The organism is Nocardia sp. NPDC087230 (genome assembly GCF_044744725.1).
Taxonomy (GTDB): domain Bacteria; phylum Actinomycetota; class Actinomycetes; order Mycobacteriales; family Mycobacteriaceae; genus Nocardia; species Nocardia canadensis.
The window spans coordinates 1-57671 of the sequence record NZ_JBIUYV010000003.1 but is presented as its reverse complement, the minus strand read 5'-3'; the positions used below and the strand labels follow the sequence as shown (position 1 = coordinate 57671).

The window sequence follows — 57671 nt, the reverse complement described above, 5'->3', positions numbered from 1 at the left end:
CGCGGCCACCCCGAGCGCCCTGGTGACGTCGCCGAACAGCGCCCACGCCGAACTGTCCGGCACCACCGCGGCATTGGACGCGCTGGTGGCCACGGCCAGCACCGCCGCGAAGCACGAGGCCGTGCGCACCGACCAGGCCAGACCGCCGGCCATCACCCCGAGGACCAGCCCGCGATACGGCCACGACGCGAACGATCCGACCGTCACCACCGAATACACCAGCGGCGTCGTCACGGTGGCCGCCAGATAGCAGATCGCGGCCGCCGCGGCGACCCGGCGGATCGCGGTGACCGGCCCGCGCGCCGACACGATCGCCAGCGGCGCGAAGAACAGGTACGCGGCAACCAGGTGCACCTCGGGCCACACCGAGCGGTTGATCGGCTGGATCAGCACGGCGGGTAGTTCGAGGGTCATCACGATGATCGCGCCGACGCCGATGACGACGCCGAGCCGGCGCAGGATCTGATCGGTCGCCGCCCGGGAGAGCTCGGTGTCCACCGCGACGGGCCCGGCTGCCGGGCGGACCGCGGTGGCGGTCACGTGCGCTGCTGACGTTCCGGCACGGGCAGCCAGCCGTCCTCGACGGCCCGTTTGTACAGGTCGGTCTTGGTCGGGGCGGGCCTGCCCGCGTCCGCGTATTTCTGCCGGATGCGGCCGAGATAGTCGTTGACGGTCTGCTCGGACAGGCCGGTCAGCCGGGCCACCCGCGACGCCTTCTCCCCCGAGGCGTACAGCATGAGCACTTCCTCCTGACGCGGGCTGAGCCCGACGTCGGACAGCTGCGGATCGCCGTCGATCGCGGCGGCCCAGTCGGTGGTGACGACCTGTTCCCCGGAGGCGGCCCGGCGCACCGCCGCGACCACGGTCGCCACGCTCTCGGACTTGCGCAGCACCCCGAGCACGCCCGCCTTGGCCGCCGAACGCACCAGGAACGCGTTGTCGGCACCGGTGAACACCAGTACCTCGATGCCGCGTTCGCGCAGCGTGGTGACGTTGTCCTCGGGCGTCGAGCCGTCGGGTAGGCGCAGGTCGAGCACGACCAGGTCGAGGGCGTCGTCGGCGGCGAGCAGCCCGGCCACGGTATCGGCGGTCGCGACCAGGTCCAGATCGGGTTCGGGCCCGAGCATGGCCGCCAGCCCGATCGCGACGGACTCGTGGTCCTCGACCAGTCCGATCCGCCGTACCGCCGGAGTCTGCTGCAACTCGCTCACCGACCACTCCCCATCTCGAACACCCATCCGCGGCCAGCCCGCAACCCGTCGGTGTCGAGTTCTACCGCATCGGACCGCCGACTGTCAGCCCACCAGAATTCGGGGCCACGCCGATCCGCCCACGTCGCGGGGGTACGCGGCCTCAGCCGATGCGGCCACGGCGTTCCACCGACTGCTCACCGGCCTCGGGGGTTCGACGGTGGGGAGCGCGCCGGCTCAGGCCATCAACTGCGCCGCGACCGTCGCACCGAGATTCCAGCACGCCTCGAGGTCGGGTTTGGTCGGTGCGCCCGACACCACCACGTAGTCGGCCGCCTTCACCCAGCCGAGGCCGGTGGTGATGGCGGTGACGCCCTTCTCGGCGCCTTCGGTGCCCTCGTTGCCGTGGACGTAGAGGCCGAACGGCCGGCCCCTAGTCGAGTCCAGGCAGGGGTAGTAGACGGTGTCGAAGGCGTGCTTGAGCGCGCCGCTCATGTAGCCGAGGTTGGCGGGGGTGCCGAGCAGATAGCCGTCGGCCTCGAGGACGTCGACGGCGGTGACCGCCAGGGCGGCGCGGCGCACCACCTCCACACCCTCGATCTCGGGATCGGTGGCGCCGGCGAGGACCGCTTCGAACATCGCCTGGGTGTGCGGCGACGGGGTGTGGTGGACGAGCAGCAACCGGGCCACGGGCTATTCCTCGCGTTCCAGCTTTTCCAGGGCGACCGCGCGGCGCATGGTCTCGCGGGCGCGGGTGCGGTCACCCGCGTAGTCGTAGGCGCGGGCGAGCCGGTAGGAAGAGCGCCAGTTGTCCGGGTCGGCTTCCCATTCGGTCTTGATCCGCGCGAACAGCGCGTCGGCGGCGTCGCGCTCGATGCGGCCGGAGGGCCGTCGGGGCAGCTCCGAGGTGTCGACCTCGAGGCCCTCCTCGTCGATCCGCCGGGCCAGGTGCTGGTGGGCGAGCGCGGCCTGCAGCGTCGCCCACACGATCCACACGCCGACGATCGGCAGCAGCAGCATGCCGATGCCGATCGCGATCCCCGCGAACCCGCCGTCGGCGATGTAGGCGATGGCCAGCCCGCCGAGGCGCACGAAGTAGTAGATCAGCGCCAGCACCAGGAAAGCCACCAGCGCGACGATTTTCACGACCTGACGATCAGGTCGCCACGCGGCGGGTTCGGACGCGTTCACAGATCCAGGAACGGGTCGAGCCCGACCGTCAGCCCCGGCCGCCCGGCGATCTCGCGCACCCCGAGCAGCACGCCGGGCGCGAAGGAGTTGCGGTCGATGGAGTCGTGGCGGATGGTCAGCGTCTCGCCCTGGGTGCCGAACAGCACCTCCTGGTGCGCGACGAGGCCGGCCAGCCGCACCGAATGCACCCGCACACCGTCGACGTCGGCGCCACGGGCGCCCTCGAGCTCGGTGGTGGTGGCATCGGGGCTCAGGCCGACGCCCGCCTCCGCGCGAGCCGCGGCGATCAGCCCGGCGGTGCGGTAGGCGGTGCCCGAGGGCGCGTCGGCCTTGTTCGGGTGGTGCAGCTCGATGACCTCGACCGACTCGAAGAACCGCGCCGCCTGCTCGGCGAACCGCATCGACAGCACCGCGCCGATCGCGAAGTTCGGCGCGATCAGGACGCCGACCTCGGGACGCTGCGCCAGCTGGCCCCGGACCTCGGCCAGGCGCACCTCGTCGAAGCCGGTGGTGCCGACCACGGCGTGGATCCCGTTCTCGATCAGGAACTTCAGGTTCCCCATCACCACGTCGGGATGGGTGAAATCGACGACCACCTGGGTGCCGGTCTCGGTGAACGTCTCCAGCGCGTCACCCTTGTCGACCTGGGCGACCAGCTCCAGATCGGCCGCCGCCTCCACGGCCGCGCAGATGGCCTGTCCGACCTTGCCGCGTGCTCCGAGCACTCCGACCCGAATGGTCACCCGTATCTCCTCGTGTCTCGCTTCACCCTTACCGGCAAGCCTATCGAGCAGCGACGGGTGACCCGGCGGCGAGGTCAGTCGAACACGATCACCTGGCGCAGTGCCGCGCCCGCCGCGAGTTCGTCCATCGCCGCGTTGACCTGGTCGAGCCCGATCCGGGCGGAGACGAGGCGTTCCAGCGGGAGGGTGCCGGCCCGCCACCGGCGCACGTATTCGGGGATGTCGCGCTCGGGCACGGCCGAGCCGAGGTAACTGCCGACGATGCTGCGCCCCTGCGCGACGAGGGCCAGCGGCGAGATCGTCGCGGTGGCGTCGGGAGCGGGCAGGCCGACCGTCACCGTGACGCCACCGGGCGCCGTGGCGGCGACGGCGGTCTCGAAGGCGCGCACATTGCCCGCGGCCTCGACCACCACCTCGGCCTGCACTCCCCGCTCGGCGATCTCGCCCGGCGTGAACGCGGCGGTGGCGCCGAATTCCTTTGCCAGCGAGAGCTTTTCGGGAACAGTGTCGACGGCGATCACCTCGCCGAGACCGAGCGAGACCGCGACGAGCACCGCCGCCATGCCGACGCCGCCGAGCCCGACGACCATGATCCGATCCCCCCTGCCCGGCTGCGCGGCATTGAGCAGCGCGCCGCCGCCGGTGAGCACCGCGCAGCCCAGCACCGCGGCGACCTCGGGTGGCACGTCGGCGTCGACCGGGACCACCGAGCGCCGGTCGACGACGGCGTGCGTGGCGAAACCGGACACGCCCAGGTGGTGGTGCACTTCGGCGCCGTCTCGGCGCAACCTGCGGCCCCCGCCGAGCAGCTCACCCGCGTTGTTGGCGACGCTGCCGGGCGCGCACGGGGTGCGGCCGTTGCTCGCGCAGCCGGCGCACTCGCCGCAGCGCGGCAGGAACGTCATCACGACCCGCTGCCCCACCGCCACATCGGCGACTCCGTCGCCCAGCGCCTCGATCACCCCGGCCGCCTCGTGTCCGAGCAGCATCGGCACCGGCCGTACCCGATTGCCGTCGACCACCGACAGATCGGAGTGGCACAGTCCGGCCGCCTCGATCCGGACCAGCAGTTCCCCGGGGCCCGGCGCGGCCAGCTCGAGATCGCACACGGTGATCGGCTGCGACTCGGCGAACGGCGCGGGCGCGGCGATGCGTTCCAGGACGGCTCCACGAATCCTCATGTGCGCGACGCTACCCCGCGCGGCCATTGCACGATCCGGGATCGGTGGCTAATCTCGTTCGCGGTGATGGTGCTCCTGTCGGCCGCCTCGTACCGTGCCCAGGGTCGGCGCCATCACGAACAAGGAGAAATCCACTGCCAGTACAGTTCAATCACACCATTGTCGGATGTCGCGATAATCGGGAAACCGCCGAATTCTGGGCGGATCTCCTCGGGTTGGACATAGGAAAAGAGTGGGGTCCGTTCATTCCGATCCCCGTCGCCAACGGCGTCACCTTCGATTTCGCGAAGGTGCCGCCGCATGTTTCCGAAATCCAGCCGCAGCATTACGCATTCCTCGTCTCGGAATCCGAGTTCGAAGCTGCCTATGCCAAGATCCAGCGCTACGAAATGGATCATTGGGCCGACCCGATGCAACACGGGGTCAACGAGATCAATCACAACGACGGTGGCCGCGGGGTCTATTTCCTCGACCCCAACGGCCACTTCATGGAATTGATCACCGTGCCCTACGGCGGCTGGCCCGCTTAGTTCACCCGCGCTGCCCGGGTTCCCCGGAGCCCGAGCAGCGCGGCCAGCACGCAGGCCACCGAGACGAGCACGATGAACCACGGGAAGACCGTCGACAGGCCCCAGGTGGTGGCAGCCCAGCCCGCGGCCAGGGTCGGCAACGCCATCGCGGAGTAGGCCAGCAGGTAGTAGGCCGACATGGTCTCGCCCCGGCGGTGGGGCGGAACGACTTCCGACAGATGCCGCAGCGAACCACCGAAGCCCAGACCGAAGGTGGCACCGAGCACCAGCCCGGCGAGCACGACGACGGCGGGCTGCTTGGTGGCCAGGGCCGGGATGGTGGCCAGCAGCGCGGCGGCCATGCCGAGGTCGCCGATGACGGCGGCCCGGCGCGCCGGAATCCGCGAGGCGAACAGCTGTGCCAGCGCGGCGGCGAGCGCGGTGCTCGCGACGACGACGCCGCCGAACACCAGGTTGTGCACGCCGGTCTCGGCCGCGGCCAGTGACGGATACAGCGACAGCAGCACACCCAGCACCGACCAGGCCGCCATCACGCCGATCGCGGAGAACCAGAAGTCGGCCCTGATCTCGTGCGGGACAGCGGGTTTCGCGATCGTGATCCGCGACTTCACCCGGGCCGTGTGCGGCTCGCTCACCGCCAGGATGCCCGCACCCGCGGCCAGGCAGATCACCGCGATCACCACATAGGGCGTGCGCAGCGGCGAGGGCGCGTACTGCGCGAGCACCGCGGTGCCCAGCACCGCGACCGCGATTCCGACATTGAACGCCACTCCGCTGAGCTGACCGGACCGCGCTCCGTGTGTGGGCCGCAGGTCCAGCAGGGCCGCGGCGCCCGCGACCACGGTCGCGCCGACCGCGGCGCCGTGTAATGCCCTGGCCAGCAACAGCATCGGCACGGAGTCGGCGAGCAGGAACACCACCAGGCCCAGGATCATGGTCGCGAACGCGGCCACCATCACGGGCTTGCGGCCGACCACATCCGAGATCCGGCCCGAGACCAGCACCGCGCCGAGGGCGGCCACCGCGTACACGGCGAACACCATGGTGGTGGTGAGCGGTGAGAGGTGCCACTCGGTCTGATAGATGCCGTAGAGCGGCGCGGGCGCGCCGGAGACACCGAGCGCCACCGCGCTCGCCGCGAGGACCAGCCCGTAGGCCCACCGCTTCCCCGACTCGACCGGAGCGATCGTCGACGCCACCATGGCAGCCCCTATCAGCAGAGTTTGATCACCATCGAACGACGTAGACCCTACGCCTAGTATGATGAGTATCAAACCCCCGAGTGAGGTAGATCATGACACAGGCTAACGGTCTCCCCCCGGCGCCGACCCTGCCGGTCGCCGGGCTCCCCACTGTGCTGAGCGCCTTGCACGATCCGGTCCGCCTGGAGATGGTTCGCCGCATGGCCAACGCGGGTACCCCGGTCCGCTGCTCGGCGCTCTACGACGCGATCAACAAATCCACCGCGACCCACCATTTCAAGATCCTGCGCGAGGCGGGCCTGATCGAGCGCCTGACCATCGACGGCCAGACCTATCAGCGTCTGCGCACCGACGCCGTCGAGGACGCGGTCCCCGGTCTGCTGCCCGCCATCGTCGACGCCGCCAACCAGGCGGCACGGGACTGACCCGGGTCGGTGACCGCTACGGCACCCACGAGCGGCGGGGCGTGGGTCAGTGGTCGACGAGTTTGCGGACTGCGGCGGGCAGGTCGCGGGTGCGCTGGTAGGGGCCCGCGACCGCCGCGCCGTAGGGGCGGGCGAGCAGGGTGCGAGCGATGGCGTTGACCTCGTCGGTGGTCACGGCGTCGATGCGCGCGAGGGTGGCCGAGACGCTGCGGTGGTTGCCGTAGCTCAGTTCGCTGCGGCCGATGCGGTTCATCCGCGAGGCGGAGTCCTCGAGGCCGAGGACCAGCCCGCCGCGCAACGAGCCCTTGGCGCGGGCGCATTCGGCGTCGGTGACCCCGTTGGTGGCCACGTCGACGAGCACGTCGCGCGCCAATGTCGTGACCTGGGCGAGGTTTTCGGGCTGGCAGCCGAGGTAGACCGAGAACGCGCCGGTGTCGGCGAAGGTGTCGACGCTCGAGTACACCGAGTACGCCAGGCCGCGTTCCTCCCGGATGCGCTGGAACAGCCGTGAACTCAGGCCGCCGCCGACGATGGTGTTGAGCACCGACAGCGGCCAGCGCTGCTGTCCCTCGTGCCTGCCGAACGCGCGCACCCCGAAGACCAGGTGGGTCTGTTCGCTGTCGCGATTGATCCGGACCAGGCTGGGCGCGGTCTGCGCGCGGAACCTGCCCTCGCGGCGCGGCGCCGGGTCGACGGTGGCGTCCAGGCGCGGCCCGAACGCGCGGTGCACCAGTTCGACGGTGCGGTCGTGGTCGACATTGCCCGCCACCGCGACGACCATCCGGTCCGGTCGGTAGCGGCGCTGGTGGAAGCCGCGCAGCTGGGCGGCCCGCATGCCCTCGATGGATTCGACGGTGCCGATCACCGGGCGCCCGATCGGGTGGTCACCGAACAGCGCGGTGAGGAAGGAGTCGGCGACCAGGTCCTCGGGGTCGTCGTCGCGCATGGCGATCTCCTCGAGCACCACCTGCCGCTCCACGTCGACGTCGACGGCCCGGCACAGGCCGTTGAGCACCACGTCGGCGACCAGTTCCACGGCCAGCGGCAGGTCCTCGTCGATGACGTGGGCGTAGTAGCAGGTCTGTTCCTTGGCGGTGAACGCGTTGAGTTCGCCGCCGACGGCGTCCATGGTCTGGGCGATGTCGAGCGCCGAGCGGGTGGGCGTCGCCTTGAACAGCAGGTGTTCGAGGAAGTGCGCCGCGCCGGCCACGGTGGGCCCCTCGTCGCGCGAGCCGACGCCGACCCACACCCCGATGGAGGCCGAGCGCACGCCGGGCACGTGCTCGGTCACCACGCGCAGCCCACCCGGGAGCACGGTGCGGCGCACACCACCGGTGGTGGAGACGTCGTCAGTGGTTTCGGTCGACTCGGTCAACTGTGGCTTCGTCACCCGATCCCACCGGACGGCTGTACTGACATGGCTTCTCGACCTCTCGAACAGGGTGCTGGCGACGTGCGCGGATGCCTCGGTGATCAGGCAGCAGGCTCGACGGCCGGCTCCGCGATTCTATGCGCCCCGCACCCCCGCTCGCGCATCGGCCCTCGCCGCGTCGACGCCGCCGTCCGCGGGCCCGGCGCCGTCGAGCACGGCGGCGATCGCGGCCAGTGCGGCCTCGCTCGCCATCGCCCAGTGGCTGGCCTCGATCCCGTACCGGTGCACCGCGCCGCCGATGACGCCGGCCCAGCTCGCCGCGCCGCGCGCGCCGGTGGGGTCGTCGACGGTGGCAGCAAAGTAGACCAGGTCGCCGTCGAAGCGCTCGGGCCGGTAGGCGTCGACCATCGTCATCGAGGCCGTGGCGGCGTCGATGATGCGGGCCAGGCGGGTCCGGTCCAGCGCGGCCAGCGGTCCGCCGAGGTCGGCGGCCGCGGCGGCCAGGCCGTCGGCGTCGAAGGTCACGTTGAATTCGTCGCCGGCGAGGCCGCCGAGCAGGTCGCCGACGGTCGGCAGCGGTGTCTGCTCCGGTCCGTCCCCGAGCCAGCTGTCCATCATCGCCAGCCGCGCGACCTCGGCGCCTTCGGCCTGCAACCGGGTGGCGACGGCGTGCGCGAGCAGGCCGCCCAGCGACCAGCCGAGCAGGTGGTAGGGCCCCTCGGGCTGGACGTCGCGGATGGCCGTGACATAGCGCCGGGCCCAGGCGTCGATGCTGTCGGGCAGCGGTTCGTCCGCGGTGAGGGCGGGCGACTGCAGACCGTAGATCGGGCGCTCGGGGTCGAGATGACGGGTCAGGCCGGCGAAGGACCAGGACACCCCGCCCACGGGATGGATGCAGAACAGCGGTGCGCCGGTGCCGTGCGCGCGCAGCGGCAGCAGCACCGCGAACGCGTCGTCGGCCGCGTCGTCCCGGGCGCGGAGCCGTTCCACGACCACGGCGGGTGTCGGGTCGGTGAAGAACCACGCGACCGGCACCGCGACGTCGAGCGCCGCGCTCAGCCGCGAGGACAGCTGCACCGCGGTCAGCGAGTTGCCACCGAGGTCGAAGAAGTTGTCGTCCATGCCGATCCGGTCCAGGTCGAGGACCCGGGCGAATTCCGCGGCGACGAGCCGTTCGGTCTCGGTGACCGGGCCACGGTAGGCGGCCTGGCGCAGCTGCGGCCGTGGCAGGGCGGCGCGGTCGAGCTTGCCGGAGGTGTTGACCGGGAACGCGTCGAGGACGACGACCACCGCGGGCACCAGGTACCCGGGCAGCTCCGCGGCCAGTGCCGCGCGTACCGCGGCCGGGTCGAGCGGATCGCCCTGGGCCCCGGATGATTCCGCGACGACGTAGCCGACGAGCCGGTCCGCGCCCGCCCCCGCCACCACGGTCGCCGCGGCCTGCGCGACGCCGGGCTGGTGCAGCAGCGCGGCTTCCACCTCGCCGAGTTCGAGACGCTGGCCGTTGAGCTTGACCTGGAGGTCGCCGCGACCCACGTAGTCGAGGACGGCCGCACCGTTGTCGCCGGTCCGCAGGCGGACGAGGTCGCCGGTCCGGTACATCCGTTCGCCGGGCCCGGCGAACGGGTCGGGCACGAACCGCTCGGCGGTGAGCCCGGCCGCGCCGACGTAGCCGTGCGCGAGTTGCGCACCGCCGACGTACAGTTCGCCGGTCACACCCGGCGGCACCGGCCGCAGGCGCGCGTCGAGGATGTGGAGCCCGGTGTTCCGCACCGGCGCGCCGATCGGCACCGTCACCGTGTCGGCGTCGCCCACCACGTGGGTGCTGACCTGCACGGCGGTTTCCGTCGGCCCGTACAGGTTGATCACCTGCGCGCCGGTCACCTCGCGGGCCCGTTGGGCCAGTGCCGCGGGCAGGATCTCGCCACCGGCGAACACCCGCCGCAGACCCGCCGGAACACCGACGGGCACCGTCACAGCTCCGCCACCGGCGACCGGTCGGGTGTCTTCGGTCGACGGAAGTGCTTGGCCCGCAACGCCGTTGCGTACCGGGTCGGCCGCCGACGGCCGTGCCGCCGATTCGGCCAGGTAGGCCGCGAGCAGGGTCGGTGCGAACTGCACGGTGTCGATGGCGTGCTCGGCGATCAGGTCGGCCAGGTAGCCGGGATCGCCGTGTCCGCCGGGACGGGCGAGGACCGTGCGGGCGCCGACGCGTGGCGGCAGCAGCAGTTCCCAGATCGAGGCGTCGAAGGTGACCGGCGTCTTGTGCAGCACCGTGTCGCCCGCGGCGAACCCGAATTCGGCGGCCAGCCAGTCGAGCTGGTTGACGATGGCGCGGTGCGGCACCCCGACGCCCTTGGGCAAGCCGGTGGATCCGGACGTGAAGATCACGTACGCGGTGTGCTCGGGCAACAGCGGCTGCACCCGCTCGGCGTCGGTGAGCGGCCCGGCCGGGTAACCGGTGAGGTCGACCGTGTCGGCCACCACCACGTCGACCCCCACCGGCGCGGCGATGACCGGCAGGTCGGCGCGATCGCGGGCGGTGGTGAGCACGCACACCGGCTGCGCGATCCGCAGGACTCGGGTGATCCGCTCGGCCGGATGATCGGGGTCGATCGGCACGTAGGTGCCGCCTGCGGCGAGCACGGCGTGCACCGCGACCAGCAGGTCGGGCGAGCGGCGCGCGGCGACGGCGACCGCCGTGTCCGGCCCGACGCCCTGGTCGACGAGGTGGCGGGCCAGCCGGTTCACCCGGGCCGCGAACTCGGCGTAGGTGAGCGAGACGTCGCCGTCGGTGAGCGCGATCGCGGCCGGCGTCGCGGCGGCCTGCCGGTCGAACGCGACCGGCAGCACCTCGGCCGCCACCGGATGCGCGGTGTCACACCAGGTTTCGAGCAGGCTCCGATCGGCGTCGGTGAGCAGGTCGACCTCGCCGATCGGGCGGGCCGGGTCGGCGGTGACGGCGTCGAGGACCCGCACATAGCCGTCGACGATGCGGGTCGCGGTGGCGGCGTCGAACAGGTCGGTCGCGTAGGTGAGACTCACCGCGCAGCCGCCGTCGGCGGTGTCGGCGAGCACCAGGTCCAGGTCGAACTTGGCGACGGCGGTGTCGGTATCGAGCCCGGTCACGGTGAGGTCGGGCAGGCTGACCTCGGTGGGCGCGGCGTCCAGGTTCTGGAAGGCGAGCATCACCTGGAACAGCGGGCTGTGCGCGGTGGAGCGGACCGGGTCGAGCACGTCGACGAGTCGTTCGAACGGCACGTCGGCGTGCTCGAACGCGTCGAGGTCCACGCGGCGGGCCCGGTCCAGCAGGTCGGTGAAGGGCGCGGCCGGGTCGACGGCGGTCCGCAGCACCAGGGTGTTGACGAACATGCCGACCAGATCGTCGAGCGCGGCCTCGCCGCGACCCGCGACCGGCGTGCCGATGGCGATGTCACCGGTGCCGCTGAGCCGGGCCAGCAGGGCGGCCAGCGCCGCGTGGGCGACCATGAACGCGCTGGCGTCGGCGCGCCGGGCGAGCTGCCCGACCCGCTGCCAGATCTGCGGCGCCACCACGGTGTCCACGCTCGCGCCCCGCTGCGAGGCGACCGCGGGGCGTGGCCGGTCGATGGGCAGGTCGAGCAGTCCGGGCAGCCCGGCCAGCTCGTCGCGCCAGAACCGAACCTGCTCGGCGGCGAGCGACTCGGGGTCGTCCTCGCTGCCCAGCACCTCGCGCTGCCACAGCGTGTAGTCCGCGTACTGGACCTCGAGCGGCGCCCAGCCGGGGTCGGTGCCCGCGCGCCGGGCCAGGTAGGCGGCGGTGGTGTCGCGCAGCAGCGGTCCGGCGGAGAAGCCGTCGGCGCTGATGTGGTGGATCACCACGACCAGCACCACCTCGTCGGGCGCGCAGCGCAGCACGCGCACGCGGACCGGCGGCGCGACGGTGACGTCGAAACCGCGGCCGATCTCCGCGGCCACCATCGCGGGCACGGCGATCGGGTCGACGGTCTCCACGACCGGGGTCGGCACGAACTGCCACACCGCCTGATGGCCGATGCCGTCGATCGCCGGGTACGCGGTGCGCAGCACCTCGTGGCGGTCCAGCACGTCGGCAACGGCGGCGGCCAGCGCCGCCGCGTCCACCTCGCCACGCAGCCGCACCGCGATCGGGATGTTGTAGGCCGCCGACGCCGGATCGAGGCGGTTGAGCAGCCACATGCGCTGCTGGGCCGCCGAGAGCGGGATCCGGTGCGGGCGGCGGGCGGCGCTCAGCGCGATGCCCGCGCCGCTGCCCATCCGGCCGGCGAGCGCCTCGGCCAGGTCGGCGACGGTGGTCGCCTCGAACAGCGTGCGCACCGGTACCCGGGTCGACAGGGCCGCGCCGAGGCGGGCGGCGACCCTGGTGGCGACGAGCGAGTTGCCGCCGAGCTCGAAGAAGTCGTCGTCGAGACCGACCCGGTCGCGGCCGAGCACCTCGCCGAAGACCTCGGCGACCGCGCGCTGGGCCGGGGTGACCGGGGCGCGGAACGGCCTGGCCACGAATTCCGGTGCGGGCAGGGCCTTGCGGTCGAGCTTGCCGGAGGTGTTGAGCGGGAACGCGTCGAGCACGACGATCACCGACGGCACCATGTACGACGGCAGCACCGCCGCCAGGGCCGAACGCAGCTGCGCGGGATCGAGTTCGGCGCCGGGTACCGGCACCGCGTAGCCGACGAGCCGGTCGCCGGTCGGGCTCGCCGACACCACCGCCGTGGCCTGGCTGACCTGCGGCAGGCCGCCCAGCGCGGTCTCGATGTCGCCGAGCTCGATGCGCTGGCCACGGAACTTCACCTGGAAGTCGATGCGCGCCAGATAGATCAGGACCCCGTCACGATTCCAGCGCACCAGATCGCCGGTGCGGTACATGCGCTCGCCCGCCGCGCCGAACGGGTCGGCGACGAACCGGTCGGCGGAGAGGTCGGGACGCCCGAGGTAGCCCCGCGCCAGCTGCTCGCCCGCCAGGTACAACTCACCGGCGACGCCGGGGGCGACCGGCCGCAAGCGTTCGTCGAGGACGTAGACCCGGGTGTTCCACTCGGGCACCCCGATCGGCACGGTCTGCCCGGTCGCGCCGTCGGCGGGCCAGGCGGTGACCGAGACGGCGGCCTCGGTGGGTCCGTACAGGTTGTGCACGGCCGCGGTGGATTTCGCCCCCAGCGCCGCCACCGTGTCCGGGGTGAGCGCCTCGCCGATCGCGAACACCAGCCGCAGGCTCGCCAGCTGGCGCGCGTCGGCGTGCGCGGCGAACATCGCCAGCATCGACGGCACGAAGTCGGCGACGGTGATCGCGCGCGCGGCGACGAGGTCGGCCAGGTACAGCGGGTCGCGATGGCCGTCCGCGGTAGCCAGCACCAGCGTGGCACCGGCCGCCAGCGGGGCGAAGAAGCCCCACACCGACAGGTCGAACCCGGCGGCGGACTTCTGCAAGTACACGTCGTCGCGGTCGATCCGGTATCGCGCGTTGAGCCACGCGATCTGGTTGCGCACGCCCGCGTGACTCATCGCCACGCCCTTGGGCCTGCCGGTCGAGCCGGAGGTGAACAGGACGTAGGCGAGGTTCGAATCCCGCAGGGGTGCCCGAAGTTCCGCCTCGGCTACCGGGTCCGCCGCGTAGACGGAGGTGTCGACGGTGTCGACGACGACGATCCGCGGCACGGGCCAGGCCATGGCGGCGATGCCGGTGCCCGTCGACGACTGCCGGTCGAAGTAGTCGCGCGCGGTGGTGAGCACCAGGTGCGGGCGGGCGGTGTCGAGCACCTGGGCGATGCGCTCGGCCGGGTGATCCGGGTCGACGGGGACGTACGCGCCGCCGGCGGTGAGCACCGCGTACATGGCGACGACGAGATCGATCGAGCGCCGCATGGCCAGGGCCACCAGCACATCGGGGCCGACGCCCTCGGCGACGAGGTGGCGGGCGAGGCGATTGACCCGGGCGTCGAGCTCGGCGTAGGTCAGTTCGGTGTCCTCGGACACGAGCGCGGTCGCTCCGGGCGTCTCGCGTGCGCGGTCGCGGAACGGGGTGAGCAGGGTCGCGGTGCGGTCGATCTCGTGCGCGGTGGCGTTCCACTCGGTGAGGATGCGGGTCCGCTCGGCGGGCTCGAGCACATCGATACCGTCCAGCGGTGTGTGCGGCGCCGCGGCGACGGCGGTGAGCAGCCGTTGCAGCCGGGCCGCGATCGCCGCGGCGGTCTCGGGGTCGATGACGTCGTCGGCGTAGGTGAGCACGCCCGTGACACCGGCGGCGGCGCCGTCGGCGGCGTAGTCGTCGCTGACGATCAGGTGCAGGTCGAATTGGGACAGCGCGCTGTCGGTGTCCAGCGCGGACACCGTGATTCCGGGCAGGGCCAGTTCGGCGCGCTCGAAGTTCTGGAACGACAAGCCCACCTGGAACAGCGGGTGCCTGGCGGTGGAGCGGGCCGGGTCGAGCACCTCGACGAGCCGCTCGAACGGCACGTCGGCGTTGGCGTACACGGCGAGGTCGGTGGCGCGCTGGCGAGCCAGCAGCTGACCGAAGGTCTCCCCCGGCACCAGGCGGGTGCGGAAGACCAGGGTGTTGACGAACATGCCGATCAGGTCTTCCAGCGCGGCCTCACCGCGCCCGGCCACAGGTGTGCCGACGGTGATGTCGGCACTGCCGCTGAGGCGGCCGAGCAGGGCCGCGAACGCGGTGTGCACGACCATGAACAGGGTCGCGCCCGCGTCCCTGGCCAGCTCGGTCAGCCGGGCGTGGGTGGCGGCGTCCAGCGTCACCGGCACCGTGCCGCCGGCGAGGGTGCGCACGGCCGGGCGCGGCCGGTCCAGCGGAAGGGCGAGTTCGTCGGGGAGATCGGCGAGTTCGCCGCGCCAGAAGTCGAGCTGGCGGGCGGCCACCGAGGTGGGGTCGGCTTCGTCGCCGAGGACCGCGCGCTGCCACAGCGCGTAATCGGCGTACTGCACCGGCAGCGGCGTCCACCGGGGGGCGGCGCCGTCGCGGCGCGCCAGGTAGGCGGTCATCAGATCGCGCACCAGCGGCGGGACGGACGAGCCGTCCGCGCTGATGTGGTGCACGACCAGGGCCAGCACCGCCTCCTGCGAGGACGCGGCAGCCGAGACCCCCGCAGGGTCACCGTCGGTGGACTGTCCGGCGGTGAGCCGGTACAGCACGACCTGCCAGGGCACCCCCGCGGTCACGTCGAAGGTGGTGGCAGCCAGTGCGGTGACCGCCGCGACGACCTGATCGGCCGCGATCTCACGGACCCGCAGGGCGACACCGGCCTCGGCGGCGGACAGGATCTCCTGCACCGGGCCGTCGGCGGTCTCGGGGTAGTAGGTGCGCAGCACTTCGTGGCGCTCGACGAGATCGCCGACGGCCGCGGCGAGCGCGTCCACATCGAGGGCCCCGCTGAGCCGCACCGCGATCGGCACGTTGTATCCGGCCGACTCGGGATCGAACCGGTTGAGGAACCACATGCGCTGCTGCGCGGGCGACAGCGGCAGCACGGCGGGGCGCTCTCCCGCGGCCAGCGCCAGCCGGGCCGCGCCCTCGGCGCTGTCGAGCGCGGCGGCCAGCGCGGCCACCACGGGGGTCTCGAAGATCCGCGCCACCGGCACCTGCCGGTCCAGCGCGGCCCCGAGCCGGGCGGCGACCCGAGTCGCGATGAGCGAATTGCCGCCCAGATCGAAGAAGTCGTCGTCGGCGCCGACCAGGTCGAGGCCGAGCACCTCCGCGACCACCCCGGCCACCAGCTGCTCCGACGGCGTCGCCGGTGCGCGGAAGGCGCGCGCGAGGAGTTCAGGAGCGGGCAGTGCCCGCCGATCGAGCTTGCCGGACGCGTTCACCGGCAGCGTGTCGAGTACCACGAAGGCGCTCGGCACCATGTAGGCCGGAAGTGCTTGCCGCAGAGTGGATTTCACCGGCTCCAGGTCGATCGCGCGACCACCCGACCGGTCGCGGTTCGCCGCCGCGTCCGAGCGGTCCGCATCGAGGCCCGGCCCAGCCGGCGCTTCCGCCGCGGTCGCGGCGCCGGCGGCGAGTGTCTCGCCGGACGGGGCGTGGCGTGCGCTTTCCGTGCTCGCGGGGACGAGGTACGCGGTGAGATAGTCGCCGGTGCCGTCGTCGCGGACGGTGACGACGGCACGGTCGACGGCGTCGAGGCCGGACAGGACGGCTTCGATCTCGCCGAGTTCGATGCGCAGGCCGCGCAGTTTCACCTGGAAGTCGGTGCGGCCCAGGTATTCCAGTTCGCCGCCGCGGGTGCGCACGACGAGGTCGCCGGTGCGGTACATACGCTCCCCCGGCATCCCGTACGGGTCGGCGACGAAGCGGTCCGCCGTCAGATCGGGGCGGGCCAGATAGCCGCGGGCCAGCTGGACCCCGGCCAGGTACAGCTCGCCGGGGGTACCGACGGGCACGGGCCGCAGGCGGGCGTCGAGCACGTGCAGCGCGGTGTTGGCGACGGGGGCGCCGATCGGCACGGTGACGGTGTCGGCGTCGGTGACCTCGTGGAAGGTGACGTCGACGGCGGCCTCGGTCGGCCCGTACAGATTGTGCACGGCCACCCCGGGCAGCAGTGCGCGCAGCCGCTGGGCGTCGGCGGCGGGCAGCGCCTCACCGGAGGCGAACACCTGGCGCAGCGACACACAGTCGGCGGCCCGGGGTTCGGCGAGGAACGCCGCCAGCATCGAGGGCACGAAGTGCGCGACATCGACGCCGGCGCGGGTGATCAGCTCCGCCAGGTAGGCGGGATCGCGGTGCCCGTCGGGACGGGCGATCACCAGGGTGGCGCCGACCTGCAAGGGCCAGAACAACTCCCATACCGACACGTCGAAGGTGATCGGCGTCTTCTGCAGCACGACGCCGTTCGCGTCGAGCCGGTACGCATCCTGCATCCAGACCAGGCGGTTGACGATCGCGGTGTGGCTGACCGCCACGCCCTTGGGCTTGCCGGTCGAGCCCGAGGTGAACAGCACGTACGCCAGATCGGCCGCGCGCAGCGGCCGGATCCGGTCGGCGTCGGTGACCGGATCGGCGGCGAACCCGGACAGGTCCAGGTCCGCGGGATCGACGGTGCGGGTGCCGGTGTCGGGGAACCCCGCGCCGGCGAGCACGCACACCGGGGCCGCGGTCGCCAGCACGTCGGCGATCCGGTCGGCCGGGTGGTCGGGGTCCAGCGGCAGGTAGGCCGCGCCCGCCGCCTGCACGGCGTAGATCGCGACGAGCAGGTCGATGCCGCGGCGCAGGCCGACCCCGACGACGGCGCCGGGACCCACGCCCTGGCCGATCAGGAATCGCGCCGTGCGGGCGACGCGAACGGCGAACTCGCCGTAGGTGATCCGCTGACCTTCGAAGTCGAGGGCGACGGCCTCGGGTGTGCGCGCGGCTTGCGCGGCGAACATCGAGACGAGCGTCGCCGCGGTGTCCAGCGGCGCGGCGGTGTCGTTCCACGCCGCGAGCTGGGCGGTCTCGGCGGGACCGAGCAGGTCGATCTCCCCGACCCGGCGCGCCTCGTCGGCGACCACCGCGGCCAGGACGCGGACGAAGCGCTCGCCGAAGGCCACGACGGTGTCGGCGTCGAACAGGTCGGTGGCGTAGCGCAGCCAGCCACGCAGGCCGGGTTCCCCGGCGGCGCCGGTGATCTCGTCGAGCGCCAGCGACAGGTCGAACTGGGTGGTCGCGGCGGGCAGCGCGAACTCGTCGATCCGCAGACCGGGCAGCTCGATGCTGGTGTCGTCGCGGTGCTCGAACGCCAGCATCACCTGCACGATCGGCGAATACGCGGTCGAGCGGGCCGGATTCAGCTCCTCGACCAGCCGCTCGAACGGCAGCTCGGCATGGGCGAAAGCGCGCAGATCGGCCTCGCGCACGTGCGCGAGCACGTCGGCGAATCCGGCGCCCGCGTCGACCGTGGTCCGCAGCACCAGGGTGTTGACGAACATGCCGACCAGATCGTCGAGCGCGGCATCGGCCCGGCCCGCGACCGGCGTTCCGACCACGATGTCGGCTCCGGCCCCCTGCCGCGACAGCAGCACGGCGAAGGCCGCGTGCACCACCATGAAGGTGGAGACACCGTGGCGGCGGGCCAGCTCCTCGATCCCGGCCAGCACGTCGGCGGGCACGTCGAACCCGACGGCCCCACCCGCACCCGTGCGCACCGCGGGCCGCGGCCGATCGGTGGCGAGTTCCAGCGCCGGGGCGAGCCCGGCCAATTCCTCGCGCCAGTGCCGCAGCTGCCGGGCCAGCCGCGACGCCGGGTCGGCGGCATCGCCGAGCACCGCGTGCTGCCACAGCGTGAAGTCGGGATACTGCACCGGCAGCGGCTCCCACGCCGGCGCCTGCCCCGCACTGCGCGCGGCATACGCGGTGAGCAGATCCCGGGCCAGCGGCGTGGTCGACACCCCGTCGGCGGCGATGTGATGCACCGCGAGCACCAGCACGTGCTCGACCTCGCTCGGCGTGGACGCCGCATCGCCGCGCAGGGCGGCTTCGGCCACCCCACCGGCGAGGGCGGCACCATGGCGCGCGGCGGCGACGGAGGACCCGTTCCGACCGGCGGGGATCGACCGCAGCAGCGCGGCGCGGACCGGCGGCTGAGTCGTCAGGTCGTAGCCCGCCCCGACGATCTCGCGCACGGCCTCGGCCAGGTCCGCTTCGGCGATCTCACCGACGACGGCGGGCGGCAGCACCCGGTCCACCGCGAGGACGACCTGGGTGGGTCCCTCGGCGTCTTCGGGGAATACCGTCCGCAGCGACTCGTGCCGCGCGAGCACATCGCCCAGCGCCGCCCACAGCGCGTCGGTGTCCAGCGCGCCGGTCAGGCGCAGCGCGATCGGCAGGGTGTAGACGGCCGAGTCGGGGTCGATGCGGTTGAGCAGCCACAGGCGGGTCTGGGCCAGCGACAACGGGATCCGGGCCGGGCGCGGGTCCACCACGGTCAGCGCGGGCAGCCGCTCGCCGTGGGTGGCGGCACGGGCGGCCAGGCCGGCGACGGTCGGGGCGTCGAACACATCGCGCACGTCGAGCGCGCTGCCCAGCGCCGCGTTGGCGCGGGCGACGAGCCGCATGGCGAGCAGGGAGTTGCCGCCGATGTCGAAGAAGTCGTCGTCGGCGCCGACGCGGGGCAGCCCGAGCAGCTCACCGACCACGGCAGCGAGCGCGGTCTGCGCGCCCGGTCGCGGCGCCACATACGCGGTGGTCACCGACAGGTCGGCGGCCGGCAGCGCGGCACGGTCCAATTTGCCCGCGGAGTTGAGTGGGACGGTGTCGAGCACCACCAGGTGGGCGGGCACCATGTACGCGGGCACCCGGCTCGCGACGTGCGCGCGCACCACGGCGGGGTCGACGGCACCGGCGACGTAGGCGACCAGGCACTGCCGCCCGGCGTCGTCGGTCGCGGGCAGCACGGTCGCGTGGGTGACGCCGGGAGCGTCGCCGAGGGCGGCCTCGATCTCGCCCAGCTCGATCCGCAGGCCACGGATCTTGACCTGGAAGTCGTTGCGGCCCAGGTACACCAGCGCACCGGCGCGATCGCGGCGCACCAGATCACCGGTCCGGTACATGCGTGCGCCGTCGGGGCCGTACGGGTCGGCGACGAAGCGGTCGGCGGTCAGGTCGGGCCTGCCCAGGTAGCCGCGGGCGAGCTGGTCGCCCGCCAGGTACAGCTCACCGGCGACCCCGGCGGGCACCGGATGCAGCCGCTCGTCGAGCACGTAGGCGCGCACGTTCCAGCTCGGCCTGCCGATCGGCAGCTCGGTCTGCTCGACCGGCGCGGTGATGTGCTGGAAGGTGCTGGTGATCGTCACCTCGGTCGGGCCGTAGGTGTTGTGCAGTTCGGCGGGCAGGGTGGCGAGCACGGTGGCCGCCAGCGCGGCGGGCAGTTCCTCGCCGCCCAGATGCAGCATCCGCAGTCCGCGCAGGTCCTCGGCCAGCCCTTCGGCGAGCATCGCGGCCAGCACCGACGGCACGAACTCGGCGATGGTGACGCCCTGTTCGCGCACCACCCGCGCCTGGTAGGCGAGGTCGAGGTGGCCGCCGGGCCGCAGCAGGACCAGGGTGGCGCCGAGCAGCGCCGGGCACAGCAGCTCCCACAGCGAGACGTCGAAGGTCAGCGGCGCGCGCTGCAGCAGCCGGTCGGCCGCGGTCAGGTCGTATTCGCCACGCAGCCAGCACAGTTCGTTGACCACGGCCCGATGCGAGACCAGCACGCCCTTGGGCAGACCGGTGGAGCCGGAGGTGAACAGCACGTAGGCGGGGTGCTCGGGATGCAGCGGAGCGAGGCGTTCGGCATCGGTGACCGGGCCGCCGTGGACCGGCGGCTGCGCGGGGTCCTCGAGCTGCGCGACGGTCAGCACCGGGAAGCCGGAGCGCGAGGCGGCGGCGAAATGCACCGAGGCCGTAGCGGATCGGATGCCGCGGTCGACATGGTCGAGCGCGTCGTCCGAGGCGGCGACGACCAGGCGCGGCGCCGCGGTCTCGAGCACGTGCCCGATGCGGTCGGCGGGCTGGGCCGGATCGATCGGCACGTACACGCCACCGGCGGCGAGCACACCGTGCAGTACCACCAGTAGCTCGATGCCGCGAGGCACCGCGACCGCGACCGGGGTCTCGGGGCCGACGCCGCAGTCGATCAGCCTGCGCGCGAGCCGGTTCGCCCGGGCGGCGAGGGCGCCGTAGGTGATCTCGGCGCCGTCGCAGACGGCGGCGACGGCGTGCGGGTCACGGGCGGCGGCCGCGTCCACCAGATCTGCGGCCAGCGGAGCGCGCAGGCCGAGTTCGGCGAGGACGGGGTCGAGTGGCACGAGGTCACCGTGCGGACCGGCGAGCAGTCGCGCGCGGGCGCTGTCGTCGAGCACGGCGAGGTCACCGACGGCGGTGCCGGGCGCGGTGACGGCGGCGCGCAGCACCCGCTCCAGCATGCCGACCAGGGTCGCGATGGTGTCGGCGTCGAAGAGGTCGGTGGCGTAGCGCAGTTCGAGGTCGAGACCGTCGGCGGTGCCGTCGGCGGCGTAGTGGTCGACGAAGGTGAAGTCCAGGTCCACTTCGATCGGCGCGTCCGGCAGGGTCAGCCCGGACAGGGTCAGGCCGGGCAGCTCGAACGCGGTGGTGCGCTGGTTCTGCAGCGCCAGCGACACCTGGTACAGCGGCGAATAGCCCTGGGAGCGAGCCGGGTTGACGGCGTCGACGAGGCTTTCGAACGGCACGTCGGCGTGCTCGAAGGCGTCGAGGTCGCCGGCGCGGATGTCGTCGAGCAGGGCGCTGAACGGCGCGGCGGCGGACACGCTCGCCCGCAGCACCAGGGTGTTGACGAACATGCCGACGATGTCGTCGAGTTCGCGATGCCCACGGCCGGCGACGGGCGTGCCGACGACGATGTCGGTGCCCGCCGACAGCCGCGCCAGCAGCACCGCGAGCCCGGCGTGCAGCACCATGAACGGGGTGGCGCGCTGCGTGCGGGCGAGCTGGTCGATGCGGCGGTGCAGTTCGGCGTCGAGGGTGGTGGTGAAGGTGGCGCCGCGGTTGGAGGCGATCAGCGGCCTGCGGCGGTCGGCGGGCAAGGTGAGTACGTCGGGCAGTCCCGCGAGCCGGTCGGTCCAGTAGGCGAGCTGGTGGGCCAGCGGCGCGTCGGGATCGTCGGCGCTGCCGAGGCCTTCGGTCTGCCACAGCGCGTAGTCGGCGTAGTGCACGGCCAGGGCGGGCAGCTGCGGCTCGGCACCGGCACTGCGGGCCGCGTAGGCGGCGACCAGGTCGCGAGTGAGCGGCCCCATCGACCAGCCGTCGGCGGCGATGTGATGCACGACCAGTACCAGGACGTGCTCGGTCGGCGACACCCGCAGCAGCGCGGCGCGCACCGGCACCTCGGTGGTGATGTCGAAGCCGCCGTCGAGCGTCGCGGCCACGGCTGCGGCCACGTTCCCGGCCTCGATCTCGGTCACCGCGAGCGCGGGGACGAACGGCGCGCCGACGAGCTGGGTGGCCTGCCCGTCGAATTCGGGATAGGTGGTGCGCAGCGTCTCGTGCCGGGCGATCAGGTCGCCCAGGGCGCCGCGCAGCGCGACGGTGTCCAGGTCGCCGCTGAGCCGGATCGCGACCGGGATGTGGTACGCCGTGGAGGACGGATCGAAACGGTGCAGGAACCACAGGCGCTGCTGCGCCGGCGAGAGCGGAATCCGTGGCGGCCGTGGGCCCGCCACCGGTCCGCGCCTGCTGCCGGTGCCGCGCAGCGCGTCCAGGCGGACCGCGAGACCGGCGACGGTGCTCGCCTCGAACAGTTCCCGCACCGGGACCTTCGCGTCCAGGGCCGCGCCGAGTCGCGCGGCCACCTGGGTGGCGAGCAGCGAGTTGCCGCCCAGGGCGAAGAAGTCGTCGTCGGCGCCGACCCGATCGAGTCCGACGACGTCGGCGAAGGTCGCCGCGACGATCCGTTCGGTGGCGGTCGACGGCTCGCGGTACTCCCGCTCCGGCGATTCCGGCGCGGGCAGGGCCCGGCGGTCGAGCTTGCCGGAGCTGTTGATCGGCAACGCGTCGAGGACGACGTAGGCGCCGGGCACCATGTAGGACGGCAGCACCGCCGCGACGGCGGCATCGAGGACGGCCGGCGTCAAGGACTGCGCTACCGCTGCCTGTCCGTCGGCCGACCTCCTGACCGCGGGGTTCGGACCGGTGACGTCGCCGGCCGCACCTGGGCGGGCAGCGGGCGCGATATAGGCGACGAGCTGGTCCGGGCGATCGTCGTCGGAGCGGACGATCACCGCGACCCGGCCGACACCCGGGACCGCCGCCAGGGCGGCCTCGATCTCGGCGGGTTCGATGCGCAGGCCGCGCAGCTTCACCTGGAAGTCGGTACGGCCCAGGTAGTGCAGGGCCGGTCCGGCGTGACCGGTGCGCCAGACCACCAGGTCGCCGGTGCGGTAGAGGCGGTCGCCGGTCCCGAACGGGTCGGCGACGAAACGCTCGGCGGTCAGGTCGGCGCGGCCGTGATAGCCGTCGGCCAGCTGGGCGCCCGCCACGTACAGCTCGCCCGGAACACCGGCGGGCACCGGGCGCAGCCGCGAATCCAGCACGTACACGCGGGTATTGGCGACGGGCGTGCCGATCGGAGCGGCGGCGGTCGGCTCGGCGCCGACCCGGTGGGTGGTGACCTGGACGGCGGTTTCGGTGGGGCCGTACAGGTTCACGACGGCGGCACCGGTGGCGGCGCGCACACGCTGGGCCAGTTCGGTGGTCAGGGCCTCACCACCGGCGAAGACCAGGCGCAGGCTCTCCGCGCGCACCGGCTCGGCGACGACGGCGGCCAGCACCGACGGCACGTACTGCACGACGCTGACCGCGTGCCGCGCGGTCGCGGCGGCCAGATAGGCCGGGTCGCGGTGCCCGTCGGCGGTGGCGAGGACCAGCCGCGCGCCGGTCTGCAACGGCCACAGCAGTTCCCACACCGACGCGTCGAAGGTGAACGGGGTCTTCTGCAGGACGACGTCGTCGCCGGTGAGCGCGTACTCGCGCTGCAACCACAGCAGCTGGTTGACCACGGCCCGGTGCGGCACCGCCACACCCTTGGGCCTGCCGGTCGAGCCGGAGGTGAACAGCACGTAGGCGAGGTGATCGGGCCGCAGCGGGGTGGTCCGTTCCTCGTCGGCGAGCGGCGCCGCCGAGAGCTCCGACAGCTCCAGGGTGTCGATCTCGACGACCGAGTCCCCCACGGCCACACCGTGACCGGTGGCGGTCAGCACGCAGACCGGTGCCGTGCACGCCAGCACGTACGCGGTCCGCTCGGCCGGATGATCCGGGTCGACCGGCACGTACGCGGCACCGGCCGCGAGCACGGCGTGCACGGCGACGAGCTGATCGAGACCGCGCCGCAGGGCTACGGCGACCATCGCTCCCGGTCCCGCGCCCATGCCGACGAGGTGCCGCGCCAGACGATGGACTCGGCTCGCGAACTCCGCGTACGTCAGCGATTCGACGGGGCTCGCGTCCGAGACCGGTTCGTCCGCCGGGTCGGTGTCGACGACCACCGCGACGGCGTCCGGCGTGGCGGCGACCTGGTCGGCGACCAGCGAGGCGAGCGTGGCCGCGGCGTCCAGGGGCAGGTCGGTGGCGTTCCAGGCGGTCAGGATCTCGATGGATTCGGCCGGGTCGAGCAGGTCGAAATCACCGACCGGCCGGTCGGGGTCGGCGAGGACGCCGTCGAGCAGCCGGTGCAGGCGGGTGGCGAACCCGGCGACGGTGGTCGCGTCGAACAGGTCGGTGGCGTAGAGGAACGCGCCGGACAGGCCCGCGGGGGCGCCGTGCTCGTCGCGGTGCTCGGTGAGGGTCAGTTCGAGGTCGAACTTGGCGACGGCGGTCGGCAAATCGACGCCGGCGACGGTGAGCCCGGGCAGGGCCAGGACCCGCGGGGTGTCCTCGTTGAGCGACAGCATCACCTGGAACAGCGGGTTGCGCGCGGTGGAGCGAACCGGGTCGAGCACCTCGACCAGCCGCTCGAACGGCACGTCGGCGTGGTCGAAGGCCGCGAGGTCGGTCTCGCGTACGCGGGCCAGCAGTTCGGTGAACGAGGCGGCGGGAGCGACCTGCGTCCGCAGCACGAGGGTGTTGACGAACATGCCGACCAGGTCGTCGAGGGCCCGGTCACCGCGCCCCGACACCGGGGTGCCGATCGCGATGTCGGTGGTCGCCGACAGCCGCGCGAGCAGGACCGCGAACACCGCGTGCGCCGCCATGAACACCGTCACACCCCGTGCCCGCGCGAATTCGGCCAGCGCGCGGTGTGTTTCGGCATCGATGTCGATCGGGTGCAGCGCACCGCTGCGCGAGGCGATCGCGGGCCGGGTCCGGTCGGCGGGCAGTTCCAGCTGCTCGGGGACGCCCGCGAGGGTGTCCGCCCAGAACGACAGCTGTCGCGCCGCCACCGATGCCGGATCGGCGGCGTCCCCGAGGACGGCGTGCTGCCACACCGCGTAGTCGGCGTACTGCACACTCAGCGCCGACCACTGCGGCACGTTCCCGGTGGCCCGGGCGCCGTAGGCGGTGAGCACATCGCGGATCAGCGGTCCGAACGAGAACCCGTCGGCGGCGATGTGATGCAGCACGATCACGAGCACGTACTCGGCCGCGCCGGCTGCCGGGTCCGTCGGCACCGGCGACGCACCGGACGAATCAGCCGCTGCCGCACCGTCGGTGACGCGCAGCAGCGTCGCCCGGATCGGAGCGTCGACGGTCAGGTCGAAGCCCGTGGTGGCGCAGGCGCGCACCGCGTCGGTCAGCGCGGCCGTGCCGACGATCTGCGGCAGCACCTCCGGGACGAGGCCGGTGGCGGGCAGGATCTCGGCGATCGCCTGTCCGTCGCGCTCCGGGTAGCGGGTGCGCAGGACTTCGTGCCGGTCCAGCACGTCGACGAGGGCGGCCTGCAGCGCGGCGACATCGAGCGCGCCGGTCAGCCGCACCGCCATCGGGATGTTGTCGGTGGCCGAGCCGGGGTCGAACCGGTTGAGGAACCACATGCGCTGCTGGGCGGGCGAGAGCGGCAGCGGATCGGGGCGGGTGCCCGCGACGAGGGCGGGGCCCGCGCCGGTGCCGCGCAGCCGGTCGGCGGCCGCGGCGAGGGCGAGCACCGTCGTGGTGTCGAAGAGCTGGCGGACCGGGATGCGGAGATCGAGGTCGGTGCCGAGGCGGGCCATCAAGCGGGTCGCCAGCAGCGAGGTGCCGCCCAGGTCGAAGAAGTCGTCGTCACGGCCGACCCGGTCCAGGCCGAGGACCTCGGCGAACGCGGCGGCGACGGCCTGCTCGGTCGGCGACTCGGGGGCGCGGTAGGCGGCGGCCTCGAACACCGGCGCGGGCAGCGCGGCGCGGTCGAGCTTGCCGACCGGGGTCAGCGGCACGGTGTCGAGGGTGACGATCGCGGCCGGCACCATGTGCGCGGGCAGATGCGCGGCGACGTGCGCGATCAGCGTCGCGGTGTCGACGCCCGCGCCCGCGACCGGCACCACGTAGGACACGAGGACGGTCGCGCCCGCCTCGGTGCGGTGACCGAGGGTGGCGGCGAAGTCCACGTCGGCGTGCCGGGCCAGGACGGCGTCGATCTCACCGAGCTCGATCCGGAAGCCGCGCACCTTCACCTGGAAGTCGTTGCGGCCCAAGTACTCCAGGTCCCAGTCGGCGCCGGTGCGGACCCAGCGCACGGTGTCACCGGTGCGGTACATCCGCTCCCCCGGCGCGCCGTAGGGATTGGTGACGAACCGGCCCGCGGTGAGCGCGGGCCTGCGATGGTAGCCGCGCGCCAGCTGCGCCCCGGCGATGTACAGCTCGCCGACGACACCGGCCGGAACGGGACGCAGCCGCTCGTCGAGCACCAGTTCGGTGGTGCCCTCGACCGGCGCGCCCAGGGTGATCGGCGTTGCCGCCGTGAGGGGTGCGCTGATGTTGGTGACGATGGTGGTCTCGGTGGGACCGTAGCCGTTGCGGAACACCAGACCGGGGATCGCCGCGGTCCACCGCGCCACCAGTTCCGCCGGGCACGCCTCACCACCGACGACCACGACCCGCAGCTCGTCGAGCCCGTCCGGATTCACCGTGGCCAGCGCCGACGGTGTGATGATCACATGGGTCACCCGCTCGGTCCGCAGCAGCTCACCCAGCTCCGCCCCGCCGAACACGCCGGTCGGCGCGACCACCATGGTCGCGCCGTGTGTGACGGTCAGCAGTAGCTCGGCCACCGAGATGTCGAACGACGGCGAGGCCACGTGCAGCACCCGCGCGTCCGCCGACGCCCGATACCGCCCCGCCTGCACCGGCAGATACGCCGCGACGGCACCGTGCGGGATCACCACGCCCTTGGGCAGACCGGTGGTCCCGGAGGTGTAGATGACATAGGCGGGGTCCAGCGGATCCACCGCACGACGTTGTTCGGCCGGCAGGAAGCTGTCGACGTCGGAGGCCGCGGCGGCGGCATCCGCCGTGCCGAGCCGGTTCGTCGCCTCGGCGCTCGCCACGGCGTCGAGCGCGAGCCACTCCACGGTGGCGGGCAGATCGGCACGGACGGACCCGACCGTGATGCCCACAGCCGCTCCGGAGTCCGCGAGCATGTGGGTGATGCGGTCGGCGGGGTAGGTCGGGTCGACCGGCAGGAAACCGGCGCCGGAACGCACGACACCCCACACGGCGGTGACGGAGTCGGCGGAACGCGGGATGCTCACGGCGACAAGGTCACCGGCGCCGATGCCGCGACCGGTCAGGTGCGCGGCCAGGCGCGCGGACGCGGCGTCGAGTTCGCCGTAGGTCACGGTGCGCGCGCCGTCGCGGATCGCGATCGCGGCCGGGTCGGCGGCGGCCTCGGCCAGCACCTGCGGCAGCAGCGGGAAGGGATCGGACGGGCCGCCGGTACGACTGGTCAGCTCCGTGAGTTCGGTGTCGATCAGCAGCGGCAGGTCGGCGACCAGGGTCTGCGGCGCGGCGGCGATCGCGGCGAGCAAGCCGGTGAAGCGACGCACCATCCGCGTGATGGTGGACTCGTCGAACAGGTCGGTGGCGTAGGAGAATTCGCCGGACAGACCGGTGGCGTCGGACGCACGCAGGGTCACCGACAGATCGAACTTCTCGATGTCGTAGGGCAGGTCGACGGCGGCGGCACGCAGGCCGGGCAGCTCGAATGTGGTCGGCGGCAGGTTCTGCAGTGCCAGCGCCACCTGGAACAGCGGGTGACGACCGGCCGAGCGCGGCGGCGCGAGCACCTCCACCAAGCGCTCGAACGGCAGGGTGGTGTGGTCGAACGCGGCCAGATCGCCGGTGCGGACCCGGCCGAGCAGTTCGGCGAAGGACTCCCCGCCGCGCACCTCGGTGCGCAGGATCGCGGTGTTGACGAACATGCCGATGACATCGTCGAGTTCGGCGGCGCCACGCCCGGCGACCGGGCTGCCGATCGCCACGTCGGTAGTCCCCGACAGGCGCGCGATCAACACCGACAGCGCGGCGTGCAGGACCATGAACAGGGTCGCGCCCTGCTCGGCCGCCACCGCATTCAGCGTCGCCACCAGCTCGGCGTCGAGCGCGAACTCGACCCGGCGGCCTCGCATCGACGCGACGGCGGGACGCGGGTGATCGGTCGGCAGGCTGGATTCGTCCGGCAGCCCGGCCAGCGCCTCGCGCCAGTAGGCGATCTCCCGCCCGGCCCTGGAGTCGGCATCGTCCTCGGACCCGAGCAGTGCTCGCTGCCACAGCGCGTAATCGGCGTACTGCACCGGCAGCGGCGCCCACTGCGGCGCCGTGCCTTCGGTCCGCGCGTAGTAGGCGGTCATGGTGTCCCGCACCAGCGGGCCGGCCGACCAGCCGTCCGAGGCGATGTGGTGCACCACCAGCACCAGCACGTGGTCACCGTCGACCTCGTACAACCGCGCCCGCAGCGGCGGCGCGGCGGTGACATCGAACCCGCGCAGAATCTCCGCGGCCAGCGTCTCGGGAAGGTCGTGCGCCGCGACACCGATGGGCGTGAGGATGCGGGACAACACCGACGCCGACTCGACCCCGCCGACCCCCGACCCGGCCGTAGCGCCGGCAACGCTCGCAGCGTCGGCAGCGAGAAGGGTCGAGTTCGACTCGGCCGCAAGCACATCGAGTGCCTCCGCCGGGGACAGCACGTGCTGTGTCCCGACCCCGTCGACCTCCGGGTACACCGTCCGCAGCACCTCGTGCCGGGCGATCAGATCGCCGACGGCGGCGCGCAGGGCGTCCAGCTCGAGCGCGCCGGACAGGCGGACGGCGATCGGGATGTTGTAGGCGCCGGTCTCCGGATCGAACCGGTTCAGGAACCACATCCGCTGCTGGGCGGGCGAGAGCGGCAGCACCTCGGGGCGCGGGCCCGCGACCAGAACCGGGCGGTCGTCGACGGGCCCGCCGTCGACGAGCTTCGCCAGCACGGCGACGGTCGGATTGTCGAAGAAGTCCCGCACATCGACCCGCACACCGAAATTCGCCTGCAGGCGGGCGATGGCACGGGTGGCGATGAGCGAGTTGCCGCCGAGGCGGAAGAAGTCGTCGTCCAGGCCGACGGTCTCGACGTCGAGCAGATCGCCGAACAGCGCCGCCACGGCGCGCTCGGTGGTGGTGACCGGCGCGCGGAACTCCGCGGCCGCGACCCGGAAGTCGGGCTCCGGCAGGGCCTTACGATCCAGCTTGCCGCTGGCGTTGATCGGCATCGCGGGCAGCTGCACCAGCAGCGAGGGCACCATGTACTCGGGCATCGACGCCTTCGCGTGCGCGACCAGCTCGGCCTCGTCGAGCGGTGCGCCGTCGACACTGACCACATAGCCGACCAACGCCTCGCCCGCGGCATGCCGATGCAGCACCACCGCGGCATTGCCGACGCGCGGATGCGCGGCCAGCACGGCCTCGATCTCCCCGAGCTCGATCCGCAGACCACGTAGCTTCACCTGGAAGTCGGTGCGCCCCAGGTATTCCAGCTCGTCCCCGCCGGGCAGCTGCCGCACCAGGTCACCGGTGCGGTACATGCGCTCGCCGGGCACGCCGTACGGATTGGCGACGAAGCGATCGGCGGTCAGGCCCGGCCGGGCGACATAGCCGCGCGCCAGCTGCACCCCGGACAGGTACAGCTCGCCCACCACACCCGCGGGTACCTGGTCGAGGTTCTCGTCGAGCACCAGCAGCCCGGTGTCGTCGGCGGGACCGCCGATCGGCACCGATACCTCGTCGGCGTCGCTCACCTCGTGCGCGGTCACGTCGACCGCCGCCTCGGTGGGCCCGTACAGGTTGTGCAGCGCGGTCGCCGACAGCTTGCGCAACCGCGTGGCGGTGGCGGCGGGCAGCGCCTCCCCGGAGGCGAACACCATCCGCAGCGAGGACAGGTCCACCGGTGCGGTGGTCTCGGACAGCTCACCGGCGAACGCGGCCAGCATCGAGGGCACGAAGTGGGTGACGCTGACCCGGTGCTCGGCGATCAGCGCGGCCAGGTAACCGGGATCACCGTGGCGACCGGGTTCCGCGACGACCAGTCTGGCGCCGATCTGCAAGGGCCAGAACAGCTCCCACACCGACACGTCGAAGGTGTAGGGCGTCTTCTGCAGCACCACGTCGGCATCGGAGAGCGCGTAGCGGCGCTGGCGCCAGTCCAGGTTCGCCACGATCGCGCCGTGGGTGACCGCCACGCCCTTGGGTCGGCCGGTCGAGCCCGAGGTGAAGATGACGTAGGCGGTATTGCCCGCCCGCGCGCCGCCGTCCACCGCGGCGGGCGGCGCGGTCCAGTCGATGTCGTCGGTGCGCAGCACGGGGACGCCGTTGAGATCGGGCTCGTCGGCGGCCCGGGTCACTACCACGACCGGACGGGCCACCTCGAGCACGTAGTGCAGCCGGTCCACCGGGTGATCGGGGTCCAGCGGCACGTAGGCGCCACCGGCGCGCACGATCGCGTGCACCGCGACGATCAGCTCGAGGCCGCGTCGCATCGCCAGCCCGACCAGCGCCTCCGGTCCCACCCCGAGGGCGACCAGCCGCCCGGCCAGCACCCGCACCCTGGCATCGAATTCGGCGTAGGTCAGCGTCCGCGCGCCGAACTGCACCGCGACCAGGTCGGGGGTGCGGGCCAGCTGCTCGGCGAAGCGGTCGACCAGGGTCGGCGCCTGCCCCGCCATCGGCGGCTCCATACCCAGGGCGGCCAGGGCGTCACCGGCCAGCGCGTCCAGCAGCACTCCGAAGGTGCCGTCGGCGGCGTCGACCACGCCGGGGAACAGTTCGGCGAGCACGACCTGCACGAGGCTCTCGGGGTCCAGTGCGCCACCGGTCAGCTCGGCCATCGTCGTCAGCTGGGCGTCGAGGTCGGCGTAGGACACCGCGGTGCCGTCGAAATCCACCGCGATCCGGGCCGGCTCCATCGCCGCGACCGTCGCCACCAGCGCCGCCAGCTGTTCTGTTCCCGCGCGCGCCGGAGTGGTGTTGGTCATCTGGACTGCCTTCCATCTACCGACCGCAGGTGACGCCACGCGGCCGCAATACAACTCTCGGAATTCCCCCGGACCCACCGGGGTGACGGGATCGGCTCGGGGCGGCCAACCTCGGACACCCAGCCCGAAATCCGCCCGCTCACACCGGCATTCAGTGCGATCGGCTATGACACGATCGCGACCCGCCGGCTCGCCGCCATGCAACCAGCTATGACTCGGTTATCTCCCGACCTCCATCGTCAACCCCGACACCTGACACCCGCGCCCGCAGACGAGAGAAGCGTATTCGGTCCGATAATAAACCGGACCAGATTCCGTCAAAATCTCGGTCCGGGGCCGCGAATTCCGGCGCTGAGAACGGTCCAGCAATTCGACCGCATACGCCGAGGGGACAGCTCTCGCCCGATCGCCCACGCGGGCGATGTGGTGGCTGTCGGCACAGGTTCGCACTGTGTCGGGCAACACTATGTGAAACAACGTTGCATCAACGTTGCATCGCAGTGATTCACACCACTTTTCCTGGAGCGCGTCGTCCCCGGACACGACGAAACCCCCCGCCGGGGTGAACCGGCGAGGGGTTTCGGTGGTCGGTGAAGCTACCGGCGCGCTTACTCCGCGGCGGTGTCCTCGGCCGGGGCGGCCTCGGCGGCCGGGGCCTCGTCTTCGACGGGGACCAGCGAGATCTTGCCGCGGTTGTCGATGTCGGCGATCTCCACGCGCAGCTTGTCGCCGACGTTGACCACGTCCTCGACCTTGGCGACACGCTTGCCGTTGCCCAGCTTGGAGATGTGCACCAGGCCGTCGCGGCCCGGCAGCAGCGAGACGAACGCGCCGAAGGCGGTGGTCTTGACGACCGTGCCCAGGAAACGCTCGCCGACCTTCGGCAGCTGCGGGTTCGCGATCGCGTTGATCGCGTCGATCGCGGCCTGCGCCGACGGCCCGTCGGTCGCACCGACGAACACGGTGCCGTCATCCTCGATGGAGATGTTGGCGCCGGTGTCCTCGGTGATCTGGTTGATCATCTTGCCCTTGGGCCCGATGACCTCGCCGATCTTGTCGACCGGGATCTTGATCGCGGTGACGCGCGGGGCGTACGGGCTCATCTCGTCCGGGGTGGCGATGGCCTCGGCCATCACGTCCAGGATGGTGGTGCGGGCGTCGTGCGCCTGGTTCAGCGCACCGGCCAGCACCTGCGAGGGGATGCCGTCGAGCTTGGTGTCCAGCTGCAGGGCGGTGACGAAGTCACGGGTACCGGCGACCTTGAAGTCCATGTCGCCGAAGGCATCCTCGGCACCGAGGATGTCGGTCAGCGCGACGTAGCGGACCTCGTCCTCACCCTTGTCGTTGGTGACGGTGTCCGACACCAGGCCCATGGCGATACCGGCGACCGGCGCCTTCAGCGGCACACCGGCGTTCAGCAGCGACAGGGTCGAGGCACACACCGAACCCATCGAGGTGGAACCGTTGGAGCCCAGCGCCTCCGAGACCTGACGGATGGCGTAGGGGAACTCCTCCTGCGAGGGCAGCACCGGCATCAGCGCACGCTCGGCGAGCGCGCCGTGGCCGATCTCGCGACGCTTCGGCGAACCGACGCGGCCGGTCTCGCCGGTGGAGAACGGCGGGAAGTTGTAGTGGTGCATGTAGCGCTTGGAGGTCTCCGGGCCGAGCGAGTCGACCTGCTGGGCCATCTTCACCATGTCCAGGGTGGTGACGCCCATGATCTGGGTCTCGCCACGCTCGAACAGCGCCGAACCGTGGGCGCGCGGGATCACGGCGACCTCGGCGGACAGCGCGCGGATGTCGGCCAGACCACGGCCGTCGATGCGGAAGCCGTCGGTCAGGATGCGCTGGCGCACCAGCTTCTTGGTGACCGAGCGGAACGCGGCGCCCAGCTCCTTCTCCCGGCCGGTGAAGTCCTCGCCCAGACGCGAGAGCACGTCGAGCTTGATCTCGTCGATCTTGGCCTCGCGGGCCTGCTTGTCGGCGATGCTCAGCGCCTCGTTCAGCTCACGCTTGGCGGTGCCCTCGACGGCCTCGAACACGTCGGCGGCGTACGGCGGGAAGAGCGGGAACTCCTCGGTGGGCTTGGCGGCCAGGGTCGCCAGGTCCGACTGCGCGCGGCACAGGCGGGCGATGAACGGCTTGGCGGCCTCGAGGCCCTGGGCCACGACGGCCTCGGTGGGCGCCTGCGCGCCGTCGGAGATCAGCGCGATGACCTTGTCGGTGGCCTCGGCCTCGACCATCATGATGGCGACGTCACCGGACTCGGTGACCCGGCCCGCGACGACCATGTCGAACACGGCGCCCTCGAGCTGCTCGACGGTCGGGAACGCGACCCACTGATCACCGATCAGGGCGACGCGCACGCCGCCGACCGGGCCGGAGAACGGCAGACCGGAGATCTGGGTGGACGCCGAGGCGGCGTTGATGGCCACCACGTCGTAGAGATCCTGCGGGTCCAGGCTCAGCACGGTGACCACGACCTGGATCTCGTTGCGCAGGCCGTCGACGAACGACGGGCGCAGCGGACGGTCGATCAGGCGACAAGTCAGGATCGCGTCGGTGGAGGGGCGGCCCTCGCGACGGAAGAACGAGCCGGGGATGCGGCCCGCGGCGTACATGCGCTCTTCGACGTCGACCGTCAGCGGGAAGAAGTCGAACTGGTCCTTGGGGTGCTTGCCGGCGGTGGTCGCCGACAGCAGCATGGTCTCGTCGTCCAGGTAGGCGACGACGGATCCGGCGGCCTGCTTGGCCAGACGGCCCGTCTCGAAGCGGATGGTGCGGGTGCCGAAGCTACCGTTGTCGATCAGCGCGACCGACTCGAAAACACCGGGCTCGACCTCGACCGCAGTCGAAGCACGTTCAGTTGTCTGCGTCATTTTTCTTCTCTCGACCTCTCGTCTCGCCGGAGCGCAGCACCATGTGGGCGCGAACCAGCTATTTCGTCAGCCGTACCGGACACGGACACGTGGAAACCCTCCTGGCTGCCACGCGCAGCACCCGGCCGGATCCCCTTGGAAGCGGCGACGCGGAGGCGGTCATCGATCGAAGCCCGACGGCGGCGGGAAAAACGCCTGCCGAAAGGCCACTACCGAAGACCGACGCCACGCGGACGGATGCACACGGCTGTCACATGTTGTAGTGCACGCGGAAACCCGATGGTCGCCGAATACACGAATAGCCAACGAGAAGAAGTGTACTTCTTCCCATTGGCTACTCGCCGACCGCCTCAGCGAGGAGGCGTGTCGAAGCAGATCAGCGGCGCAGGCCGAGACGCTCGATGAGCGAACGGTAGCGCTCGATGTCCTTGGCCTGCAGGTACTTCGACAGGCGACGACGACGACCGATCAGGGCCAGCAGGCCGTGCCGGGTGTGGTGATCGTGCTTGTGCTGCTTGAGGTGCTCGGTCAGGTCCGAGATCCGCTTCGACAGCAGCGCGATCTGCGCCTCCGGCGAGCCGGTGTCCTTCTCGTGCAGGCCGTACTCGGCCAGAATGGCCGACTTCTGCTCAGTGGTCAGCGCCATGCGGCATCGACTCCTCTTTCTCAGTTCCGCGCTCGAAGTCCCGGTTACCCGGAATGGGCGCCACCGCGGACCGCAGCAAACCCGAGGATCGACTGTACCGGAGCGCTCGGGCGCGGGCCGCACCGGCCTCAGGCGTCGGCGGCGGTGAGTACCTTGCGCGCGTTCTCGACATCGCGGCCCATGGCCTCGACCAGGTCGTCGATGGTGTCGAACTTGCGCATCCCGCGCAGCTGCTCGACGAAGTCGACCGCCACGTGCTGGCCGTACAGATCGGCCTCGCCGTCGAGGACGAAGGCCTCCACGGTGCGCGAACGGCCGGAGAAGGTGGGATTCGTGCCGACCGAGATGGCGGCCATCGCGCGCGCACCGGGCTCGACCGTGCCGATGGTCGGGCCGGGGCCGAGCACGGTGAACCAGCCCGCGTACACGCCGTCGGCCGGGATCGCCGCGTGCATCGGCGGGGCGACGTTGGCGGTCGGGAAACCGAGCCCGCGACCGCGCCCGTCACCGTGCACGACGACGCCCTCGACCCGATGCGGACGGCCGAGCGCCTCGGCGGCGGCCGCCATGTCGCCCGCGTCGACGCAGGCGCGGATGTAAGTGGAGGAGAAGGTGACGGCGTGCTCGCCGAGCAGGGTGACCCCGTCGACCTCGAAGCCGAAGCGGGCGCCCAGCTCGCGCATGGTGTCGACGGTGCCCGCGGCCTTCTTGCCGAAGGTGAAGTTGTCGCCGACGACGACCTCGGTGACGTGCAGCCGCTCGACCAGCAGATCGTGCACGTACCCGGCCGGGGTGAGCTTCATGAACTCCTGGGTGAAGGGCATCACGCAGAACACGTCGATCCCGAGTTCCTCGGCGAGCTCGGCCCGCCGGGTCAGGGTGGTGAGCTGGGCGGGATGGGAACCGGGCCGGACCACTTCCATCGGATGCGGATCGAAGGTCATCAGAACCGAGGGAACATCACGCTTCTTCGCCGCGGCCACCGCGCGGCTGATCAGCTGCGCGTGCCCGCGATGCACGCCGTCGAACACGCCGATCGTGAGGACGCAGCGCCCCCAGTCGGCGGGCACATCGTCGAGACTTCGCCATCTCTGCACAGAGCGAAGCCTACGCAACGTTATTCGCCGGCGCCGTGCCGGTCCGCCGATGTGTCATTCGGGCCAGGGATGCCTAACATCAATGATGTGCCAGGTAAACGAGATGTCGCTACCCGCCGAGCGTCGACAGCGCCCGGTGAACAGGCCGAACTCGCTGCCACCGCGACGCTCGCGCCCGAATTGTCCGCAGTGGCGCAGGACTATCTGAAAGTCATCTGGACCGCCCAGGAGTGGTCACAGGAGAAGGTCTCGACCAAGCTGCTCGCCGAGCGGATCGGGGTGTCGGCCTCGACGGTGTCCGAGGCGGTCCGCAAGCTCTCCGATCAGGGTCTGGTCGAGCACGCCCGCTATGGCTCGATCACCCTCACCGAGCACGGCCGGCGCGCCGCCGTCGCCATGGTGCGCAGGCACCGGCTGATCGAGACGTTCCTGGTGAACGAGCTCGGGTACGGCTGGGACGAGGTCCACGACGAGGCCGAGGTGCTCGAGCACGCGGTCTCGGAACTGCTGATGTCGCGCATCGACGCCAAACTCGGCCACCCCGATCGCGATCCGCACGGCGACCCCATCCCGTCCGTCGACGGCGCGGTCCCCACGCCCCCGGCCCGGCGCCTGTCCGACTTCGCCGCGGGCGAATCCGGCCGCGTCGCCCGCATCTCCGACTCCGACCCCGCCATGCTGCGCTACTTCGACTCGGTCGGCATCGCCCTCGACACCGTGATCGCGGTCGAGGAGCGCCGCGATTTCGCCGGCACCATCGCGGTCCGCATCGCCGCCGCCGACACCCCGACCGAACTGGGCACCCTTGCCGCCGAAGCCATCTGGCTGACCGCCTAGCAGCTGAAGTAGGACCGCAGCGTATCCGGGACGCCGGCGGCGGTGGCCTCGGCCCAGCACGTGTCGTGCGGGAACCGGACATAGGTCGTCCAGGTCCCGGAGGCGCGGGTGATGATGCGCTGGTTGTCGCCGGGGCTGTTCCAGGACACGACGGCCCAGCGGCCGTCGCAGTGGGAGATGGTGGCGGCGGGCACGGGGTCGACCCCGAGTTCGGTCTCGACGGTGGCTTCGGCGCAGGCGGGCGCCGGTGCGGTGTCCTGGAAGCGGAGATTCCCGGTGACGGTCGCGCCGGCGTCGACGAGGAAGAGCGAGTGCATGCCCTCGGGAACCGGATCGGTGCCCGCCGGGGCCGTCATCCCGAAGTGGTAGCAGCCCGTCACGGCGGTGAAGACGGCCACGCCGGCGGCGTCGGTGACACCGTCCTGGCGTTGCGTTTCGGTGGTCTCGCCGACGGGGATGTCGCGACCGGCCGGGTCGCACGGCTGCTGCAGCGAAAGACGCACGGGGACACCGGGAACCGGAACACCGGACAGCGTCGCCGTGCGCAGGACGACCGTCCCGGTCCCGGGCACCGGCGCCGGAGTAGTGCGGGTGGCTGTGGGCGCGGTGGCGGTACCGACCGGCGCGCTCGTCACCGGTGCCGCGCTCGGCGGGATGATCACCGGCGGCCGGGAGGTGCTGGTCGCCGTACTCGGCCGGACCGAACTCGACGCCCCCGACCCCTGCGGATCACCACCACCGCCGCATCCCGCGAGCAGCAGCGTCCCCCCGACGACGACGCCGATCCAGGTCTTCCCTCGTGCAGCCATGGCCCACCCCTCCGTAGCCGAGAGCTATTCGTCCTGGCTATCGCGACGAAGGGCGGTGGCGTTAACCACCGTCCAGTGGCCCTGACACCACGGCGGCGTGCTCAGCGGGACAAGAAGTCCAGCAGGACACGGAATTCCGCGAGCGAGAGGTAGCCGTCGCCGTCCTGGTCGGCCGCGGCGAGGAGGTCCGCGGCCGGTTCCTCGATGCGGCCGCCGCCGACGTGGCGGATCAGTGCGTCCAGTTCGCTCACCGAGATGCGGCCGTCGCCGTTGACGTCGAAGACCCGGAACGCCGCGTCGGCGTCGGTCACCTCGATACGGCCCTCGACCACGGCGGCGTCGAATTCGGCACGGGAGACCAGGAAGTCGCCGTCGGTGTCGGCGGCGGCGACCAGTCGTTCGATCGCCGCGCGGTCGACCTCGATACCGGCGGAACGGATTCCGGCGGCGATGTCGTCCACCGACACCAGCCCGTCCCCGTCGCGGTCCCACAGCGTGAACGTGTCGACCGGCTCTGTACTCATCGCGCTACCCTTCCCCGCGATCGGCGACATCCGTACGCCGACCGTCACCGCCACTCTACGTAGGCGCGAACGACGATGTCCGGCGACGCAGACATCGGCCCGCGGGAATCCGCCGAACACCACGCGGCGCACGACCTTTCGGATCAGTCGCCGATGCCCTGGGGACGGACCACCATCACCGAGGCCGCGCGCTTGCCGCTCTCCTCGAGCAAGGCGATGGCCTTGCCCGACGGATCGATGGCCGCGTACACGCCCTTGATCCCGATCGGCTCGAGCCAGCGGCCGTTGCGCAGGTCGTTCGCCTGGGACTCGTCGATGTCGCGGTGCGGGAACGCGGTGCGGACCGCGGTGTCGATGTCGAGGCTGAGCAGGGGCTGTTCGGCCGCCGCGGCGGCGGCCAGTTGCTCCAGGGTGCGAGCGTGTTCGAGGGTGAACGGGCCGACTCTGGTGCGACGCAACGCCGTCAGATGCCCGCCGACGCCGAGGGCGGCGCCGAGGTCGCGGGCCAGGGCGCGGATGTAGGTGCCCGAGGAGCACTCGACTTCGACGTCCAGATCGACGAATTCGCCGTCCGCGACATCGCGGCGGGCCAGCACCTCGAAGCGCGACACCGTCACCGGACGGGCCGCGAGCTGCACGTCCTCCCCGGCGCGGGCGCGGGCGTAGGCGCGCTCGCCGTCGACCTTGATGGCGCTCACCGTGGCCGGGACCTGTTCGATGTCGCCGGTCAGCGCCGCGACACCGGCCGCGATCTCGGCGTCGGTGACGTGCAGCGCCGGGGTGGTCGCGGTGACCTCGCCCTCGGCGTCGTCGGTGATCGTGGCCTGGCCGAGCCGGATGGTCGCGGTGTAGGCCTTGGTGGTCAGGATCAGCTGGCCGAGCAGCTTGGTCGCCCGTTCCACACCGAGCACGAGCACGCCGGTGGCCATCGGATCGAGCGTGCCCGCGTGCCCGACCTTCTTGGTGCGCAACAGCTTCCGGCTGCGCGCGACGACATCGTGGCTGGTCCAGCCGCCGTCCTTGTCGACGATGACCAGGCCGCCGAGCTGGTCGACCGCGGGGGTGCGCGCGGCCATCAGCCGTGCGCGATCGCGGTCAGGATCAGCCCGTCGGCGATCATCCAGCGGCCGTCGAACGAGGTCAGCGGGGCGCCGCCGTCGTTCGTCGTCCCGGGCACGAGCAGCTGCGTGTGGAAGGTGCCCGTACCGGAATCGGCGGTGCGGGAATCGATCTCGACACTGATGTGCGCGTCCTCGAAACCGAGCCAGCGCAGCGTCAGCGGGAACCAGGCCTTGTAGGTGGCCTCCTTGGCGCAGAACAGCAGGCGGTCCAGGTGCAGACCGTCGGCGGGCGCGGTGGCCAGCCAGTCCCGTTCGGCGGGCAGACTGACCGACTCGAGCACGCCCTCGGGCAGCGTGCCGTGCGGTTCGGCGTCGATACCGACCGAGCGGAAGCGCAGCGCGTGCGCCATCGCCGCGGCGCGGTAGCCGTCGCAGTGGGTCAAGCTGCCGACCACACCGCGCGGGAACAGGGGCATGCCCCGCTCCCCCTTGCCGATGGCCACCGGCGGCTCGCCCAGCTGCTCGAGCGCGAGGCGGGCGCAGTGGCGGGCGCCGATGAAGTCGCGCCGACGCTTCTCGACCGACTTGGCGATGAGGTGTTCCTCGGCGGGGTGCGCCTTCAGGTCCTCCGGGTACGCCAGCAACTCGGCGGCGGCCACGCCCAAGGGCAGAATGTTGTCAATCATCGGGTCCCAGCCTAGTAGTGGTCAGACGCCGCGTCGGCGGTCGGCCTTGGCGCGCATCTCGGCCGCGGCGGCTTCCATTTCCGGGGTGACGCTGAAGTGGCCGCCCCAGGCGTTGAGGTCACCCTCGGCGTAGACGGGCTCGGGCAGGATCTGGCGCAACAGCGGCTCGGGCATGCCGCGCCGTTTCCATTCGCGCGGGTAGCCCAGCGACACCTCTTCGAAGCGCACGCCGTCGTAGTAGGTGGTGCGCGGGATGTGCAGGTGCCCGTACACCGAGCAGACCACGTTGTAGCTGGTGTGCCAGTCGGCGGTGAGGTCGGTGCCGCACCACATCGAGAACTCGGGGTAGAACAGGATCTCGGTGGGCTGGCGGACCAGCGGGAAGTGGTTGACCAGCACCACCGGGGCCTCCGGGCCCAGCGCGTCGAGGCGGCGCTGGGTGTACTGCACGCGCGCGTGGCACCAGGCGTCGCGGGTGAGGTATGGGTCGGGGGTCAGCAGGAACTCGTCGGTGGCGACGACATTGCGTTCCCGCGCGACGGCCAGGCCCTGCGCCTTGGTGGTCGTGCCCGCGGGCAACCAGGAGTAATCGTAGAGCAGGAACATCGGCGCGATGGTCACGCGGCCGCCGTACTGCTCGGCGCCCGAGCCGGTCCACACCGGGTACGGATCCTCCGGGGTCACCACGTCTAGGTCGCGGCACATCGAGACCAGGTAGTCGTAGCGCGCGGCGCCGTGCATCTGCACCGGGTCCTTGGGCGTGGTCCAGAGCTCGTGGTTGCCCGGCACCCAGATGACCTTCGCGAACCGGCCGCGCAGCAGCTCCAGCGCCCAGCGGACCTCGTCGGCCTTCTCGCCGACGTCACCGGCGACGATCAGCCAGTCCTCCGGCGAATCCGGATGGATCTGCTCCACCACCGGCTTGTTGCCCTGATGCCCGACGTGCACATCACTGACCGCCATCAACTTCGGAATCACCTGTCCACAGTGGCACACCCGCGAACCGGCGCCTGCGCGGGTTCACCCGATCCGATCACGCGGTCGTCAGCGCCCCTCGGCGACCAGCAGATCCAGCAGCGCCGATGCGGCCGTGTTCGTGTTCTACGAGGCGTGGCGCGGCAGCGCGGATTTGGACTGCCGCACATGCGCGAGTTCAGGAGCGGAACAGGCCCTCGACGAAGGACAGCACCTGCGGCCGCGCCTGCGCGTCGATCTCGGGATGCCCGCCCGGATACTGGCCGAACTCCACGGCGGTGCCCGCCGAGCGCATCTGCGCGAGCAGGGTGTAGGTCATCGGCAACGGGACCACCGTGTCGGCGGCGCCGTGGACGATCAGGATCGGCTGCCGGTAGCCCACCGTGGGGACCACCATGTAGTCACGCAGCGCCGCGCCGATGCCGTCGGCATCCACCGGGCGCGCCAGCAGCGCACCGATCGACGCGCCGTCGACCACCGCGCCGAAATCGTCGACGCAGCTGGTGGCGATCGCGTCGACGACGTCCCGGCCGCGCGAGCTGAGCAGGCCGTTCACATCCAGATCGGGGCGGGCGGCGCGCAGCCCGGCGAGGATGCCCGCGAACGGGCCGACCAGCTCGTCCACGATCGGCAGATTCGGCACCCGCGGGTCGAGCCGGGACAGGATCTGCTCGAAATTGGATTCCGGCGCGAGCGCGACGGTGCCGCGGAAGTCCAGCTCGGGGGCATAGTCGTCGGCGAGATTGCCGGTGGCCAGCGCCGCGTGGCCGCCCTGGGAGCCACCGACCACCGCCCAGGTCGCCGACAGTCCCGGCTCCGCCGCGCGGGCGGCCCGGACCAGGTCGATCGTCGCCGTCGCCTCGGTGCGGGTGTGCAGGTACGGATGCACGGTGTCGGAACCGACGGACAGCCCGAGATAGTCCGGCGCGACCACGGCCCACCCGCGGTCGAGGAAGGATTGCAGCAGCGGCCGCTCGTGGACCGCCTTGTTCGTCGTGATGCCGCACTGCGGACCCAGACCGCTGGTGCCGTGGTCCCAGGCCACGACCGGATAGCCGCCGGCCGGTGGCGGCGAGTTCGGCAGCAGCACGAGACCGGCGCCGTTGATCAGGCCGCCGGTCGGCCCCTCGGTGCGATAGTCCACGATCGCCGCGCGGGACCAGTCACCCCAGCCCGCGGGCTGGTCGATGTGCCCGAGCAACGCGCCGGCCCCGTCGGGTGCGGCTTGCGCTGCGGGAACCCCGATTCCGAGCCCGGCAACCAGGACCGCGGCGACGACCGCCGATCGGAGACCGATACTCCTGGACATCACGCCACGCACTACTTCGCCTCCATCATCGGTTCGAAGTCCTCCGTCCCGACGGTAGTGCGACATCGCCGACCGGGGCATCGCTGTGACGAGCGCCACTGTCCTACGCGGCCCCGGTCGGGATATCGGCGCCGACGCGTGCCCAGCGGCCGGAGCGGGCGCGGGCCACGACGGCCAGCAGGCGTAGCAGCATGAACGCGACCAGGCCGGACCAGATGCCCGCGACACCCCAGTCGAAGACCAGCGACAGCCAGATCAGCGGCAGGAAACCGACCAGGGCGGCGATCAGCGTGGCGGTGCGCAGGAACGCGGCGTCGCCCGCGCCGAGCAGGACACCGTCGAGCGCGAAGACCGCGCCGGCCACCGGGATCATCGCGACGAAGAACCACCAGATGACGTGCGTGCGCTCGAGGACCTGGGCGTCGTCGGTGAACAGCAGCGGGATCACCCCCGCACCGGCGGCGAAGACGGCGGCCAGCACCAGGGCGAAGATCTCCGACCAGCCCGTGACCCGGCGGGCGATGCCCTCGGCGCCCCGCGCGTTGCCCGCGCCGAGCGCCGCACCGACGAGAGTCTGCGCGGCGATGGCCAGCGAATCCAGCGTCAGCGCCAGGAAATTCCACAGTTGCAGGACCAGCTGGTGGGCGGCGACCGAGGCGGCGCCGAAGCGGGCGGCGACGGCGGCGGCGGAGATGAAGCACGCCTGGAACGACAGGCTGCGCAGGATGAGATCGCGGCCGAGGACCAGCTGGGCCCGCATCACGGCGGGGTGCGGGCGCAGCGGGACCCGTTCGCGCAGCAGCGCGTAGCCGAACAGACCACCGGTCACGAGCTGGCCGACCACATTGGCCACCGCCGACCCGGCCAGCTCCAGGCGCGGCGCCCCGAACAGCCCGTACACCAGTACCGGGCACAGCACGGCCGACAGCGCCAGTCCCACCACCACGAACATCAGCGGGCGGCGCACATCCTGTATCCCCCGCATCCAGCCGTTGCCCGCCATCGACAGCAGGATCAGCGGCACGCCGAACAGGGCGATCCGCACCCAGCGCAGCGCCTCGTCGGCGATCTCGCCGCCACCGGCGATCGCCGCGCACAACGGCCCGGCGACCAGCTGCACCACCACCAGGATGAGCACACCGATCGCCGCACCCACCCAGCTGGCCTGCACGCCCTCCGCGACCGCGCCCGCCCGGTCTCCCGAGCCGTGCCGGCGCGCCGCCCGCGCCGTGGTGCCGTACGACAGGAAGGTGAGCTGGGTGCTGACCGACCCCACGATGACCCCGCCGACCGCGAGCCCGGCCAAAGCAGGCGCCCCGAGCCTGCCGACGATCGCCATGTCGAACAGCAGGTACAGCGGTTCGGCCACGAGCACGCCGAGCGTCGGCAACGCGATCCCGAGAATCCGTCGCGGCCCCACCTCGGCGTCCGGACCAACCGTGGACATCAGACTCCGCCTCCCCGTCGCCGGCGCCCGATCCGGCGCACGACACCGATGCTCGCACACCCCCAGGACGCCACGACCCGGCGCCGCCACGAGCACCCTGCCACCGGCGGAACGGGCGCCGAACCGGACCCGCGCGGCGGAAACCGGACGACCCCGGGGAATTCCCTGGTAAATGTCGCGGTGCCCGACACCTCGGGCAATACTGGTCACTCGCCCAGTCAGGGCGGACGCTGCGCGACCCTCCCGGTTCGCCCCGATCTCCCAGGACTGCAACGATGGCGTTTGTACAGCGGTGGCGCGTGATCACGGCGTTCGCCCTCGTGGGCGCGGCGACCCAGGTCGTCTGGCTCAACTACGCGCCCGTCACCACGGTGGCGGCGGACCATTTCGGCGTGTCGGAGTCGGCGGTCGGCTGGCTGGCCAACATGTTCCCGCTGCTGTACGTGGTGCTGGCGATCCCGGCGGGCATCCTGCTCGACCGCTGGTTCCGGCCCGCCCTGATCGCGGGCGCTGTGCTCACCGCGATCGGCGCCGACCTGCGGTTGCTGCACGACAGCTTCGCCATGGCACTGCTCGGTCAGACCATCGTGGCCATCGCGCAGCCGCTGGTGCTCAACGCGATCACCGGCGTCGCCGGGCATTACCTCGCCGAGAAGGACCGTCCGACCGGAATCGCGGTCGGCACCGCCAGCACCTTCGCCGGGATGGCCGCGGCCTTCGTACTCGGCGCGATCTTGCCCGCCGAGCACCAGCTGTGGACGCTGACCGCCGTGGGCGCGGGATTCGCCAGCGTGGCCGCGCTGCTGCTCACCGTCGAGGTCCTGCGGCCGGGACAGGTCGCGGCGGGCGCGGCGCCGAGGCGTCCGGCGGGTGAGCCGCTGGCCGCGCTGCGGGTGACGCTGCGCGACCCCTATGTCCGCCGGCTGTGCGCGGCGGTCTTCTTCCCGTTCGGCACCTTCGTCGCGCTGGCCACCTACGGTCAGGCACTGCTCGAACCGGCCGGGGTGAGCGCCGACGCGGCGAGCGTCGTGCTGCTGATCAATGTCGTGGCCGGGGTCGTCGGATGCGCGGTGGTGCCGGTGGCCGTGCTGCGGCGCGGCGTCGAACTGCCCGCGGTCCTGGTGGGCCTCACGGCCAGTGCGCTCGCCTGTCTGCTCGTCGCCGTCGCGCCCGGACTCGCCACCGGATTCCTGGCCTTCGTGCTGATCGGCCTCACCCTGCTGCCCGCGCTGCCGATCGTGCTCACCATGACCGAGCGGCACACCGGAGTCGCCGAAGGCACCGCGGCCGGGCTCATCTGGATGACCGGCAATCTCGGCGGCCTGGTCGTCGCCGGAGCCACCGGCCTGCTCGTCGACCGGCCGGCGGCGGCGTTCGGACTCTGCGCCGTCGCGACGATGGTGGGAGTGCCGCTCGTACTGCGGCTGCGACGCGAGCCCGTCGCCGTCGGCTGATCGGCGCGGTGTCGGTCGGGCAACTCGCGCGAGCGGACCGCCCCGCCCGATGTGGCCGGAGCACACGCCCGGCGACAGTTCCGCGCTCAGCCGAGCGCGGTGACCAGCGCCTGCACCACGTCGGTGGCGTTGCCGTAGGTGGTGTATCCGGCCGCGAAGCGATGTCCACCGCCGCCGAACTCGCTCGCGATCGCGGCGACATCCACCCCGTCGGCGGCGCCGGGCGCGGAATCACGGGAGCGCAGCGAGACGGTCCAGCGGTCGTTCTGGCCGCGGGCCTCCTTGAAGACGGCGGCGATCCCGGCCTCGGCGGTGGTGCGGACGACGTCGATGACGCTCTCCACCTCTTCGGGGCCCACCTCGTGGGTGTCGGCGGCCCGCACCAGCGCGTAGACCAGCCCCACCCCGGCAGCCGAGGGTACGACGACCGCCGTGGACAGCACCTTCGACAGCATCGGCAGCCACGCGTACGGGTGGGTGTCGAGCAGCACCCGGGTGATCTCGGCGCCGTCGATCCCGGTGGCGAGCAGCCGCTCGGCCATGGCGTGACTGCCGGTCCTGGCCCAGCGGAACGAGCCGGTATCGGTCACCAGCCCCGCGAACAGGCAGTGCGCGATGGGGGCGTCGATCGGGATGCCCCACGCGTCGAGCAGGCGAGTGACCAGCTCCGTGGTCGAGGCCGCCGACTCGTCGATCAGGTCGACGGTGCCGAATCCGTCGTTGGCCCGGTGATGATCGATGACCAGCGTCGTCGTCGCTCCGGCCAGCCGGTCGGCCAGCACCCCGAGCCTGCTGCGCGCACCGCAGTCGACGACCACCAGCAGGTCGACCTCGCGCGGTACCTCGGCGGGCGGCACCAGCAGATGCCCGCCGGGCAGCGTCCGCAGCGAGGCGGGCAGGTCGGCGGGTTCGGCGAAGGACACCACCACCGGCACGCCCTTGCGTTCCAGGGCCAGCGCCAGCGCCAGCCCGCTGCCGATGGTGTCGGCATCGGGCTGCACGTGACACAGCACCGTCACCGACCGCGCCGTCGCCAGGGCGGCGACGGCGGCGGCCGGCACGGTCGCGTCACGGGCGCCGGTCATGCGGTACCCGTTCGGCATGCGCGGGCGCCCGACGTGGTCACACTAGCTACCGCCTCCAGGCGCTGACCGCTCATGCCGGGCTACTCGTCGCCGTCGTCGTCGCGATCGGACTTGTACGGGTCGGCCTCACCGGCGTGCGTGGCGTTGGCCGCGACCTTGGCGACCTCGTCATCGATGGCACGAGCCCGGGCCAGCAGCTCCTCCATCTCGCGAGCCGCGTCGGGCACCTTGTCCAGCGTGAACGACAGGATCGGGGTGAACTTCACCCCGGTGCCCGCACCCACCTTGGACCGGAGCACGCCCTTGGCCGCGTCCAGACCGGCGGCGGCGGCCGCGTAGTCGGGTTCGGTGTCGAGCGTCTCGCCCATCACCGTGTAGAACACCGTTGCCTCGCGCAGATCGCCGGTCACCTTGGCATCGGTGACGGTGACGAACCGCAGCCGCGGATCCTTGATCTCGTACTCGATCGCGGTGGCCACGATCGCGGAAATCCGCTTGGCGAGTCGGCGTGCCCTGGCTTGATCCACCATGGCGATACCTCCCTCTAGTCTTCGGGTCCGAAGATCCGGCGGCGTACTGCCAGCAACTCTATCTCCGGACGGGCGGCGACGTGCCGCTCACATTTGTCGAGCACCTCGTTCAGGTGCGCCGTTTCCGCGCTGACCATGGCCACCCCGAGCAGTGCCCGGCGGTGTAAGTCCTGGTCGCCGGCCTCTGCGGCGTTCACGGCGAAGCGCTTCTGCAGCTCGGCGAGGATCGGCCGGATCACCGACCGCTTCTCCTTGAGCGAGTGCACGTCACCGAGCAGTAGATCGAATTCGAGCGCACCGATGTACAGCGGTGCTCACCTCCTGATAGATGGATGGATTGCCCGCATGACCACACGCCGCACCCGAGGTTTCGGATGCGGCGTGTGGAACGGTGTGCGTGATCAGTCGCGCGGCTTCTCGCGCAGCTCGTACGCCTCGATGATGTCGCCGTCCTTGATGTCGTTGTAGGTCACGGTCATACCGCACTCGTAACCTTCGCGGACCTCGGTGGCGTCGTCCTTCTCCCGCTTGAGCGAGGAGATGGTCATCGTCTCGGCGACGACCCGGCCGTCACGGATCAGGCGCGCCTTGGCGTTGCGCTTGACCGAACCCGACAGGACCATGCAGCCGGCGATGTTGCCGACCTTCGACGAACGGAAGATCGCGCGGATCTCCGCCCGGCCCAGCTCGACCTCTTCGTAGATCGGCTTGAGCATGCCCTTGAGGGCCTTCTCGATCTCGTCGATGGCCTGGTAGATCACCGAGTAGTACCGGATGTCGACGCCCTCGCGGTTGGCCAGCTCGGTGGCCTTGCCCTCCGCACGGACGTTGAAGCCGATGATGATCGCGTTCGAGGCCGACGCCAGGTTGACGTTGGTCTCGGTGACGCCACCGACACCGCGGTCGATGACGCGCAGGCGCACCTCGTCGTCGATCTCGATGCCGAGCAGGGCCTCTTCGAGGGCCTCGACCGTACCGGAGTTGTCGCCCTTGAGGATCAGGTTGAGCTCCGAAGTCTCCTTCAGGGCGGCATCCAGATCTTCCAGGCTGATCCGCTTGCGGCTGCGCGCGGCCAGCGCGTTGCGCTTGCGCGCATTGCGGCGGTCGGCGATCTGGCGAGCGATCCGGTCCTCGTCGACCACGAGCAGGTTGTCGCCCGCGCCGGGCACCGAGGTGAAACCGATGACCTGGACGGGCCGCGACGGCAGGGCCGCCTCGACGTCGTCGCCGTGCTCGTCGACCATGCGGCGCACGCGACCGTAGGCGTCGCCCGCCACGATCGAGTCGCCGACGCGCAGCGTGCCGCGCTGGATGAGCACGGTGGCCACCGGGCCACGGCCGCGGTCGAGGTGCGCCTCGATGGCGACACCCTGGGCGTCCATGTCCGGGTTGGCCCGCAGGTCGAGCGAGGCGTCCGCGGTCAGCAGCACCGCTTCGAGCAGCGCGTCGATGTTGGTGCCCTGCTTGGCCGAGATGTCGACGAACATGGTGTCGCCACCGTATTCCTCGGTCACCAGGCCGTACTCGGTCAGCTGCTGCCGGATCTTGTCCGGGTTCGCGCCTTCCTTGTCGATCTTGTTGACCGCCACCACGATCGGCACGTCGGCCGCCTGGGCGTGGTTGATCGCTTCCACCGTCTGCGGCATGACGCCGTCGTCGGCCGCGACCACGAGGATCGCGATGTCGGTGGCCTTCGCACCACGGGCACGCATGGCGGTGAACGCCTCGTGACCCGGGGTGTCGATGAAGGTGATCAGGCGCTCTTCGTCGTTGAGGTTGGTCAGCACCTGGTACGCACCGATGTGCTGGGTGATGCCACCGGCCTCGCCCTCACGGACGTTGGCCTTACGGATCGTGTCCAGCAGTCGGGTCTTACCGTGGTCGACGTGACCCATGACGGTCACGACCGGCGGACGCTGCTCGAGGTCGTCCTCGCCGCCGGCGTCCTCGCCGTAGGTGAGATCGAACGATTCCAGCAGCTCGCGGTCTTCGTCCTCGGGGCTGACGACGTGCACGACGTAGTTCATCTCGCTGCCGAGCAGCTCGAGGGTCTCGTCGTTCACCGACTGGGTCGCGGTGACCATCTCGCCGAGGTTGAACAGCGCCTGCACAAGGGCAGCCGGGTTCGCGTCGATCTTCTCGGCGAAGTCCGACAGCGACGCGCCGCGGGCGAGACGGATGATCTCGCCGTTGCCGCGGGGCAGCCGCACGCCACCGACGGCGGGCGCCTGCATGTTCTCGTATTCGGCGCGCTTCGCCCGCTTCGACTTACGGCCACGACGCGGAGCGCCACCGGGGCGACCGAACGCACCCGCTGCGCCACCACGGCCACCGGGACCACCGGGACGACCGCCGCCGCCACCGGGACGACCACGGAAACCACCGGCCGCGGGTGCACCGGCACCCTGACCTGCACCGGGGGCACCGCCACCGCCACCGCGGTAGCCGCCACCGCCGCCACCGGGACGACCTGCGCCGCCACCGGGAGCGCCGCCCGGACGACCCGGACGGCCACCGGCCGCCGGACCCGGACGCGCGGAGCGCTGGGGCATGGCACCGGGGTTGGGACGCGGCGGCATCGAGCCCGGGTTGGGGCGCGGACCACCGGGACGCGGGGCACCGCCCTGCGCGGCGGCCGGACGCGGACCACCCTGGCCCTGGCCGGGACGGGGACCGCCCTGACCGGGAGCCGGACGCGGACCACCCTGGCCGGGAGCCGGACGGGGACCGCCCTGACCCGGGGTCGGCCGCGGGCCGCCCTGCGGGGCGGGACGCGGCGCCGGACGCTCACGATCCGGGGCGGAGCTGAACGGGTTGTTGCCGACGCGCGGGGTCTTCGGGCCGGGCTTCGGGCCGGGACCGGCCGGACGCGGGGCCGGAGCACCCGGCGCGGGCTGACCCGGACGGGCCTGACCGGCGGCGGGCTGACCCGGACGCGGTGCGCCGGGCGCCGGACGCGGGCCGGGCGCGGGGGCACCGGCCGGCTTCGCGGCGGGCGCCGACTGCGCGGCGGCCGGGGTCGGCCGAGCGGCCGGAGCCGGCTTGGCCTCGGCCGGAGCCGATTCGGCGGCCGGAGCCACCGGGGCCGCGGGGGCCGCCGGGGCGGGCGCCGCCGGAGCCGGACGCGGACCGGGACGGGGGCCGCCACCGGGGGTGGGCTTGGCGGCCGGACGGGCCGCCTGCGACGGCCCCGGACGGGCCGCGGGCTTCGCGTCGCCCGCCGGGGCGGACTTCGACGCGAGCGATTCGCGCAGACGACGGGCGACGGGTGCTTCCACCGTCGAGGACGCCGACTTCACGAACTCGCCTTGCTCCTTGAGCTTCGCGAGTAGTTCTTTGGACGTGACACCGAGTTCTTTGGCCAACTCGTGCACGCGGGCCTTGCCTGCCACTGCTCTCCTCACTGAGAGGCCGAGCAGCGCCACCGTGTAAGGGGACGGCGGCCCGCACGACCTCGGGTTATCTCCGATGGACGTTCATCGTTGGTGCTTCACGGTGTGCTCATGAGTGCTCGTGCCTGTTCTCGAGGTACTGCTCCAGGGCTGAGATATCCAGATTTCCGGACACTCGTAGGGCTCTGCCGAATGCTCGGCGCCGCTCTGCGGAACGCAGACAAGCTGAAACGGGGTGCAGCCAGGCACCCCGTCCGGGAAGTCTGCGCCGCGGATCGGGAACGATCGCAACAGTCGAGGCCCCGGCAGAGCCGGTGTCCCGATGCTGCGCCACGATCCGCAACAGGTCGGCAGACGGCTCGCGCTGACGGCATCCGATACAGGTTCGCACGGATTGCGCGGGCCGGTCTTCCACCCACTCTACCGGTGACCCGGTCATAACGACGAACCCCTCCCCTTCCGAAGTTACGAACATGTCATCCGAGGGTCGGGATTCCCGCGTTTTCGTCAACTACGGTGCGCCTCCGGCCGGACCGAATCGCCCTGCTCCGGAGCCGCGTCGCTGCGGATATCGATGCGCCAGCCCGTCAGACGCGCGGCCAGGCGGGCATTTTGGCCCTCCTTGCCGATCGCCAGCGACAGCTGGAAGTCCGGCACGATCACCCGGGCGGCCCTGGCCTCCGGATCGACGACAGTGACCGAGACCACCTTCGACGGCGAGAGCGCGTTGCCGACGAAGGTCGCGGGATCCTCGGCGTAGTCGATGATATCGATCTTCTCGCCCGCCAGCTCGCTCATCACGTTGCGCACGCGCTGGCCCATCGGGCCGATGCACGCGCCCTTGGCGTTCACGCCGGGCACGGTGGACCGCACGGCGATCTTGGAGCGGTGCCCCGACTCGCGGGCCACCGCGACGATCTCCACCGAGCCGTCGGCGATCTCGGGCACCTCGAGCGAGAACAGCCTGCGCACCAGATTCGGGTGCGTGCGCGAGAGCTGGATCTGCGGGCCACGGGGGCCACGCGAGACGCCGTAGACGTAGCACTTGATCCGGTCGCCGTGCTCGTAGGTCTCCCCCGGCACCTGCTCGGCGGGCGGGATCAGGCCCTCGGCGCCGTTGGCCTCGCTGCCGATCCGCACCACCACGATGCCGCGAGCGTTGGCCCTGGCGTCGCGCTGGACCACACCGCCGACGATGTCTCCCTCGTGGGTGGCGAATTCGCCGAAGGACTTCTCGTTCTCGGCGTCGCGCAGCCGCTGCAGCACGACCTGGCGGGCGGTGGTCGCCGCGATCCGGCCGAAACCCTCGGGGGTGTCGTCCCATTCGGAGACGAGGTTGCCGTCGGCGTCGAGCTCGCGCGCCATCACCCGGACCACGCCGGTCTTCTGGTTGATGTCGATACGCGCGTTGGGCTGATGGCCCTCGGTGTGCCGGTAGGCGGTGAGCAGCGCCGACTCGATCGCCGAGATCACGGTCTCGATCGAGATGCCCTTGTCGGCGACGATCGCCCGCAGAGCTTCGATTTCAATATTCATTCCGCAACCCCTTCGGTGGGAGAGTCACTGTGTTGTCCTGCGGCGGCGAGATCGGCGGGTTCCTCGCCCGGGACCGGGCGGCCCGCGGCGATCCCGCCGGCGAGTTCGAGTTCGGCGGCGCCGGGTGCGTTGAACTCGACCTGGACCACCGCGGAGGCGATGTCGGCGAGCGGCACGTGCACCCGGTGCGGCTTGTTCTTGCCGCCGAGGACCAGCGCCACGGTGCCGTCCTCGGCGAGCTGACCGGCGCGCGCGTCGAAGCGGGCCTTGCCCTCGACCGGCTCGGCGCCGTCGCGCAGCGCGACCTTCACCTTGCGGCCCTGGGCGCGGCGCCAGTGCCGCTCGGCGGTCAGCGGGCGGTCCACGCCGGGCGTGGTCACTTCGAGCAGGTAGGCGGAGTCGCCGAAATCGCCCGCTTCGTCGAGCAGCTCGGACATCTCCCGGCTGAGCTCGGCGATCGCGTCCAGATCGGCCGGACCGTCGCTGTCGACGGTGACCTTCAACCGAACCGGCGCCAATTCGTCCTTGCCCGCAGACGCGATCGCTACGCCCTCGAGGTCGAATCCCCGGCGTGCGACGAGCTCAGCGACGAGCTGGCTCACCCTTTCCTCGGTGGGCATCGGCATATGGGCGGCTCCTGGTTCAGTTGTGACGCGATCGGAAATTTCTACGCCGAAGGTCTAGCGTAACGCGCTCCGAGAGTGTAAAGGACCAGCCACCGGGCGTCGCGCACCGGTCCGCCCCGGCGTGCCTCCCGGTGGCGTGGGTGGGCGGGTTCGGGTGCGCGGATCTGGCACGATGGGTGGGTGCCCTTCCGCCTTACCGCCCCGCCGAGCGCCGGGCGACCTTCCGGCATGCGCCTCGACCGGCACGAATCCCGTCCGATGACGAGCGAGTCGTCGCGCCCGGTCGCCCCGCAGCACACCGGATCAGTTCTCCCCTCCGCTCCCGCGCGGACCGCCGCGACCGGGCCCGCGCACCGGCAGGCGGTCACCGCGTCGGCGACCGACCCGACCGCACCCCAGCTCGCGGTGCCGCGTCAGCACCCGACGCTCGGCGCCCACCGGACCGTAGTGACACAACAGGATTCGGCGACCCTCCCCGCTGCTTCGCCAGGCGGCTGGCGACGCCGCTCGATGCTGCGACTGTTCGGCACGACCGCCGTGGGAGTTCCGGCGCTGAGCCTGCTGACGGCGTGCGCCGAGGACGACACCGTGCATGCCCCGGATCCGCTTGCCGCGCAAGAAGTCCTGGCTCGCGCGGACGCCGCGGCCGCGCAGGCGGCGATCGCCCTCGCTCCGCAGTCGCAGGCCGCGCTGGGCACCATCGCGAACGAACGCGCCGCGCACGCCGACGCGCTGCGCACCGAGATCGACCGGGTGATCGGAGTCTACGGCGACGGCACCACCCCGGTGCGCCGCACCGGCGAGATCACCGTGCCCGGCCCCGACGGCGCCCTCGTGCCCGCCTCGACCGTGGACAACCCCACCCAGCCGCCGACGATCGCCCAGCTGCGCGATCAACTGGTCCGATCCCAGCAAGCCGCGGCCGCCCTGGCCCGTACCGAATCCGGTTACCGCGCAGGCCTGTTGGCCTCGATCAGCGCGGCCTGCGCCACCCAGGTGGGAGTCCTGCTGACATGACCGAACAACGTCGGGCGCTGCAGCGAGCGCTGAACAGTGAGTACGCCGCCGTCTACTCCTACGGAGTGATCGCCGCCTACGCCAACGCCGACCGGGCGCGCATGGTCGCCGAGTTCGGCGCCGCGCACCGGGCCCGCCGCGATGCCACCATCGAACTCCTGGAAGCGGGCGGCACCGCGCCCGAGGCGGCCGGCGCCGCCTACGCACCGCCGTTCCCGGTCGACGATCCGATCCCGGCGGCGCACCTGGCGGTCGCGGTCGAATCCGATTGCGCCGCAGCGTGGTACGCCGTCGTCGAACAGGCCACCGACGCTGCGGTGCGGGCGACCGCGACCGAGGCGCTCACCGAGTCCGCGCTGCGCCGGGCCCGCTGGCAGGCGATCCTGGGCACGAATCCCGTCACCACCGCCTTCCCCGGCCGCGCCACGGTGTAGGCACACTGCCGGGACCTCCGCGCCGACGCGCGGACCCGGACGCGCAGCCTCGGGCACGATGACGAGCCGACCCGACCGTCCTCGGCCGCCCGCGATGACGTGGCGGCCGAGGACGCGTCCGGCTACGGGCGCATCGCGTAGGCGCCGTCGTAGGACGCCACCTGCTGCCACACCCGGTCGAAGCGCTCGGCGTCGGCGACCGGGCTGCGCAGGGCGCCGACGGCCCAGGCGCGCTGAGCCTCGGTGACCGTCGGCTTCCCGAGCAGGGCCGTCGCGTGGGTGTTGAAGTCGCGGATCTGGAAGTCGAAGATCTGGTCGACGACATCGCGGTCGAGCCCGGTGAGCTCGGCCTGCTCGAGGATCAGCTGGCCGTAGACCACCGTGGAGAACAGGTGGCCGATGGTCAGCATGAAGTCCAGGTCCTTCTGCTGGGCCGCGTCGGGCGCGGCGGTGAGCAGCAGTGTGCGCAGCGCCTGGGCCTGCTCGTAGAACCGGCCGACATTGGGCACGTCGGCGGCCTGCTCGTAGGCCGGGGTCCAGTCGGCGAACTGCACCTTGCCCGCGCCGCGCGCGGGACCCTGCTTCCAGAAGAACTCCTGGTCGCCGGGCGCCAGATCGGTGCCGATGGCCGGGTACTCGGCCGGGTTGAGCAGGTAGTTCGGCATGAACTTCAGGATCTGGCCGACATTGACGTGCACCGTTCCCTCGAGCCGGGGCAGGTGGTTGATGTAGCGCGAGGCCTGGGCGAAGTAGGTGGCCTTCTCGAAGCCCTTGGCCGCCAGCACATCCAGCAGCAGGGTCATCGCGACCTCGCCCTCGGAGGTGACCTTGGACTTGGTCATCGGGTTGAACAGCAGGTAGCGGCGGTCCTCGAGCGAGGCGCTGCGGAAGTAGTCCACCGCGCGGTCGCTGAACAGCTTCATCGCGATCAGGCGCGCGTAGGCGTCGACGAAATTGCCGCGCACATGGCCGAAGTCGGTGACCGGGTTGCCGTAGAGGATGCGGTTGTTGGCGTGGGTGATGGCCTCGAAGAACGAGTGCTCGACCATGCCGATGCTGCCGTGGCAGAGGTTGAACTTGCCGACGTTGACGGTGTTGAGCGCGGCCGAGAAGCCCTCCGGCCCTTCGTGCAGCACGTCGGCGGCGGTCACCGGGTAGTTCTCCAGCCGGAAGTGGCTGACGTACATCTGGCCGTGGATGACGCTCTCGACCAGGTGGTAGTCGTCGTGGCGGCTGTCGGCGGCGAACCAGATGTAGCCCTCGGCGCCCTCGACATCGCTGCGCCGGGAGAACACCGACACCATCGAGGCGACGTTACCGTTGCCGATGTAGTACTTCTCGCCGTTGGCGCGGAACAGGATGCCTGCCTCGGCGTCGGCGCTGCCCGGCTCGCTCGGGGTGAGGATCAGGTCGGTGTTGTAGATGTCGGCGCCGTGCTCGCGCTCGGACAGCGCGAACGCCATGACCTGGCCCGCGTCGAGCTCGGCGGCGGCCTTGCGCTTGGCGATCTCGTTGTCGCTCTGCCAGATCGGGCCCAGACCCAGGATGGTGACCTGCTCGGCGTACCAGTACGCGAGGCCGTAGAAGCCGAAGATCTCGGCCAGGGCCGCGTTGCGGGCGGCGTCCCAGCGCTTGTTCGGGTCGCCGTCGGCGTAGGCGGCCGGGGTCAGGAACGTCGCGAACAGCTTCTCCTTCGCGACGAAGTCGAGGAACTCCTGGGTCCACACGGCGTCGCGGTCCTCGGCCAGCAGCTGCGCCTTGCCTTTGGATTCGAACCACTCGATGGTGGCCCGCAGCAGCCGCCGCGTCTCGGCATCGAAATGCTGCGGGTCGTAGGTGGCGGGGTTGAACAGCAGGCTCGGCGAACTCGTCATGGAAGCAAATTTAGCAGCGCCACCCTCGACCATGAGCCTGTGACCTGCGGGTTTCCCCTACGTAAGCGTAAGTTGGCGCCCCTATTGTTGTTTCACGCAATCAAATGTATTGTTTGATTCATGCAAGCAAACAAGGATCAGGTCTCCGAACTCGCCCGCACGACGAGCCGGTTCGCCGAGGCGATGCGTCAGGGGACCTCCCGGGCGTACGACCCGGTCCGGGTCGGAGTGCTGCAGGCGGTGGCGGAGACGGGTCCGCTACGCGCGGGCGAGATCGCCGAGCGCCTGGACGCGCTGCCCTCCTCGATCACCCGGCACGTGCAGACCCTGGCCGAGGCCGGGCTGGTCCGCACCGCCCCGGATCCGGCCGACCGACGGGCCGTCCTGGTCGAGATCACCGACGCGGGACGCGCGGAGCTGCAGCGATTCCTCGAGGTCGGCGACCAGGTGTTCGGCGCGGTCATCGCCGACTGGCCCGCCGCCGATGTCGTCACCCTCACCCGACTGCTGGACCGGTTGATCACCGACTGGGCGCAGACGGGATCCGTACAGCAGCAACGAGCGTCGAAGCGGCGCTCCGGCGGGTTCGGCTGGAGCCGGATCTGACCAGAGAAAGGACACCGTCATGGCAACCAACTCACCCCTGCGGGTCATCGTCGTCGGCGGCGGCATCGGCGGGCTGGCACTGGCCAACGGCTTGCGCCGGGCCGGCGTCGCGGTCAGCGTGCACGAGCGCGAGGTGCGGCGCACCGACCGGCTGCAAGGCTTCCGCATCCACATCAATCCGCACGGCAGCGCAGCACTGGCCGAGTTGCTCTCCCCCGAGCTCTTCGCGACCTTCGTCGCCTGCTCCGGCAAAGGCGGCAACGGATTCGGCTTCGTCACCGAGCAGCTGTCGAGCCTGATCGCTTTCGACAGCACCGACACCGTGAACGCCGACTGCGACCACTACGGGATCAGCCGGATCACCCTGCGCCGCATCCTGCTGGCCGAGCTGGGCGACGCGGTGCGCTACGGCAGCGCGTTCGACCGCTACGAGCGTCGCCCGGACGGACGCGTGGTCGCCCACTTCGCCGACGGCGGCAGCGACGTCGGCGACGTGCTGGTCGGCGCCGACGGCGGCACCTCCCGGGTGCGGACCCAGTACCTGCCGCAGGCGCAGCGGGTCGACACCGGCATCGTCACCATCGCGGGCAAGTACGCGCTCACCCCGAGCGCCCGCGACCGTCTCGATCCGCGGCTGCTCGCGCACCCGCACAGCGTGATCCCGCCCAGCGGGTGCGGCATGTTCGTCGCACCGCACGAATTCACCCCGCCCGCACCGGGTGTCGCGCTCGGCAGCGACGGCACCGAGCTCACGCCCGGCTTCCTCTTCGACGACACCCAGCCCTACGTGTTCTGGGCGTTCGCCGCCGAACGGGACCGTTTCGGCGTCGACCTGTCGGCCCTGGACCCGGCCGAACTGCACGCCACCGCCGTTCGGATGACCGCGGGCTGGGCGCCCGCACTGCGCAGGCTGGTCGCCGAATCCGACAGCGCCACCGCGACTCTGCTCCCGATCAAGACCTCGGTCCCGATCCCCCGCTGGAGTCCCACCACGGTGACCCTGCTCGGCGATGCCATCCACAGCATGACCCCGTTCGCCGGCATCGGCGCCAATACCGCCCTGCGCGACGCCCAGCTGCTGTGCCGGATGCTGGTCGCCGCCGACCGCCGCGAGCGCGGTCTGCTCGACGCCATCGGCGCCTACGAAGCCGCGATGACCGACTACGGCTTCGCCGCGGTCCGCACCTCGCTCAGCACCGCCGAACGCGCCGTCGCCGACGGCAGATTCGGCCGCATGATCGGCAAGCTCGTGCTGCGCACGGCGGGCGCGGTGCCGTCGATGAAACGCAAGATGTTCGCCGATCTCGGCGCCTGAGGCGGGCGGCGCGTCGATAGGCGGGTTCAGCTCATCAGTTCGCCGATCATGCCGGTGCGGGTGCCGATGATGCCGCCGGTGATATCGAACTCCACCCGCAACTCGTAGAGACCGAAGTGGGCGAGCAGCAGCTGCGGTTCGCCGAAGGTCAGCGTCGCGAGGTCGTGGCGCCGGAAGTAGCCGGCGACCATGGCTCGCATGGCGGGGTAGCGGCTGTCCGGATCGGTGAGGGGGTGCAACAGGTTCGCCGCCGTCTCGATGAGCTGGGACGCCACCTCGGGATCAGAACCCGTCCCCGTCACCGCGGAGTCGGTGACCGCGAAGTAGCGCCACCCGGCACCGTCGGGCGCCGCCGCCCAGCCCAGGCACCCGCCCAGATCGGCGGCCCCGGCCACGAGCACAGTGACGACATTGTCGGGATGGACGACGGTGCCGAGGTCGACCCGGTCCACCGCCAGATGTTCGGCGCCGTGCTCGCGCGCCAGCCCGCGCAGCGCGGTGGCACCTGCCCATTCCCGCCCCGCCCACGCCCAGATCCGCTGCTCGCTGTCGTAGCGACCGATCTCGGCGACGACCACCGGGCCGCCGGGAACATCGACGAGATCGCCGTACATCGGCTGCCAGCGCAGGGTCGGGGGGGGGGGGGGGGGCGGCCCCCCCCCCCCCCCCCCCAGGCCCCCCCCCGGGGGGGGCCCCGCCGGGGGCCGCGCGCCCCCCCCCCCGGGCCGGGCGGCGGGGGGGTGCGCGGATGGCGGGGGGGGCG

The 57671-nt window shown here is 71.8% G+C and carries 36 protein-coding genes (1 of these 36 running past the window's edge); 8 read left to right on the top strand and 28 right to left on the bottom strand.

The features are described from left to right. From ACIO52_RS12295 to ACIO52_RS12270, 6 genes are all read right to left on the bottom strand, one after another. Positions 1-540: the 5' end (the start) of an ATP-binding protein gene (locus ACIO52_RS12295; protein ID WP_316575511.1), read on the bottom strand. It extends 681 nt beyond the left edge of the window; the window shows 540 of its 1221 coding nt (coding positions 1-540); its start codon is at positions 538-540; its stop codon lies beyond the left edge, outside the window. After that, entirely contained in the window at positions 537-1238 is a 702-nt protein-coding gene (locus tag ACIO52_RS12290) for a response regulator transcription factor (RefSeq protein WP_218717782.1), read from the bottom strand. Before ACIO52_RS12290 ends, ACIO52_RS12295 begins: the two co-directional genes overlap by 4 nt. A gap of 189 nt (positions 1239-1427) precedes the next feature. Then, the gene (locus ACIO52_RS12285) at positions 1428-1880 is read right to left on the bottom strand and encodes an NAD(P)H-dependent oxidoreductase (protein WP_218717781.1); all 453 of its coding nucleotides are present in this window, start codon (positions 1878-1880) and stop codon (positions 1428-1430) included. A 3-nt stretch (positions 1881-1883) separates the two neighbouring features. After that, positions 1884-2336 (bottom strand): hypothetical protein, encoded by a 453-nt coding sequence (locus ACIO52_RS12280; protein WP_374104846.1) that lies wholly within the window; start codon positions 2334-2336, stop codon positions 1884-1886. Between the two features lie 41 nt (positions 2337-2377). After that, positions 2378-3124 carry a 4-hydroxy-tetrahydrodipicolinate reductase gene (gene dapB / locus ACIO52_RS12275; RefSeq protein WP_218717779.1) on the bottom strand — a complete coding sequence of 249 codons (747 nt, stop codon included), beginning with the start codon at positions 3122-3124 and terminating at the stop codon, positions 2378-2380. Positions 3125-3198: 74 nt separating this feature from the next. Then, positions 3199-4305: an alcohol dehydrogenase catalytic domain-containing protein gene (locus ACIO52_RS12270; protein ID WP_316575513.1), complete on the bottom strand. Its 1107-nt coding sequence runs from the start codon at positions 4303-4305 to the stop codon at positions 3199-3201. 134 nt (positions 4306-4439) lie between these two features. Here ACIO52_RS12270 and ACIO52_RS12265 point away from each other — a divergent pair, with 134 nt between their 5' ends. Then, a complete protein-coding gene (locus tag ACIO52_RS12265; protein WP_218717798.1) occupies positions 4440-4835 on the top strand; it encodes a VOC family protein in 396 nt (131 codons plus the stop codon). Here ACIO52_RS12265 and ACIO52_RS12260 read toward each other — a convergent pair. Then, the gene (locus tag ACIO52_RS12260; protein WP_218717777.1) at positions 4832-6037 is read right to left on the bottom strand and encodes an MFS transporter; all 1206 of its coding nucleotides are present in this window, start codon (positions 6035-6037) and stop codon (positions 4832-4834) included. The two genes, ACIO52_RS12265 and ACIO52_RS12260, sit on opposite strands and share 4 nt — an antisense overlap. 92 nt (positions 6038-6129) lie before the next feature. Here ACIO52_RS12260 and ACIO52_RS12255 point away from each other — a divergent pair, with 92 nt between their 5' ends. Continuing rightward, the gene (locus ACIO52_RS12255) at positions 6130-6462 is read left to right on the top strand and encodes a helix-turn-helix transcriptional regulator (protein ID WP_218717776.1); all 333 of its coding nucleotides are present in this window, start codon (positions 6130-6132) and stop codon (positions 6460-6462) included. 46 nt (positions 6463-6508) lie between these two features. Here ACIO52_RS12255 and ACIO52_RS12250 read toward each other — a convergent pair whose 3' ends face one another. From ACIO52_RS12250 to ACIO52_RS12230, 5 genes are all read right to left on the bottom strand, one after another. Further along, positions 6509-7837 carry a M16 family metallopeptidase gene (locus ACIO52_RS12250; RefSeq protein ID WP_402643652.1) on the bottom strand — a complete coding sequence of 443 codons (1329 nt, stop codon included), beginning with the start codon at positions 7835-7837 and terminating at the stop codon, positions 6509-6511. 132 nt (positions 7838-7969) lie between these two features. Further along, a complete protein-coding gene (locus ACIO52_RS12245) occupies positions 7970-30769 on the bottom strand; it encodes a non-ribosomal peptide synthase/polyketide synthase (protein WP_402643649.1) in 22800 nt (7599 codons plus the stop codon). Between the two features lie 608 nt (positions 30770-31377). After that, positions 31378-33648, bottom strand: coding sequence for a polyribonucleotide nucleotidyltransferase (locus ACIO52_RS12240; RefSeq protein WP_218717773.1), 2271 nt, complete (start codon positions 33646-33648; stop codon positions 31378-31380). A 376-nt stretch (positions 33649-34024) separates the two neighbouring features. Then, the gene (gene rpsO / locus ACIO52_RS12235) at positions 34025-34294 is read right to left on the bottom strand and encodes a 30S ribosomal protein S15 (RefSeq protein ID WP_019048089.1); all 270 of its coding nucleotides are present in this window, start codon (positions 34292-34294) and stop codon (positions 34025-34027) included. A gap of 128 nt (positions 34295-34422) precedes the next feature. Then, positions 34423-35391 carry a bifunctional riboflavin kinase/FAD synthetase gene (locus ACIO52_RS12230; protein ID WP_218717772.1) on the bottom strand — a complete coding sequence of 323 codons (969 nt, stop codon included), beginning with the start codon at positions 35389-35391 and terminating at the stop codon, positions 34423-34425. 69 nt (positions 35392-35460) lie between these two features. On the opposite strand from ACIO52_RS12230, the gene ACIO52_RS12225 reads away from it, so the two are divergent. Continuing rightward, positions 35461-36228, top strand: coding sequence for a metal-dependent transcriptional regulator (locus tag ACIO52_RS12225; RefSeq protein WP_255587519.1), 768 nt, complete (start codon positions 35461-35463; stop codon positions 36226-36228). On the opposite strand, the gene ACIO52_RS12220 is transcribed toward ACIO52_RS12225, so the two are convergent. The 7 genes from ACIO52_RS12220 to ACIO52_RS12190 all read right to left on the bottom strand — a co-directional run bounded on the left by ACIO52_RS12220 (position 36225) and on the right by ACIO52_RS12190 (position 43039). Further along, positions 36225-37037, bottom strand: a complete 813-nt coding sequence (locus ACIO52_RS12220; RefSeq protein WP_402643645.1) for a hypothetical protein — start codon at positions 37035-37037, stop codon at positions 36225-36227. The two genes, ACIO52_RS12225 and ACIO52_RS12220, sit on opposite strands and share 4 nt — an antisense overlap. A gap of 101 nt (positions 37038-37138) precedes the next feature. Then, positions 37139-37561: an EF-hand domain-containing protein gene (locus ACIO52_RS12215; RefSeq protein ID WP_218717770.1), complete on the bottom strand. Its 423-nt coding sequence runs from the start codon at positions 37559-37561 to the stop codon at positions 37139-37141. Between the two features lie 143 nt (positions 37562-37704). After that, positions 37705-38637: a tRNA pseudouridine(55) synthase TruB gene (truB, locus tag ACIO52_RS12210; RefSeq protein ID WP_342801396.1), complete on the bottom strand. Its 933-nt coding sequence runs from the start codon at positions 38635-38637 to the stop codon at positions 37705-37707. Beyond that, positions 38637-39308, bottom strand: coding sequence for a 4'-phosphopantetheinyl transferase Npt (gene npt, locus ACIO52_RS12205; protein ID WP_402643641.1), 672 nt, complete (start codon positions 39306-39308; stop codon positions 38637-38639). The genes truB and npt overlap by 1 nt, the downstream gene beginning before the upstream one ends. A gap of 21 nt (positions 39309-39329) precedes the next feature. Next, complete coding sequence (locus ACIO52_RS12200) at positions 39330-40286, bottom strand: metallophosphoesterase (protein ID WP_218717767.1); 957 nt, start codon at positions 40284-40286, stop codon at positions 39330-39332. A 175-nt stretch (positions 40287-40461) separates the two neighbouring features. Then, positions 40462-41592, bottom strand: a complete 1131-nt coding sequence (locus ACIO52_RS12195) for a lipase family protein (RefSeq protein ID WP_218717766.1) — start codon at positions 41590-41592, stop codon at positions 40462-40464. Between the two features lie 103 nt (positions 41593-41695). Then, positions 41696-43039: an MATE family efflux transporter gene (locus tag ACIO52_RS12190; RefSeq protein ID WP_402643636.1), complete on the bottom strand. Its 1344-nt coding sequence runs from the start codon at positions 43037-43039 to the stop codon at positions 41696-41698. 275 nt (positions 43040-43314) lie between these two features. Between ACIO52_RS12190 and ACIO52_RS12185 the strand changes: the two genes are divergently transcribed. Then, the gene (locus ACIO52_RS12185) at positions 43315-44493 is read left to right on the top strand and encodes an MFS transporter (protein WP_402643633.1); all 1179 of its coding nucleotides are present in this window, start codon (positions 43315-43317) and stop codon (positions 44491-44493) included. Positions 44494-44579: 86 nt separating this feature from the next. Here ACIO52_RS12185 and ACIO52_RS12180 read toward each other — a convergent pair whose 3' ends face one another. The 7 genes from ACIO52_RS12180 to rimP all read right to left on the bottom strand — a co-directional run bounded on the left by ACIO52_RS12180 (position 44580) and on the right by rimP (position 51662). Further along, positions 44580-45578: a bifunctional oligoribonuclease/PAP phosphatase NrnA gene (locus ACIO52_RS12180; RefSeq protein WP_342801399.1), complete on the bottom strand. Its 999-nt coding sequence runs from the start codon at positions 45576-45578 to the stop codon at positions 44580-44582. An 80-nt stretch (positions 45579-45658) separates the two neighbouring features. Next, positions 45659-46108 (bottom strand): 30S ribosome-binding factor RbfA, encoded by a 450-nt coding sequence (gene rbfA, locus ACIO52_RS12175; RefSeq protein ID WP_218717763.1) that lies wholly within the window; start codon positions 46106-46108, stop codon positions 45659-45661. A 14-nt stretch (positions 46109-46122) separates the two neighbouring features. After that, positions 46123-46416: a DUF503 domain-containing protein gene (locus ACIO52_RS12170; protein WP_218717795.1), complete on the bottom strand. Its 294-nt coding sequence runs from the start codon at positions 46414-46416 to the stop codon at positions 46123-46125. A 93-nt stretch (positions 46417-46509) separates the two neighbouring features. Then, positions 46510-49500 (bottom strand): translation initiation factor IF-2, encoded by a 2991-nt coding sequence (infB, locus tag ACIO52_RS12165; RefSeq protein ID WP_316575523.1) that lies wholly within the window; start codon positions 49498-49500, stop codon positions 46510-46512. Positions 49501-49609: 109 nt separating this feature from the next. Further along, entirely contained in the window at positions 49610-49939 is a 330-nt protein-coding gene (locus ACIO52_RS12160) for a YlxR family protein (protein ID WP_218718422.1), read from the bottom strand. A gap of 68 nt (positions 49940-50007) precedes the next feature. Next, positions 50008-51036 carry a transcription termination factor NusA gene (gene nusA, locus ACIO52_RS12155; RefSeq protein WP_218718423.1) on the bottom strand — a complete coding sequence of 343 codons (1029 nt, stop codon included), beginning with the start codon at positions 51034-51036 and terminating at the stop codon, positions 50008-50010. Further along, entirely contained in the window at positions 51033-51662 is a 630-nt protein-coding gene (rimP, locus tag ACIO52_RS12150) for a ribosome maturation factor RimP (RefSeq protein WP_218718424.1), read from the bottom strand. Before rimP ends, nusA begins: the two co-directional genes overlap by 4 nt. Before the next feature lie 180 nt (positions 51663-51842). Between rimP and ACIO52_RS12145 the strand changes: the two genes are divergently transcribed. Together ACIO52_RS12145 and ACIO52_RS12140 are read left to right on the top strand one after the other, a co-directional pair. Continuing rightward, positions 51843-52679, top strand: coding sequence for a hypothetical protein (locus ACIO52_RS12145; RefSeq protein ID WP_402643626.1), 837 nt, complete (start codon positions 51843-51845; stop codon positions 52677-52679). Then, on the top strand, positions 52676-53113 hold the full coding sequence (locus tag ACIO52_RS12140; protein WP_218718425.1) for a DUF4439 domain-containing protein: 438 nt from the start codon (positions 52676-52678) through the stop codon (positions 53111-53113). The genes ACIO52_RS12145 and ACIO52_RS12140 overlap by 4 nt, the downstream gene beginning before the upstream one ends. Positions 53114-53235: 122 nt before the next feature. Here the strand turns inward: ACIO52_RS12140 and ACIO52_RS12135 are convergent, their stop codons facing one another. Then, positions 53236-54987, bottom strand: a complete 1752-nt coding sequence (locus tag ACIO52_RS12135) for an acyl-CoA dehydrogenase family protein (RefSeq protein WP_316575525.1) — start codon at positions 54985-54987, stop codon at positions 53236-53238. A gap of 120 nt (positions 54988-55107) precedes the next feature. Between ACIO52_RS12135 and ACIO52_RS12130 the strand changes: the two genes are divergently transcribed. Together ACIO52_RS12130 and ACIO52_RS12125 are read left to right on the top strand one after the other, a co-directional pair. Further along, positions 55108-55593 carry a MarR family winged helix-turn-helix transcriptional regulator gene (locus tag ACIO52_RS12130; RefSeq protein ID WP_218718427.1) on the top strand — a complete coding sequence of 162 codons (486 nt, stop codon included), beginning with the start codon at positions 55108-55110 and terminating at the stop codon, positions 55591-55593. Between the two features lie 19 nt (positions 55594-55612). Beyond that, on the top strand, positions 55613-56908 hold the full coding sequence (locus tag ACIO52_RS12125; RefSeq protein ID WP_402643622.1) for an FAD-dependent oxidoreductase: 1296 nt from the start codon (positions 55613-55615) through the stop codon (positions 56906-56908). Positions 56909-56934: 26 nt separating this feature from the next. Here the strand turns inward: ACIO52_RS12125 and ACIO52_RS12120 are convergent, their stop codons facing one another. Continuing rightward, positions 56935-57522, bottom strand: a complete 588-nt coding sequence (locus tag ACIO52_RS12120) for a hypothetical protein (RefSeq protein WP_402643619.1) — start codon at positions 57520-57522, stop codon at positions 56935-56937. Positions 57523-57671 lie beyond the last annotated feature (149 nt).

Bases quoted from the DNA above. Each gene is read 5' to 3' on its own strand.
- ACIO52_RS12240 (WP_218717773.1), bottom strand. From the start codon at position 33,648: ATGACGCAGACAACTGAACGTGCTTCGACTGCGGTCGAGGTCGAGCCC.
- ACIO52_RS12180 (WP_342801399.1), bottom strand. From the start codon at position 45,578: ATGACCGGCGCCCGTGACGCGACCGTGCCGGCCGCCGCCGTCGCCGCC.
- rpsO (WP_019048089.1), bottom strand. From the start codon at position 34,294: ATGGCGCTGACCACTGAGCAGAAGTCGGCCATTCTGGCCGAGTACGGC.
- npt (WP_402643641.1), bottom strand. From the start codon at position 39,308: ATGATTGACAACATTCTGCCCTTGGGCGTGGCCGCCGCCGAGTTGCTG.
- ACIO52_RS12190 (WP_402643636.1), bottom strand. From the start codon at position 43,039: ATGTCCACGGTTGGTCCGGACGCCGAGGTGGGGCCGCGACGGATTCTC.
- truB (WP_342801396.1), bottom strand. From the start codon at position 38,637: ATGGCCGCGCGCACCCCCGCGGTCGACCAGCTCGGCGGCCTGGTCATC.
- ACIO52_RS12260 (WP_218717777.1), bottom strand. From the start codon at position 6,037: ATGGTGGCGTCGACGATCGCTCCGGTCGAGTCGGGGAAGCGGTGGGCC.
- ACIO52_RS12215 (WP_218717770.1), bottom strand. From the start codon at position 37,561: ATGAGTACAGAGCCGGTCGACACGTTCACGCTGTGGGACCGCGACGGG.
- ACIO52_RS12120 (WP_402643619.1), bottom strand. From the start codon at position 57,522: ATGTACGGCGATCTCGTCGATGTTCCCGGCGGCCCGGTGGTCGTCGCC.
- ACIO52_RS12125 (WP_402643622.1), top strand. From the start codon at position 55,613: ATGGCAACCAACTCACCCCTGCGGGTCATCGTCGTCGGCGGCGGCATC.
- ACIO52_RS12225 (WP_255587519.1), top strand. From the start codon at position 35,461: ATGCCTAACATCAATGATGTGCCAGGTAAACGAGATGTCGCTACCCGC.
- ACIO52_RS12185 (WP_402643633.1), top strand. From the start codon at position 43,315: ATGGCGTTTGTACAGCGGTGGCGCGTGATCACGGCGTTCGCCCTCGTG.
- ACIO52_RS12290 (WP_218717782.1), bottom strand. From the start codon at position 1,238: ATGGGTGTTCGAGATGGGGAGTGGTCGGTGAGCGAGTTGCAGCAGACT.
- ACIO52_RS12255 (WP_218717776.1), top strand. From the start codon at position 6,130: ATGACACAGGCTAACGGTCTCCCCCCGGCGCCGACCCTGCCGGTCGCC.
- ACIO52_RS12270 (WP_316575513.1), bottom strand. From the start codon at position 4,305: ATGAGGATTCGTGGAGCCGTCCTGGAACGCATCGCCGCGCCCGCGCCG.
- ACIO52_RS12220 (WP_402643645.1), bottom strand. From the start codon at position 37,037: ATGGCTGCACGAGGGAAGACCTGGATCGGCGTCGTCGTCGGGGGGACG.
- ACIO52_RS12130 (WP_218718427.1), top strand. From the start codon at position 55,108: ATGCAAGCAAACAAGGATCAGGTCTCCGAACTCGCCCGCACGACGAGC.
- ACIO52_RS12135 (WP_316575525.1), bottom strand. From the start codon at position 54,987: ATGACGAGTTCGCCGAGCCTGCTGTTCAACCCCGCCACCTACGACCCG.
- nusA (WP_218718423.1), bottom strand. From the start codon at position 51,036: ATGAATATTGAAATCGAAGCTCTGCGGGCGATCGTCGCCGACAAGGGC.
- ACIO52_RS12245 (WP_402643649.1), bottom strand. From the start codon at position 30,769: ATGACCAACACCACTCCGGCGCGCGCGGGAACAGAACAGCTGGCGGCG.
- ACIO52_RS12160 (WP_218718422.1), bottom strand. From the start codon at position 49,939: ATGACCGGGTCACCGGTAGAGTGGGTGGAAGACCGGCCCGCGCAATCC.
- rbfA (WP_218717763.1), bottom strand. From the start codon at position 46,108: ATGGTGGATCAAGCCAGGGCACGCCGACTCGCCAAGCGGATTTCCGCG.
- ACIO52_RS12140 (WP_218718425.1), top strand. From the start codon at position 52,676: ATGACCGAACAACGTCGGGCGCTGCAGCGAGCGCTGAACAGTGAGTAC.
- rimP (WP_218718424.1), bottom strand. From the start codon at position 51,662: ATGCCGATGCCCACCGAGGAAAGGGTGAGCCAGCTCGTCGCTGAGCTC.
- ACIO52_RS12195 (WP_218717766.1), bottom strand. From the start codon at position 41,592: ATGTCCAGGAGTATCGGTCTCCGATCGGCGGTCGTCGCCGCGGTCCTG.